This is a genomic window from Saccharopolyspora shandongensis, assembly GCF_900106995.1.
Taxonomy (GTDB): Bacteria; Actinomycetota; Actinomycetes; order Mycobacteriales; family Pseudonocardiaceae; genus Saccharopolyspora; species Saccharopolyspora shandongensis.
Genome location: NZ_FNOK01000052.1, coordinates 1 through 57,671 on the forward strand (window position 1 = coordinate 1; position 57,671 = coordinate 57,671).

The 57,671-nt window shown below is 71.0% G+C and carries 46 protein-coding genes (1 of these 46 running past the window's edge); 25 read left to right on the top strand and 21 right to left on the bottom strand.

All coding sequences use genetic code 11. The annotated features are described in order from the left end of the window. Window positions 1-462 (top strand): glutaminase (locus tag BLW84_RS36140; protein ID WP_177226877.1); only part of this gene is annotated, 462 nt, incomplete at its 5' end. 818 nt (window positions 463-1,280) lie between these two features. Continuing rightward, on the top strand, window positions 1,281-3,191 hold the full coding sequence (locus tag BLW84_RS36150) for an alkaline phosphatase family protein (protein WP_177226878.1): 1,911 nt from the start codon (window positions 1,281-1,283) through the stop codon (window positions 3,189-3,191). 367 nt (window positions 3,192-3,558) lie between these two features. On the opposite strand, the gene BLW84_RS36155 is transcribed toward BLW84_RS36150, so the two are convergent. Next, window positions 3,559-4,767: a cytochrome P450 family protein gene (locus BLW84_RS36155; RefSeq protein ID WP_093275069.1), complete on the bottom strand. Its 1,209-nt coding sequence runs from the start codon at window positions 4,765-4,767 to the stop codon at window positions 3,559-3,561. 55 nt (window positions 4,768-4,822) lie between these two features. Beyond that, window positions 4,823-6,499, bottom strand: coding sequence for a prenyltransferase/squalene oxidase repeat-containing protein (locus BLW84_RS36160; RefSeq protein WP_093275072.1), 1,677 nt, complete (start codon window positions 6,497-6,499; stop codon window positions 4,823-4,825). A gap of 974 nt (window positions 6,500-7,473) precedes the next feature. On the opposite strand from BLW84_RS36160, the gene BLW84_RS36165 reads away from it, so the two are divergent. From BLW84_RS36165 to BLW84_RS36180, 4 genes are read left to right on the top strand one after another with little or no spacing between them, the layout of a single operon-like run. Next, window positions 7,474-8,526, top strand: coding sequence for an aminotransferase class I/II-fold pyridoxal phosphate-dependent enzyme (locus tag BLW84_RS36165; protein WP_245761630.1), 1,053 nt, complete (start codon window positions 7,474-7,476; stop codon window positions 8,524-8,526). 1 nt (window position 8,527) lies between these two features. Further along, on the top strand, window positions 8,528-9,535 hold the full coding sequence (locus tag BLW84_RS36170) for a polyprenyl synthetase family protein (RefSeq protein WP_093275078.1): 1,008 nt from the start codon (window positions 8,528-8,530) through the stop codon (window positions 9,533-9,535). A gap of 3 nt (window positions 9,536-9,538) precedes the next feature. Continuing rightward, the gene (locus BLW84_RS36175) at window positions 9,539-10,522 is read left to right on the top strand and encodes a UbiA family prenyltransferase (RefSeq protein WP_177226879.1); all 984 of its coding nucleotides are present in this window, start codon (window positions 9,539-9,541) and stop codon (window positions 10,520-10,522) included. Next, window positions 10,519-11,817 (top strand): FAD-dependent oxidoreductase, encoded by a 1,299-nt coding sequence (locus tag BLW84_RS36180; RefSeq protein ID WP_093275080.1) that lies wholly within the window; start codon window positions 10,519-10,521, stop codon window positions 11,815-11,817. Before BLW84_RS36175 ends, BLW84_RS36180 begins: the two co-directional genes overlap by 4 nt. Before the next feature lie 23 nt (window positions 11,818-11,840). Here the strand turns inward: BLW84_RS36180 and BLW84_RS36185 are convergent, their stop codons facing one another. Further along, window positions 11,841-12,869 carry a methyltransferase gene (locus BLW84_RS36185; RefSeq protein WP_093275083.1) on the bottom strand — a complete coding sequence of 343 codons (1,029 nt, stop codon included), beginning with the start codon at window positions 12,867-12,869 and terminating at the stop codon, window positions 11,841-11,843. Window positions 12,870-13,050: 181 nt separating this feature from the next. Between BLW84_RS36185 and BLW84_RS36190 the strand changes: the two genes are divergently transcribed. Continuing rightward, window positions 13,051-13,902 carry a TauD/TfdA dioxygenase family protein gene (locus tag BLW84_RS36190; RefSeq protein ID WP_093275086.1) on the top strand — a complete coding sequence of 284 codons (852 nt, stop codon included), beginning with the start codon at window positions 13,051-13,053 and terminating at the stop codon, window positions 13,900-13,902. A 153-nt stretch (window positions 13,903-14,055) separates the two neighbouring features. Here BLW84_RS36190 and BLW84_RS36195 read toward each other — a convergent pair whose 3' ends face one another. Both BLW84_RS36195 and BLW84_RS50525 read right to left on the bottom strand, forming a co-directional pair. Next, window positions 14,056-15,480 (bottom strand): MFS transporter, encoded by a 1,425-nt coding sequence (locus tag BLW84_RS36195; protein WP_093275089.1) that lies wholly within the window; start codon window positions 15,478-15,480, stop codon window positions 14,056-14,058. A 375-nt stretch (window positions 15,481-15,855) separates the two neighbouring features. Next, entirely contained in the window at window positions 15,856-16,671 is an 816-nt protein-coding gene (locus tag BLW84_RS50525) for a histidine kinase dimerization/phosphoacceptor domain-containing protein (protein WP_143061223.1), read from the bottom strand. Here BLW84_RS50525 and BLW84_RS47975 point away from each other — a divergent pair. Then, window positions 16,576-16,878: a hypothetical protein gene (locus BLW84_RS47975; protein WP_093275096.1), complete on the top strand. Its 303-nt coding sequence runs from the start codon at window positions 16,576-16,578 to the stop codon at window positions 16,876-16,878. The genes BLW84_RS50525 and BLW84_RS47975 overlap by 96 nt on opposite strands. Window positions 16,879-17,366: 488 nt before the next feature. Here BLW84_RS47975 and BLW84_RS36210 read toward each other — a convergent pair whose 3' ends face one another. Next, complete coding sequence (locus BLW84_RS36210; RefSeq protein WP_093275099.1) at window positions 17,367-17,600, bottom strand: hypothetical protein; 234 nt, start codon at window positions 17,598-17,600, stop codon at window positions 17,367-17,369. 335 nt (window positions 17,601-17,935) lie between these two features. Further along, a complete protein-coding gene (locus BLW84_RS36215; RefSeq protein ID WP_093275102.1) occupies window positions 17,936-18,259 on the bottom strand; it encodes a hypothetical protein in 324 nt (107 codons plus the stop codon). 200 nt (window positions 18,260-18,459) lie between these two features. Here BLW84_RS36215 and BLW84_RS36220 point away from each other — a divergent pair, with 200 nt between their 5' ends. The 9 genes from BLW84_RS36220 to BLW84_RS36260 all read left to right on the top strand — a co-directional run bounded on the left by BLW84_RS36220 (window position 18,460) and on the right by BLW84_RS36260 (window position 37,042). Further along, complete coding sequence (locus BLW84_RS36220; RefSeq protein WP_093275104.1) at window positions 18,460-19,596, top strand: 3-deoxy-7-phosphoheptulonate synthase; 1,137 nt, start codon at window positions 18,460-18,462, stop codon at window positions 19,594-19,596. Window positions 19,597-19,650: 54 nt separating this feature from the next. Further along, window positions 19,651-19,869 carry an MbtH family protein gene (locus BLW84_RS36225; protein ID WP_093275107.1) on the top strand — a complete coding sequence of 73 codons (219 nt, stop codon included), beginning with the start codon at window positions 19,651-19,653 and terminating at the stop codon, window positions 19,867-19,869. Continuing rightward, a complete protein-coding gene (locus BLW84_RS36230; RefSeq protein ID WP_093275110.1) occupies window positions 19,866-20,744 on the top strand; it encodes a siderophore-interacting protein in 879 nt (292 codons plus the stop codon). Before BLW84_RS36225 ends, BLW84_RS36230 begins: the two co-directional genes overlap by 4 nt. A 97-nt stretch (window positions 20,745-20,841) precedes the next feature. After that, window positions 20,842-21,834, top strand: a complete 993-nt coding sequence (locus BLW84_RS36235; RefSeq protein WP_093275112.1) for an ABC transporter substrate-binding protein — start codon at window positions 20,842-20,844, stop codon at window positions 21,832-21,834. A gap of 68 nt (window positions 21,835-21,902) precedes the next feature. Further along, window positions 21,903-22,862 carry a FecCD family ABC transporter permease gene (locus BLW84_RS36240; protein WP_093275115.1) on the top strand — a complete coding sequence of 320 codons (960 nt, stop codon included), beginning with the start codon at window positions 21,903-21,905 and terminating at the stop codon, window positions 22,860-22,862. Further along, the gene (locus tag BLW84_RS36245; RefSeq protein ID WP_093275117.1) at window positions 22,859-23,878 is read left to right on the top strand and encodes a FecCD family ABC transporter permease; all 1,020 of its coding nucleotides are present in this window, start codon (window positions 22,859-22,861) and stop codon (window positions 23,876-23,878) included. Before BLW84_RS36240 ends, BLW84_RS36245 begins: the two co-directional genes overlap by 4 nt. Continuing rightward, entirely contained in the window at window positions 23,875-24,651 is a 777-nt protein-coding gene (locus BLW84_RS36250; protein ID WP_093275120.1) for an ABC transporter ATP-binding protein, read from the top strand. Before BLW84_RS36245 ends, BLW84_RS36250 begins: the two co-directional genes overlap by 4 nt. A 546-nt stretch (window positions 24,652-25,197) precedes the next feature. Then, a complete protein-coding gene (locus BLW84_RS36255; protein WP_093275179.1) occupies window positions 25,198-35,610 on the top strand; it encodes a non-ribosomal peptide synthetase in 10,413 nt (3,470 codons plus the stop codon). Continuing rightward, window positions 35,603-37,042: a DHA2 family efflux MFS transporter permease subunit gene (locus BLW84_RS36260; protein WP_093275122.1), complete on the top strand. Its 1,440-nt coding sequence runs from the start codon at window positions 35,603-35,605 to the stop codon at window positions 37,040-37,042. The genes BLW84_RS36255 and BLW84_RS36260 overlap by 8 nt, the downstream gene beginning before the upstream one ends. On the opposite strand, the gene BLW84_RS36265 is transcribed toward BLW84_RS36260, so the two are convergent. Then, window positions 37,039-37,914, bottom strand: a complete 876-nt coding sequence (locus BLW84_RS36265) for an alpha/beta fold hydrolase (protein WP_093275124.1) — start codon at window positions 37,912-37,914, stop codon at window positions 37,039-37,041. The two genes, BLW84_RS36260 and BLW84_RS36265, sit on opposite strands and share 4 nt — an antisense overlap. Window positions 37,915-38,213: 299 nt before the next feature. On the opposite strand from BLW84_RS36265, the gene BLW84_RS36270 reads away from it, so the two are divergent. Beyond that, entirely contained in the window at window positions 38,214-39,836 is a 1,623-nt protein-coding gene (locus tag BLW84_RS36270; protein ID WP_245761636.1) for a thiamine pyrophosphate-binding protein, read from the top strand. A gap of 266 nt (window positions 39,837-40,102) precedes the next feature. On the opposite strand, the gene BLW84_RS36275 is transcribed toward BLW84_RS36270, so the two are convergent. From BLW84_RS36275 to argH, 7 genes are all read right to left on the bottom strand, one after another. Then, the gene (locus BLW84_RS36275) at window positions 40,103-41,443 is read right to left on the bottom strand and encodes an MmgE/PrpD family protein (RefSeq protein WP_093275129.1); all 1,341 of its coding nucleotides are present in this window, start codon (window positions 41,441-41,443) and stop codon (window positions 40,103-40,105) included. Further along, complete coding sequence (locus tag BLW84_RS36280; protein ID WP_093275131.1) at window positions 41,436-42,317, bottom strand: polysaccharide deacetylase family protein; 882 nt, start codon at window positions 42,315-42,317, stop codon at window positions 41,436-41,438. The genes BLW84_RS36275 and BLW84_RS36280 overlap by 8 nt, the downstream gene beginning before the upstream one ends. Before the next feature lies 1 nt (window position 42,318). Continuing rightward, window positions 42,319-43,158 carry a polysaccharide deacetylase family protein gene (locus BLW84_RS36285; protein ID WP_218157608.1) on the bottom strand — a complete coding sequence of 280 codons (840 nt, stop codon included), beginning with the start codon at window positions 43,156-43,158 and terminating at the stop codon, window positions 42,319-42,321. A gap of 11 nt (window positions 43,159-43,169) precedes the next feature. Continuing rightward, on the bottom strand, window positions 43,170-44,048 hold the full coding sequence (locus BLW84_RS36290; RefSeq protein ID WP_093275134.1) for an ABC transporter substrate-binding protein: 879 nt from the start codon (window positions 44,046-44,048) through the stop codon (window positions 43,170-43,172). 257 nt (window positions 44,049-44,305) lie between these two features. Then, on the bottom strand, window positions 44,306-45,067 hold the full coding sequence (locus BLW84_RS36295; protein ID WP_093275136.1) for an amino acid ABC transporter ATP-binding protein: 762 nt from the start codon (window positions 45,065-45,067) through the stop codon (window positions 44,306-44,308). After that, the gene (locus BLW84_RS36300) at window positions 45,067-45,981 is read right to left on the bottom strand and encodes an amino acid ABC transporter permease (protein ID WP_093275138.1); all 915 of its coding nucleotides are present in this window, start codon (window positions 45,979-45,981) and stop codon (window positions 45,067-45,069) included. Before BLW84_RS36300 ends, BLW84_RS36295 begins: the two co-directional genes overlap by 1 nt. Then, window positions 45,978-47,390 carry an argininosuccinate lyase gene (gene argH / locus BLW84_RS36305; protein WP_218157614.1) on the bottom strand — a complete coding sequence of 471 codons (1,413 nt, stop codon included), beginning with the start codon at window positions 47,388-47,390 and terminating at the stop codon, window positions 45,978-45,980. The genes BLW84_RS36300 and argH overlap by 4 nt, the downstream gene beginning before the upstream one ends. A gap of 166 nt (window positions 47,391-47,556) precedes the next feature. On the opposite strand from argH, the gene BLW84_RS36310 reads away from it, so the two are divergent. Together BLW84_RS36310 and BLW84_RS36315 are read left to right on the top strand one after the other, a co-directional pair. Then, window positions 47,557-48,156 (top strand): helix-turn-helix domain-containing protein, encoded by a 600-nt coding sequence (locus BLW84_RS36310; RefSeq protein ID WP_218157609.1) that lies wholly within the window; start codon window positions 47,557-47,559, stop codon window positions 48,154-48,156. Window positions 48,157-48,250: 94 nt separating this feature from the next. Then, window positions 48,251-48,727 (top strand): nitroreductase family deazaflavin-dependent oxidoreductase, encoded by a 477-nt coding sequence (locus tag BLW84_RS36315; RefSeq protein ID WP_093275144.1) that lies wholly within the window; start codon window positions 48,251-48,253, stop codon window positions 48,725-48,727. 95 nt (window positions 48,728-48,822) lie between these two features. Here the strand turns inward: BLW84_RS36315 and BLW84_RS36320 are convergent, their stop codons facing one another. Both BLW84_RS36320 and BLW84_RS36325 read right to left on the bottom strand, forming a co-directional pair. Continuing rightward, on the bottom strand, window positions 48,823-49,248 hold the full coding sequence (locus tag BLW84_RS36320) for a hypothetical protein (RefSeq protein ID WP_342743206.1): 426 nt from the start codon (window positions 49,246-49,248) through the stop codon (window positions 48,823-48,825). Between the two features lie 60 nt (window positions 49,249-49,308). Next, window positions 49,309-49,998, bottom strand: a complete 690-nt coding sequence (locus tag BLW84_RS36325; RefSeq protein ID WP_093275146.1) for an SRPBCC family protein — start codon at window positions 49,996-49,998, stop codon at window positions 49,309-49,311. Between the two features lie 144 nt (window positions 49,999-50,142). On the opposite strand from BLW84_RS36325, the gene BLW84_RS36330 reads away from it, so the two are divergent. Further along, window positions 50,143-50,781: a TetR/AcrR family transcriptional regulator gene (locus BLW84_RS36330; RefSeq protein ID WP_093275149.1), complete on the top strand. Its 639-nt coding sequence runs from the start codon at window positions 50,143-50,145 to the stop codon at window positions 50,779-50,781. Window positions 50,782-51,457: 676 nt separating this feature from the next. After that, window positions 51,458-51,877 (top strand): hypothetical protein, encoded by a 420-nt coding sequence (locus tag BLW84_RS36335; RefSeq protein WP_093275150.1) that lies wholly within the window; start codon window positions 51,458-51,460, stop codon window positions 51,875-51,877. 38 nt (window positions 51,878-51,915) lie between these two features. Here BLW84_RS36335 and BLW84_RS47980 read toward each other — a convergent pair whose 3' ends face one another. The 3 genes from BLW84_RS47980 to BLW84_RS46745 all read right to left on the bottom strand — a co-directional run bounded on the left by BLW84_RS47980 (window position 51,916) and on the right by BLW84_RS46745 (window position 53,965). After that, on the bottom strand, window positions 51,916-52,074 hold the full coding sequence (locus BLW84_RS47980) for a hypothetical protein (protein ID WP_177226881.1): 159 nt from the start codon (window positions 52,072-52,074) through the stop codon (window positions 51,916-51,918). 19 nt (window positions 52,075-52,093) lie between these two features. Next, window positions 52,094-53,476 carry an NAD-binding protein gene (locus tag BLW84_RS36340; RefSeq protein ID WP_245761631.1) on the bottom strand — a complete coding sequence of 461 codons (1,383 nt, stop codon included), beginning with the start codon at window positions 53,474-53,476 and terminating at the stop codon, window positions 52,094-52,096. A 150-nt stretch (window positions 53,477-53,626) separates the two neighbouring features. Beyond that, entirely contained in the window at window positions 53,627-53,965 is a 339-nt protein-coding gene (locus BLW84_RS46745) for a hypothetical protein (protein ID WP_143061222.1), read from the bottom strand. Between the two features lie 288 nt (window positions 53,966-54,253). On the opposite strand from BLW84_RS46745, the gene BLW84_RS36345 reads away from it, so the two are divergent. Next, on the top strand, window positions 54,254-54,997 hold the full coding sequence (locus BLW84_RS36345; RefSeq protein ID WP_245761632.1) for an eCIS core domain-containing protein: 744 nt from the start codon (window positions 54,254-54,256) through the stop codon (window positions 54,995-54,997). Window positions 54,998-55,107: 110 nt separating this feature from the next. Beyond that, on the top strand, window positions 55,108-55,611 hold the full coding sequence (locus tag BLW84_RS36350; RefSeq protein ID WP_093275156.1) for a hypothetical protein: 504 nt from the start codon (window positions 55,108-55,110) through the stop codon (window positions 55,609-55,611). A 4-nt stretch (window positions 55,612-55,615) separates the two neighbouring features. On the opposite strand, the gene BLW84_RS36355 is transcribed toward BLW84_RS36350, so the two are convergent. After that, window positions 55,616-56,254, bottom strand: coding sequence for a maleylpyruvate isomerase family mycothiol-dependent enzyme (locus BLW84_RS36355; RefSeq protein ID WP_218157610.1), 639 nt, complete (start codon window positions 56,252-56,254; stop codon window positions 55,616-55,618). Between the two features lie 179 nt (window positions 56,255-56,433). On the opposite strand from BLW84_RS36355, the gene uvrA reads away from it, so the two are divergent. Further along, window positions 56,434-57,671: the 5' portion of an excinuclease ABC subunit UvrA gene (uvrA, locus tag BLW84_RS36360; protein ID WP_245761633.1), read on the top strand. The gene runs 1,201 nt beyond the window's last position; 1,238 of the gene's 2,439 nt are visible here — the first part of the coding sequence; it begins with the start codon at window positions 56,434-56,436; its stop codon lies beyond the right edge, outside the window.

The window sequence follows — 57,671 nt, forward strand, 5'->3', positions numbered from 1 at the left end:
GAAGAGGTCGCCGCCTCCGAAGCGGCCCACGCGGACCGCAACCTGGCCCTGACCCATTTCATGGCGTCCTACGGCAACATGCGCAACCCGGTGGCGACCGTGCTCGACCAGTACGTCCGGCAGTGTGCGATCGAGATGAGCTGCCGGGACCTGGCCCTGGCGGGGCGGTTCCTCGCCGCGCGCGGTGTCCGCCGCGACGGTTCGGAGCTGGTCACCTGCCGGCAGGTCAAGCGGATCAACGCGATCATGCTCACCTGCGGGACCTACGACGCCGCCGGGGATTTCGCCTACCGGGTCGGCATCCCGGGCAAGAGCGGGGTCGGTGGCGGGATCCTCGCGATCGTGCCGGGCCGGTGCGCGATCGCGGTGTGGAGCCCGGGGCTGGACAAGCGCGGCAACTCCGTGGCCGGGGTGGCCGCGCTCGATCACTTCACCACGCTGACCGGATGGTCTGTCTTCTGACCGGGCGATCCGCCGGCGCGGAATCGCCGCGCACGTTGCGAAGCGCACGTGGCACTAGGGTCTGTTTCGAAAATCATGAGAGCCATTCGTTGATCGCTGCGATGGTGACGGCTGCTTCGTAGCGGACGGCGAGCTTGTCGTACCTGGTGGCCACGGCTCGGTTCCGTTTGAGGCGGTTGATCCCGCACTCGACAGTGTGTCGCTGCTCGTGGACGTCCTTGTCGAGTGCGGGTCGTCAGTCCTCCGCGGGAGCACCTCAGCCCGTGATCGGCTGGTTCGATCTCGACCCCGCCCGGCGGCTCCTTCTGAAGATCCCCTTTTGCTGTGCACCGGCCGCGTGCTGGTGTGCACGTGCCACTGTCGAGTCGACTGCTTTGGCGGACGCCCGGACCTCTTTCCCTTGGGCAGCAACGGTTCCAGCTTCGCCCACTGCTCATTGGTCAGATCACCACGCTCCGCAAGACGAGATCATCTCAAAAACCTTGATCAACTTATGAATTTGACCTGACAACTACCGTCGCGGCCGTGTTTGAGAGAAGTTCACTGATCGTTACCGGGTTATATCTACGCTCCTGGCTGCCATGAATGGACGCGAAAGCACAGTGGAAGCACCGCCGTTTGCCTTTTCGGTGGTCTTGGCCGCGAGGTCGGCCGGTGTGCTGTCGCCCTCATAAGGAAGCACCAGAATGCGCATATCGCGCTCAAGCATTCGAGGCCTGATGGCCTCGGCCCTGCTAGCAAGCATCGCCCTCCCGGGGGCCATCGCCGCGGCCGCGGAGGCTCCGGACGCACCTTCGAGCACCGAGTCTTCTGTTGTCGTGGGATCCACCGCAGTTCCCCGGCCGGACCACGTGGTCATGGTGATGATGGAGAACAAGGGCTACGACGACATCCTCAACAACCCGTCCACCAAGCCTCAGGACCAGGTGCCGTACATCAAGTCCCTGGAGACCCAGGGCGCGTCGTTCACCAGTTCGTATGGCGTTACGCACCCGAGTCTGCCGAATTACTACTCGCTGTTGTCCGGCTCGGACATCGTGAAGACCAGCGCCTGGCCCGCTCCGGAGTCCGTCGACACCGACAATCTCCCCAACCAGCTGGTGACCCACGGGTACAGCTTCGCCGACTATGCCGACCAGGGGCGCCCCACGCAGTGGCTCCGCTACAAGAACATTCCGGGCACTGCGGACAACCTGAACCCGATGGACAAGAGGCTGGCGGACTTCCCGACCACACCGGCCGGTTTCGAAGCGCTTCCCACCGTCTCCTTTGTCGTCGGCAATGGCGACCAGAGCATGCACGACGGCACCCTCGCCCAAGGTGACGCCTGGGTCAAAGCCAAGTTCGACTCCTACATCCAGTGGGCCAAGACGCACAACAGCCTCTTCATCCTGACCTGGGACGAGGACGACTTCACCCCGGCCAACCACATCCCGACGATCATGGTCGGGCCGATGGCCAGGGCCAGCGAGTACGACCAGAAGATCAACCACTACAACGTGCTGCGCACGCTGCTGGACATGTACGGCCTGGACCACATCAACCACACTGCCGACGCGGACGTCTCCACGATCACAGACCCGTGGGATCTGTCGAAGACCGAGCCCCTGCGCGGCATGGCCGGGCGCTGCCTGGAAAACCACCAGACCAACCCGGCCGAGCCGGGCGCGCTCGGTATGTGGCACTGCGAAGCCGCCGCCAACCAGCAGTGGATCAGGCACGCGGACGGCACGATCCGCCAGTCCGGCAAGTGCCTTGCCGCCACCCCGGACGGGAACACGACCGGACTCGCCGACTGCGACGGCACCCCCGCGCAGACCTGGCAGCCCAAGGCCGACGGTTCCCTGCTCAACCAGGCGTCTGGCCGCTGCCTGACCGTCCCCGGCCCGGACATCGCCAACGGAACCCCGGCAGAACTCCGGGACTGCGATGGCAAGCTCCAGCAAAGGTGGGAGGTGCCCGGCTTCGTGGGGGTGCATCACTCGCTCACAGTCGACACGCCCTCGGTCTTCAAGCCCGGCTCCGCCGTCACTGTGACGACCACCTACACCAACGACAGCAGCCCGGTGGCGCTTTCGGACGCCTCCGTCAGCCTCACCGTGCCCAGCGGCTGGACGGCCGAGCCAACCTCGCCCACCACGTTCAATCAGGTCCAGCCCGACCAGTCGGTGAAGACCACCTGGGCGGTCACCGCCCCCGCGGACGCAAAGCCCGATGCCTACACACTGTCCGCACAGGCCACCTACAAGAACGCCAAGAACACCGACAAGGGCACCGGCACCACCTTCCACCCGGCGATAGTCCCCCAAGGACAGATGCGGGTGGCCGAGGTCGACAGCGAGGAGACCGTCGGGGAGGACGGCCGCGCAGCGAACGTCCTGGACGGTAACCCGGCCACCATCTGGCACACCCGCTGGTACGGAGAAAAGGACCCGCTGCCGCACCACATCGTGCTCGACCTCGGTGAAGAGCTCGAGGTCACCGGCCTGCGTTACCTGCCCCGCCAGACGGGCGTCAACGGCCGGATAGCCGGATACGAGGTCTGGGCGAGCACGGACCGCACCGCGTGGACCAACCTCGCGACCGGGACCTTCGCGAACACCACGGCCGAGCAGACCGTCACTCTGAACGGCACGCCGGCCCGCTACCTCAAGCTCGTCGCCACGTCCTCGCACGCCGGACCGTACACATCGGCCGCCGAGCTGAACGTCACCCGAGCAGTGCACTGACCACGTGGAGGGGCCGGTTCGCGGCGTGCGGCGGGGCGGCCCCTCCGACGATCATGCCGTCATCGCATGGACGGCTGCGCCGGGTCCCGCACGGACGAGGGTGAGCAATTTCCTGTCCGCCGGGTTTTGTCCGGTGTGGCGCGGATCAAGTCGTCGTTGCCGGGTTGCCAGTGGAGTGGGAGCTTGTCGTCGCGGGTTGCGATCGCCCGGATTTGCTTGCAGCGGTGGAATCCTCGCTCGGCTGCGCTGATATCGCTGGAGCATCGAACGATGGGGGCCGCCCACCGGCTGATCCCTTGCGCACCCGATTCAAGGGCACTCCGGGAAACGGGGTGCCCCACTGCTTCGTGCCACCACGTTGCGCGTCTCAGCCCCCGGCGCGGGGACCGAGCACCACCGGCAACGTGCGCGGGGCGTGCACGTGGACGCTGCGGCGGTAGGTCAGGTCGGCCGGGTCGGCCACGACGCGCAGTCGCGGGAAGCGATTGAACAGGGCGGCCAGCCCGACCTCGCCCTCCAGCCGGACCAGCGCGGCACCCAGGCATCGGTGGATGCCGTAGCCGAAGGCGAGGTGGCCGGCGGTGTTGCGGTCCGGGTCCAGCACCTCCGGATCACCGAACCGCGCCGGGTCGCGGTTGGCCGCACCCGTGGACAGGGTGACCGATGCACCCCTGGGGATCGTGACCCCGCCGATCTCCAGATCCTCGGTGGCGAACCGCAACGAGGCGTTGAGGGCCGGCGAGAGCCAGCGCAGCAACTCCTCGATCAGCGACGGCACCGACTCGGGCCTGGCGAGTCGCTCGCGCGCGGAGTCGTCGGCCACCAGGGCGCGGACGCTGTTGGTGATGAACACCGCAGTGGTCTCGTGGCCAGCCATCAGCAGCAGCATCGCCATCGCCACGATCTCCAGGTCGGAGAGCCGGTCACCCTCGTCGGACGCCGAGATCAGCGCGGAGAGCAATGCATCGTCGGGCGCGGCGCGCTTGGCCGCGACCAGCCCCTCCAGGTAAGTGGCCATCTGCGTGGAGGCACGTTCCAGCTCGGGCTCGGGGCATTCGTCGATGAGGACGGTGGACAGCCGCGCGAACTCGTCACGATCGATCTCGGGGACGCCGAGCAGTTCGCTGATCACCACCATCGGCAGCACGATCGCGTAACGCGCCACGAGATCGATCGGTTCGTCCTCGGGCAGATCCGCCAGCAGTTCTTCGGCGACGGACTCGACGCGCGGGCGCAGCGTGGCGATCCGGCGAGCGGTGAACGCCTGGGTGACCAGGCTGCGCAGCCGGGTGTGCTCAGGCGGGTCGAGCGAGGTCAGCATGTGCGACATCGGGGCAGGCAGCCCAGGCGGTGCGGACGCGCGTTCCTCGGCGGGCAGGCTGGACCGCCAGTCCTTCGCCAGCCGCTCGTCGGCGAGCCCCGCCCGCACGTCGTCGTAGCGGGTGACCAGCCAGGTCCGCCCGCCCTCGAAGTCGACCTCGCGGACGGGACAGGTCTCGCGCGTCCCGGCGAGCGCCGCGTGCGGGTCTCGCCAGTAGTGCTCGGTGAAGGAATCCTCTTGCGTCGCACCTGTCATGGGGTTCTCCGTTCCTTGGGGTGTGCCGTGCGGCGATGCCGGAATACCTGTGGGATCAGCGCACCGCATCCCGGTAGCGGCCGAGCGCGCGAAGGGCCATGCCCTGCGTGAACGCGGGGTTGCTGTATCGGCTCACGTAGCGCACGTACTCGTGGACGCTCTCCGCCGGCCACCCACCGCCAGGCGTCCGCCTCGCCAGCAACCAGTCCACCCCGGGACGCACGGAAGCCGGACCGGCGCCCGAGGCCAGCAGGCCCGAGATCGCCCAGCCGGTCTCTTCGACGGTGGCGGGCGCACCATGCCCGTCGCCCCACGAACCGTCGGACAGCCGGGCACTTTCCAGCCATGCCCTCGCGCGGCGGGCCGTTCCGTCGTCCGCCAAACCGGCTTTGGAGAAGGTTTCGAGCACCGCGGCGGTAGCCATCGTGTGGTGCCGGTACCACACCGACTCGAAGGCGCCGTCCGGCAACTGGGCCTTGGCGAGCCAGCGCAGCGCGCGGCGAACCCGCCGGTCATCCGCCGGGACACCCGCGTCGAGCAGCGCATCGACGGCCTGCACGGTGGTCATCGGGCACGGCCCGCTGTTGGCGACCTTGGTGTTGCGCACGCAGAGACCCCAGGAGCCGCGAGTGTCCTGCAACCGGGTCAGCCAGTCGACACCGCGCTCGACCGCCCCGGCCTGCCCCTCGCCGGGCAGCCGGCACAGCACGGAAAGGATCTCGCTCGTCTCCAAGGTCGAGGGCCAGCCCTCGGTGCCCGCCCAGCCCCAGTAGCCCGGCGGGCACCCGAACGCGAGGAACGGGCGATGCTGCTGGAGGCGCACGAACAGCCCGGCCGACGCGGCCAGCCTCGGGTCGTCGGCGTAGCCGGCCTCGGCAAGACCGCGCGCGGCGTACATCGTCCACGCCGCGTCGAGCGGTCCGGTCTGCCACCAGCCGTCGGGGTCCATCGTCCGGCGAAACCACTTGACCGCGGCTTCGACCATGTCCGGCGCCAGTTCCGCGCGGGCCAGACCGGTGCAGACCAGGCCGGTGACCCAGGCGTTTTCGCACCACGCCCCGGTCGAGCCCTCGTGCTCGTAGACCTGCCGGATCGCCTTCAGCGCGTTCGGTTCCCCCAGCCGGGCCAGCACCTGCTGGAAGCGGGTGAGGGGCTTGTGCCGGGCCTGGGCGAGGCCGAGCGCGAACGCCATCGGCACACGCAGGTCGAACAGCCTGCGGTACAGGCCCGGCAACAGCGCCACCTCCAGAGGGAAGCGGCGCATTTCCTCGGGAGCAAGCCAGCCGACGAAGCCGTAGTACTGCCGGCACCACGAGACGACCTCGGGGTGCGGGATCGCGTCCAGGCCGCCGAAATCCGTCATCCAGCGCTGCCCGGCCGCCACCGACGCGGAGCTGCCCACCGGGTCGACCAGGTGGAGCACGGCCGAACTGACGGCCGTCGGCCCGGCCTCGCTGGACAGGCCGGGAACCATCGCCCAACCGCCATCGGCGTTCTGCGTTCGCCTGAGCCACCCGGCGCCCGCCGCGATCAGGTCCGCACTGCCTTCCGGGTCGGCGTAATGCAGCGCGGACAGCGCACCGACCGTCCCCAGCGTCGAGGTCAGGTTGTCCTCGCTGTAGTCGAACACGCCGTCGGCACGCTGAGCGAGGAACAGCGCCTCCGCGCCCTCACGGATCGCTTCGTCGAGCACGTCCGTGAACGGATCAGGGTCGGCCTGCACCGTCGTCATGCGGATTCCTCCAGCCCGGTCGTGGTATTCGGCAACTCGTGGCGGGGTGCGGCGGCCCGGAAGGGATTTCTTCGAACCGGTGAGCACCCGCACCTGTGCGCGTACCCACCACAACCGCCGACCAGGTGACGACCTGTTGATCGGGCAGGTCGTCACCTGGTCGGCGTCGTGGTCGCGGATATCGGTCGCGGATATCGGGCGAAATGCGTTGTCCACTACCCGATTTTGCGCGTGCTTCACCATACTCGACCACTCCTGGCTCGACCAGGTTTTCGCGCGAAGTGTCTACAATGAGCCAGATCGAGACCGAGGAGTCCGGGACCGGAGCACGCCGACCTCACTTTTCATTGGTATACCGGCGATTTCGTGCATATCGGTATACTGCCGGTTCGCCGCCGTCGCCCTGCCCGCGATACACCGCAGGTGGGGCATCTTCAAGTTGATGGACATTCAGGGCTTTCGGGCAACACCATTGCCCATTCGCGCCTTTCTTGGTGTGAACCTGTTGACACGATGACGTCCGGTCTGCGGTAATCAAGATCAATATCACAAGTCCTCGACGAAGAGACGGATGCACCCTGGTCCGCGCCGGACCAGGGAGTCGGCAGCCTGTTCCCCGCATCGCCCCGACAGGAAAGGTGTCCGGGACGAGCGGGGCTTCCTGGTGAAGGTTTTCCCTTGCCGAAGGAGTGAACTTGGAGATCGCAGGCCACGGGTCCCCCGCCCGCGATGCACGCTTACCGAACGATTCTCCTCCGGACGCGGTGTCGCTCGACGGCACGCGCCACGAGCCCGCGGGCTCATCGCGCACCCGTTTCGCGGCCGGCCGACCCGGAATCCTCTGATCCACCCGGCCTGAATCCCGGTCTTCCTCGTTTCGGTCAAGCCTGTTCGCCTTTCGCGGCCCCAGCTGCCGCGACCGGACTCCGCTTGCGCGGTGAGAGCGTGCGCACGTTATGAACGGAGATCAGCCTGTGACTACCATCCGGCACCAGTTGTCCCTGAACGAGAACTTCGCGGCACCACTGCCCGGAGTGCGCGAGGCCATTGTGGACGGAGCCGGTCGGGTCAACCTGACGCTCGACGCCATGTCCACCGGGTTGACGCAGGCGATCGCCGGACATCTCGGGGTGGATTCCGCGCGGGTGTTCGTCGGCCCCGGTTCGGGGGCGCTCCTGCAGCAGTTCCTCACCGCCTTCGCGGGCGGCGGCGAGGTCGTGCACGCGTGGCCGTCGTTCGAGATGTATCCGCTGCTGGTGCGCAATGCGGGCGCCACGGCGGTGCCGGTGGCGCTCCGGGAGGACACTCACGACCTGGTGGCGATGGCCGACGCCGTCACCGAGCGGACCAAGGTCGTGCTGCTGTGCAATCCGAACAACCCGACCGGAACCGTGTTCGGCGAGGCCGAGATGCGGACGTTCCTGGACCGCCTGCCCGCCGGCGTCCTCGTGCTGATCGACGAGGCGTACGCCGATTTCGCCGATCAATCCGCGATCGCCAACGGCATCCGGCTCGCCGGCGAAGATCCGCGCGTTTGCGTGGTGCGCACCTTCTCCAAGTCCCACGGGCTGCTCGGGCTCCGGGTCGGTTACCTGATCGCCGACGAGGCAGTGGTCGCCGGACTCCGGCCCGGCTCGTACTTCTTCCGGGTCAGCACCGTGGCACAGGATGCCGCGATCACCGCGCTGCGCGCCGAGGAGGTGATGCGAAGGCAGTGCGCCGAAGTCGCCGCAGAACGCGACCGGGTGCACGCGCGGTTGCTCGCGCTCGGCCTGGAGGTGCCCCGCAGCCACGGCAACTTCCACTGGCTGACGCTCGGCGAGGCGAACGAGTCCTTCGTGCGTTTCTGCGCGGCCGGTGGCATCGAGGTGCGGACGCTCGCCGGCGGCACCGGGGTCCGGGTGACGGTCGGCACTCCCGAGGCCAACGACGCATTGCTCGAACTCACCCGGAGTTTCCTGCACGGCGACGAACCGCCGGGCGGCGACTCCCAGGTGCGGCAGCCGGTTTCCGTCGATCGCGCGTGACATGACCAACACCGAAACCTACGCGGTGCCCGCCGGATTCGGCTCCCCGGAACTGATCGGGCTGCTCAACCGCGAGATGCGGAAAAGGTGGTCGGCGGTCGCGGATCGGATCGAGCAGATGGCCGGCTACGCACTGCTGGCGCCCGGCAAGATGCTGCGACCGATGCTGCTGCTCACCTCGGCTGAGGCCACCGGCGGCGACAGCGCACAGCTGTTACCGGCCGCCTTGGCCGTGGAATACCTGCACGTGGCCACACTGGTGCACGACGACATCATCGACGATGACGAGCTGCGCCGGGGCCGGCCCACCGTGCACGCCCATTACGGCGTGCCCGACGCGCTGGTCGCGGGCGACTTCCTGATCCTGAACATGACCAGCGCGCTCCTCGAATGCACGGCCGTGCAGCCGGCCGCCGTGCTGGAGGCGGCCCGGGTCCTGTCCACCGCGGGATCCGATGTGTGCCGGGGGCAGGTCCGGGAAGCCGGCATGGCAGGCGATCTGAACTGCGCCGTCGGCGACTACCAGGAGATGGTGGCGCTCAAGACCGGCGCGCTGTTCCGGGGCGCCTGCCGGGCCGGGGCGATTCTCGGCGGCGCCACCGCCGAACACGCCGACGCCGTCACCCGGTACGCCGAGCATCTCGGCGTGGGTTTCCAGATCTTCGACGATCTGCTGCCCTACCTGGCCGATTCCCCGACGACGGGCAAGCCGGGCACCAGCGACGTGGCCAACATGCGCCCCACATTCCCGGTGCTCGTCGGCTACCAAGCCGCCGGGGACGGCGACCGGCGCCGGTTCGCCGAGGCGTTGTCCGGCCGGCTGCCGGTCGCGGATTCGCACCGGCTCATGCGGGAGCTCCTGATCACGACCGGAGCGCTGGACCTCAGCCGGGCGCGCGCCGCCGAAGAGATCGCCCGGGCCCGCGAGAGCATCGCGGACCTGCCGGGGACGGCGGCGGTCGAACAGATGCTGGCCATCGCCGATCTGTCCATCGCCCGGAACCGGTAGGCCATGCGCGACCGATGGGCGGGAGCGCGCCGAAGCCTGTGGGCGCACGTGCAGACCTGCCGGCCGTACACGCTCTGCTATCCGGTGCTCGTGGGCGTCGCGGGCGCCGGTGTCGGCGGCGCGGCCGGGCTCGTCGAGTTCGTCATCGCCGGCTGCGGGACCGCGTTCGGCTGGCTGTCCGGGCACTACCTCGGTGACTACTTCGACCGGGAGCTGGACCGGGTCGCGAAACCGCAGCGGCCCATCCCGTCCGGAAGGCTGACGGCCGGGACCGCGCTCGCCTGCGGCACCGGGTTCGCGGTCGGCGCGGCGGCGTTGCTGGCCTGGGCGAACTGGCGGACGCTGCTGCTGGTGGTCGCGGCGCTGGGCGGAATCGTGGCCTACAGCAGGTTCTGCAAGGCCCGTGGTCTCTCCGGGAACCTGGTGCGCGGCCTGATCACCGCGCTGGCCTTCCTGATCGGCGCCATGGTCGTGGATCCGCTGCCCGGTTGGCCGGCAGTCGCGTTCGCCGTGGTCTTCCTGCTGCACGACACGGCGTCCAATCTGGTCGGCACGCTCCGCGACGTCGACGGCGATCGCGCCGCCGGTTACCGGTCGGTGCCCGTGCGAAACGGGATGCGCTACGCCACCCGGCTGATCACAGTCCTATACGTCTCGGCGATCGTCACCGCCGCATTCGGCATCTTGCTGCCGCACCGGCCCGGCTACCCGGTGCTGCTCGCCGTAGCGGCCTGCGTCGGCCTGGTCGCGGTGCTACCGCTGCTGTGGCTGGCGCCGACGCTGAGCCAGGCCCGTGCGTTGCGGGCACATGAGCTCCTGGTAGCCGAACGCCTCGTTCTCGCCGGCGCGGTACTCGCTCGCACCGTCCCCGCGTTCGCGGTCGGCTCGCTGCTCGTCCTGGCGCTGGTTTTCAGCCTGTGGACCCAGGCCGCGATGCGGTCGAAACACGAAATCGCCGACGACGACAGGGAGACCCAGCCGACATGAACTCTCCGGCTTCCGAGAAAGTCGGCACCGAGCGTGCGGACGTCGTGGTCTGCGGGGCGGGTGTGGGCGGCCTGGCCGCCGCACATGCGCTCGGCGCACTGGGGCTGCGGGTTGTGGTCGTCGAGAAGCAACCAAAGGTGCCCCAGATACCGAAGGGCGAGGTGCTGCAGCCCGGGGCGTTGAAGATCCTGGATGCGTGGGGGGTCACCAAACGCCTGGAACATCTAGGCGCGGTAAGGCTTTCCGCGCTGGTCGCCTGCGAGGGCCGGGGCGACGCCCGGATGTCGCTGGACTACACGCAGTTGCCGGACGCGACCAACTGGCTGCTGTCGGCCGACCACGAGTCGATCCTGGGCGCCCTCGCCGAAAGCCTGCCGGAGACCGTCGGGCTTCGCCGCGGTGTGACGGTCCGCGAGGCGGTTCGCGACGACAATGGACGAATCACCGGAGTGACCGTGCGGGAAGGCGGAGATGCGTACGAAATCCGCGCACCGCTGGTGATCGCGGCCGACGGCGTTTCATCGCGGCTTCGGCGTGCGGCGGGTATCGAGGCGAACCGGAAGGACTACCCGCACCGGCTGGTCGCCCTCGACATCCCCGACGTGCCCGGCGCGGCGGCGGAGGTGACCGCCTACGTCACCGACCGTGGTCTGCGAATGCGCTATCCGCTGCCCGGGAACCGGATCCGGCTCTACGTCCAGGTAGAACCGAACGAGCTCCGGGGCATGGCACACGACGCGCTGCGGAGCTGGGGTGACGCGCTGATCGCGGAACTGCCCGATCTGGCGACGTTCGAGGACCAATTGCGGGGCAGTCTGCACGACCGGCAAACGTTTCCGGTGGCCCGGTTCGTCGCCGACGGCCTGTCCGTGCCCGGCATGGCGCTGGTCGGCGAATCGGCACATTCGGTGCATCCGATGGCGGCGCAAGGCATGAACAGCGCCATCTACGACGCCCACGCCCTGAGCGCATGCATCGCCGACCGGTCCCAGTCCCTCGAAGAGTCCGATGTGGACATCGCGTTGCGCGAGTACCAGCTTCGACGCCTGCCCGAACTGCTCCAGATCGGCAAGATCAGCCACAACGCCGCGCGCATGCTGACCGACCTGTCGTGGGTGGGCCGCACGATCGGCCGGCGGGCACTGCGGAACACCGGCGCGAACCAGCGGCTCAGCTTCACCGTCATGCACAACCTTGCCGGTCTCGGCCTGCACCGGCTTTCGCCGTTCGACCGGCTCTGCCAGCTCGGGTTGCTGCCAGATCCGCTGGCACGGCGCCGGCCCGGATGGGCATGAGGACCGGCGCCGAGCCGGGGGCGTCACTGCGGCCTGCACTCCACGACGACGAGGCCGCCGGGCCAGGTGCGGGTCTCGATCAGGCTCAGCCCCGCCTTGTCCACCAGCGCCTCGAAGTCCGCGACGCTGCGTTCCTGGCCGCCCAGCAGGACCAGGGACTGCAGGTCGAAGGACGTGTTCTGCTTGGCGTGGTCATCGCCGGCGAGAACTTCCACGACCAGTACCCGGCTGTTGTCGCCGGCGGCTTCGGCGCAGCGCCGAAGAATCCGCACCGCGTCCTCGTCGTTCCAGTCCGTGATCACGCGGGAGACCAGGTAGACGTCCCGGCCGGGCGGCAGCGGGTCGAAGAAACTGCCCGGCACGAACGAGATCTGCCCTGCCACGCCCGCCTCGGTCAAGAACTGTTCGGCCTCCGGGGCGACCGCCGGCAGATCGAGCACCTCACCGCCGAGGTGCGGATTGGCCCGGACGATCTCGGCGAGCAGGGCACCGTGCCCGCCGCCGACGTCGATGGCGGTCCGCGCTCCCGTCCAGTCGAACTCCGTGGCGAGCACCGGCCCGGTCTGCCAGGCGTAGGCGACCATGACGCCGCCGAAGAAGCGCCGAAGGTCGTCGTTTCGCTGGTAGTCGTCCCAGAACGGGGTGCCGTGCACCGTCCCGTAGGCCGACGTGCCGGTGCGGATGGAGTGCAGCATGCCGCTGAACGCCAGGTCCATCCGGGTGCCCGGGCCTTCCAGGTCGAGCCAGTCCCGCAACCATTTGCCGTCCTCGGAGAGCAGCTGCCGGGACAATGCCGTCAGTCCGTAGTTGCCCGGCTCGGTCTCGGCGAACAGTCCGATGTGGACGAGGTGGCGCAGAAGTCGGGCCAGGGATTCCCGGTGTGCTCCCGTGGCGGTCGCGAGCGGACCGAGTTCGGTCGTGCCCCCGGACACCAGCTCCGGCAACCGCAGCGTCACCGCGACGCGAATGGCGAAAGGTGTTGCCAGATCGATGAGTCTGGTCAGTTCGAGACTCGTCTCGGTGACAGCATCTTGAGATTCCGCGGAATCCATGGACACCTGTTTCCCTTCGGATTGAGGACTCGACCGCCTCCGTCTTTCCATCCTTACCGGCCGCCGGTCGCCGCGTCAACGATCGTGATCACAAAGGGAGCCGCATCGGATACTCCGGTGCGGGCTCGCGCAAGCATGCCAGGAATATGCGAGTACACAAGGAAGATGAGGTGACCGTCCAATGGCGAGCAACGACATCGACGTACGTCCCGTTTCCGGCGCGCTGGGCGCCGAGGTGCGTGGCCTGGACCTGGAGAAGCTGACCGAGGAATCCTTCGCGCGGCTGCACGATCTGCTCATGGAGAACCTCGTGCTGTTCTTCCCGGAGGCCGATCCGCTCTCCGCCGAGGCGCACAAGAACTTCGGCCGTTTCCTGGGAGAACTGGAGGTTCATCCGTTCCTGCCCAAAATGGACGGACATCAGGAGATCGTGGTGCTCGACTCCGATCAGGGCGCGAAGGCCGACGTCTGGCACACCGACGTGACCTTCCAGGCGAATCCGCCGATCGCGTCCATCCTGCAGATCGTGCAGTGTCCACCGCGCGGTGGCGACACGATGTGGAGCAACCAGTACCTGGCCTACGAGGCCCTCTCCGCGCCGCTCAGGGACTTCCTGGACGGGCTGACGGCCGTGCATGCCTTCACGCACCCGAACGGCACCTCCTTCGAGGCCGAGCACCCGGTGGTGCGCGTGCATCCGGTGACCGGCAGGCGATCGCTGTACGTGAACCGGATGTTCACCATGCACTTCCCCCAGCTGCGCCGGGCGGAAAGCGATGCGCTGCTCGAACATCTCTTCGCCGTGGCGGAGCGTCCGGAGAACATCTGCCGGTTCGGCTGGAAGCCGGGCGGGATCGCCATGTGGGACAACAGGGTCACCCAGCACTACGCCGTCAACGACTACACCGAACGCCGTGTCGGGCACCGGGTGACGATCCTGGGTGACGAACCGAAGGGCGACGAGCCACGCTGGCCGCACCTCTCGGACACCGGACGCACCGCCGCCGACTTCCGTCAGCAAGCCAAGGCATGACGGCAGCGGCCTGCCGAGGCCGCCCCGATGTGCGTCGTCCTGTCCCCGGCCTGGACACCAAGGGCGAAACCCCACCGGTGAAACCACCGGTGGGGTTCTGATCTGGGCAGATGGTGTGCACGAGTCGTGCGGTCCCTTCGGCCGACGACCGGGCTACCGGTCCGCGGAACGTGCGGAGCCCGGCAGGAAGGCGGCGATCAGCAGGGCGACGAGCGCGGCGACCGCGCCGATGGTCAGCACGACGCGGAACCCGTTGAGCGAGGGGACTGCCGCGCTGCCCAGGTCGATCGTCAGATGCGCAAGCACGACCCCCGCGACCGAACTGGACAGCGAGGTGCCGATGGAGCGCATCAGCGTGTTGAGGCTGTTGGCCGCCGCGGTCTCGGACACCGGCACGGCGGCCATGATGAGCCCGGGCATCGCGGCGTAGGCGAGTCCGACGCCGACACCGACGATGCTGGAGACGACCACGAGCTGCCAGATGCTTGACATCATCACCTGGCTCAAGCCGTACCCGATGGCGACCACGAGCGCGCCGGCCATCAGCGTGACCTTCGGCCCCCTGGTCCGCGAGATCCGCGCCGACACCGGCGCCATCGCCATCATGATCAGCCCGTTCGGCGCCATCACCAGGCCCGCCACGAGGAGCGACTGCCCGAGCCCGTATCCGGTGGCCACGGGCAGTTGCAGCAGTTGCGGGACGACCAGGGACATCGCGAACATCGCGAACCCGAACACCACGGAAGCGATGTTGGTGAGCAGCACCTGGCGGCGCACGGTGGTGCGCAGGTCGACCAGCGGCTGCGGCGCGCGCAGTTCCCACCAGCCCCACACCGCCAGCACCGCCAGTCCGGCGACGAGCAGTCCGGGAGTCAAACCGCCGGTCCAACCCCAGTCCGCGCCCTTGGAGATCACCAGCAGCAGGCACAGCAACGCGACCGACAGGCCCACCGCGCCCGGCAGGTCGAACCGCCCGCCGGTGCGGACCCGCGACTCTGGCACGAGCGCGATCACGAGCACTGCGCCGACGGCGCCGAGAGCCGCGGCCACCCAGAACAGGGTGCGCCAGTCGGCGTTCTCGGCGATGAACGCCGCCACGGGCAGCCCCAGCGCCGCGCCGACGCCGAGGGAGGCGGTCATCACCGCGGTCGCGCCGCTGAGCCGTTCCGGCGGCAGCTCGTCGCGCATGATGCTGACGCCCAGCGGGATGACGCCGGCGGACAATCCCTGCAACACCCGCCCGACCAGCATCGGGGCGAGCCCGCTCGACAGCGCGCACACGACCGAGCCCAGCACCAGCATCCCGAGGCTGAACAGCAGCATCCGCCGCTTCCCGTACATGTCGCCGAGCCGGCCGACGGTGGGCGTGGCGATGGCCGCGGCGAACAGCGCGGCGGTGATCGCCCACGCGGCATCCGCCGCGCTCGCGTTCAGCATCCCGGGCAGCTTGGGCACCAGCGGGATCATCAGGGCCAGCGTGAGCGAGACGACGATGCCGCTGAACGCCAGCACCGGGACGACGGTGCCAGACCGCACCTGCGGGGCTGCGACGGGAGGCGTGCTGGAGGCACTGGTCATGATCGGATGAGCTCCCATCGTCTGCGCGGTCGGGCGACTCCGAGTCCGGCGGGTTCCACGAAGCCTTCAACCATCGAAGCATCGCGATCATGCCGGTAGCGACTGTCTTTCCCGGACAGGAGTAGCATTTTCAGGGTTTTCCTCCACCTGTGGCGGCCGGATCACTTTCCCAGTGCCGCAAAAGCACTAGGACGCGTCCGCCGGAAGGTCGAGCGGTGGTGATCGATTGTGGTTGTGGCGCGTGGCGATTCGACGGATGCGGAGTGGGCGATCCTGGAGGCGTGGTTGATCGCCGTCGCGAGCACGAGGGTGCACAGCCACGGGTGAGCTCCCACCGGGACGCGACGCGGTGAGCGGAGCCGGCCCGTTCGCTGTTCACGAGTTCCGGGGGAGTTTCCCGAGTTCTCCCTTGAGCTCTTCCTGGGCCGTCCGGAGGTGCCTCACCAGCACGTCCCACCCGACAGCCTGTTCCGGGGCGTGCTTGCGCGTCTCGACGAAATCGACGATCGTGCGCAGCCGCTTCGCCGCCTCCGCTCGCGCCGAGTCGTCTTCGACGAACTGCATGGCCCGCTCGCACTGGAACTTCAGGATCACGATGTCACCGGCCAGCTCGACGGCCTGGTCGGCGTGCCCGCGGGCGTTGTCGCCGGCGTTCCTCGCCCAGACGCGGACCCGTTCCTCGATGTCGAACTCGGTGGGGTCCGACCGGGGCGGGGCCGGCGCGAGCTTGCGCCACGTCGCGATCAGGAACACCACGACGGCGATCGCCGGACCGACGACCGCCGCCAGCCACGGCCACGGCCACCACAGCGCGAAGATCCCGCTGAGCAACCCGAAGACGATCGCCTCGGCGACCGCCACCCGATCGCGGAACCGCTCTGGAAACGACATGTGCTCACCCGAAATCCCGGAAGACGCGTTCAAACGTCTGGTCGATGTCCAGGGGATTGGTCGTGTCGTTGTACGTGGCCTTGGTGATCCTGGAGATCTCCTGCGGCGTTTTGATGTTCTCGTCCCCCGACTGTCCATAGGGGATGGCGAAGACGGGGATCGGCGTCTCCCGGGCCTGCGGGTCGAGCTTCGCCAGCTAGGTCCGTGCTCGACGAGCGCGAGCGCCATCCGCAGCGCGACGAGGTGGTGCTGGGCGCCGTCGTGCAGGTCGCGTTCCAGCCCGCGTCGTTCCTGCTCCATCTCCACTGTCGCGCGCCACCCGTCGTCGGCCAGCTCGCGCGCCGCGGCATCGCCGTCGCGGCGCAGCCGGTCGGTCTCGGTGGCCAGGCGGACCGCCGCCAGCGGCGCGCCGAGCACCGCTGCGAGCGCGGTCACCGGCCCGGCGGATTCCGGTGCGAGGGCGCGGATCCCCTGCAGCTCACCGCCGTACTCGACGGGGTGCTCTAGCCGCGGCCCGGCTCCGTGCCCCCACCGGTAGCAGTCTCCCGCAACGCTGAACGCGCATCCGGTGGCACCGAGCGCGGTGCCGACCACGTGGGCCAGATCGCGCGGGTCGGGGCGCGCCTCAGCTGCGCGAGGTACTCCGACACCGCCTCGATCGCTCGTCTTTCCTGCCCACGCACCCTGCGAAGGTATCGCGTGGTGAGAAGTGTGGGACGCCCTACCGGGCGAATGCCCGCGAAAACCGCGGAAATGGCGTGCTCAGGGCTTGTTTCCGGGGGCGCGTGTTCTGGATCACGGCCGCGAATGGGGCCCGGCGGGCTCGCGGGCCGAGGAATCAAGGGAGGAGGAGAAATCCCCGGTGCGAGGCGAGCGGGTTTGCCGATGTTCACGCTTTCGGCGCATTGCCGCTCGGATCGTCCCGAGACGAGGAGTGGGGGCGTCCGGTGTTCTCCGGACGCCCCCACTCCGGGTGCTCGGTCAGGGGTGAGTCGTCACCGCATGCGCCACAGCTCGTAAACGCCGTTGTTCGGCCGGCACTCGTGCGGCAGGTCCGCGCCCGGCCCGCCCGGTCCGCCGACCTGGTCCTGGTAGCCCTGCTCGCACGCGGCCTCGCTGTTGTACCAGTACCCGGTGTAGTACCACTCGGCCGGTGCGGCGGTCGCGGACGTCGCGGTGGCCACAAGCATGCCGAATCCCACGAAGGCGCCGGCCATGAGCTTCTTCACAGTTGATCCTCCTACGCCCGGAAAATGCGGAACTCGCATTACCGCCATGGATTGCCGCCGGCGCGCCGGTATTCCGGACTCGCGGTTGTCCGGGGTTCGGCGCGGCCGGCGGCCGCCTTTCGGGTGAACCTGCGATCGTTGCCGGGGATCGGCTGAACGCCGTCCCCGAACTCGATCGCTGCGGCCGAAGTTATCAGCGAGATGTCCGGGGCCACCGGAATTGTCCGCGGGTGGGGAAGAATGGGCAGTGGGTTTGCCCCGAGGTCCAGGAAGGGAGTGCGGAGTGAACCGCGCGCGGTGCACCGGGCCGTGCCGGATCCGCGTTCGTGCGGATTTCAGCCGCAGCAGAACATGTTGTCGCAGGGGTCGCCGACCTCGCTGCCGTAGGCCACGAAGTCCCGGACGGGGGCGAGGGCTTCCGCCGCGGTGGTGGCGTCCAGTGGTGGGGCCGTTTTGTCCAACGGCTTTCCCCAGGTGGGTGGCGTGTCGTCGATGTCGAAACGCCGATCGCCGTCGACGAACAGAGTCCACAGTGGATGATCTGGGAAGCGGTTGAGCCGCAAGACCCACGACCGGCCGTCGACGGTGGCGGCTATCGGGAAGCGCGTGTCGCCGGTTCGCCGCCATCGCGGCGTCGCGAGCAGTTCCTGCGGTGGCATGTCCTCAGTCTCGCCGAGTGATCGGGAGCGTGGAAGTCCCGGCCTGCGTCTGGATGATCCTTTTCGCGCAGTGCTGTTCCCTTGATCACTTGAGCCTTGTGCCCGTTTTGATTAGGTTAGGCTAACCCAAGTGGTCTGCTGGGTTTCGTGCTCCCGGCGCCGACCGCTCGGGAATCACGACGGAGGAGGAGCTCGCCGGCATGGCTGGACCCGCGGTACCCCTCGAACTGCCCGCCATCGCGGACGAACCGCTCGCCCTGGCATGGCCGGACGACTCGGCACGGGTCCTCGGGCCGCTGCCCACCCCGGCCGAGCTGGCCGAGCGCTTCCCGCGCGGCGAGCGGCTGCGCGCCCAGGTGACCGGGCACCGCCGCGCTGTGCGGGAGATCGTCGATGGTGCGGACGACCGGCTGCTGGTCATCGTCGGGCCGTGCTCGGTGCACGACCCGGACGCCGCGCTGCAGTACGCCCACGAGCTGGCGGCCGCCGCCGCGGCGCACGACCGCGACCTGCTGGTGGTGCTGCGCGCGTACCTGGAGAAGCCGCGAACCTCGGTCGGCTGGAAGGGCCTGCTGCACGACCCGCACCTCGCCGGCCGGGAGGACCTGGCCGAGGGGCTGGCGATCGGGCGCGAATTCCTCGTGCGCGCAGCGAATTCCGGCCTCCCGCTGGCGTACGAGTTCGTGGATCCGTTCCTCGCCCCGTACGTGCTCGACCTGGTGTCGTGGGGCGCGCTCGGCGCGCGCACGGTGGCTTCCCAGCCGCACCGGCAGCTCGCTTCGGCGTTGCCGATGCCCATCGGCATGAAGAACGGCGTGACCGGGGACGTCGAGGTCGCGATCGCCGCGGTGCGAGCCGCGCGGGCACCGCACACCTTCCCGGCGCTGGCCGCCGGCGGAGTCCCGTCCGCGGTCGTCGGCGCGGGCAATTCCGCTTGCCACGTCGTGCTTCGCGGTGGCGCGCGGCCCAACTACGACGCGGCGTCCGTCGGCGCGGCGCTCGACGAGCTGCGCGCCGCGGGCGTCGGGGCGGGCGTCGTGGTCGATGCCTCGCACGGCAACAGCGGGAAGGACCACTGGCGGCAGCCGGGCGTCGTCGAGGACGTGGCGGCGCAGGTCGCGGCGGGAAACCGCGGCCTGCTCGGAGTCATGATCGAGTCCTTCCTGGAGGAGGGCAACCAGGACGTCGCCGCGCGGCCACTGCGCCACGGCGTCAGCGTCACCGACGGCTGCCTGGACTGGCCCACCACCGCGCGCTGCCTGGACGTCCTCGCGGAGGCCGCGCGCCGCAGGCGGATCGCGTCGGTGCGGCCCCGGACGCGGCCGGTCGGGCTGTGAGCGGTCTGCGGGCCCGGTCGGCGTCAAGCACTATTCGAGAGAGGTGAGCAAGTCCTGATGAACCCGTTCGACGACCCGGAAGGCACCTTCCTGGTGCTGGTCAACGACGAGGAACAGCACTCGCTCTGGCCGGAGTTCGCCGAGATCCCGGCGGGCTGGCGGCAGGTGTTCGGCCCGGATGCCCGCGAGGCGTGCCTGGACCACATCCGGGCGAACTGGACGGACCTGCGGCCGAAGAGCCTGCGGATCGCGATGGGGGAGGGGACCGCATGACGCGCGCGGAGGCGGAGCGGATCGGGCATCTGGACCGGATCGCGCGGGTCCGGGAGGGCCGGCACGCGGAGAAGGTGGGCTACCCGATCCGGATCCGCGAGACGGAGGTCGTGCGCACCGAGATGATCGGGGCCGGGCTCCTGCGCGTCACCCTCGGCGGCCCGGGCACGGAGGGCTTCGAGGCGCACTCGCCGTGCGAGCACGTCAAGCTCATGTTCCCGGACGCGGACGGCAGGTTGCGCCTGCCCGAGCAGAACGGGCTGCTGCTGCGCTGGCCCAAGCCGTCCCCGACGTCGCGCGAGTACACGGTGCGCCGGTACGACCCCGACGCGGGCGAGATCGACATCGACATCGTGCTGCACCCCGGCGGCCTCGCCTCGGAGTGGGCACGCGCGGTCGCGCCCGGCGACGTGATGCACGTGGCGGGCCCGCCCGGCGGGCTGATCGTGCCGCACACCTACGACCGCTACCTGCTGGCCGGCGACATCACCGCGCTGCCCGCGATCGCGCGCCGGCTGGAGGAGCTGCCGCGCACCGCGAAGGGCTGGGCGTTCATCGAGGTCGCCGACCCCGACGAGGAGATCGAGCTGTCCGCGCCCGAGGACGTCGAGGTGCGGTGGCTGCACCGGGGCCCGAACCCGCCGGGCACGTGCGACGCGCTGGAGAGCGCCGTCCGGGCGGTGCCCGTGCTGGAGGGCGAGCGGCTGTACGTGTGGCTGGCGGGCGAGGCCGGCGTGCTCAAGCCGCTGCGCCGCTGGGTCAAGGGCGAGTTGGGGCTGGACAAGCGCGACTACGACGTCACGGGCTACTGGAAGCGCGGTATCGCGGACTTCGACGACGACCACGATCACCACCATCACCACCACGAGGCGTGACCGGGCGAGCGGTGGCGGCAAGTCGTTCTTGTGGACGCCGCGAACCACCGATTAAGGTTAGCCAACCCTAAATAAACCTCTAATCAAGGACACACGAATGCGTTTAGCTCGGTCTCTCGGGGGCGCCGCCGCCCTCGTCGTCGCCGCGGCCGGCCTCGCCGGCTGCGGGGCGGGCGGCTCCGCCACGACCGCGGATGCCCAGACCCGGGTCTTCGCCGCGGACAACGGCCAGATCACCATCCCGGCCAAGCCCCAGCGCGTGATCGCGACCGGGTACGCGGTGCCCGCGCTGATCGAGGCCGACGCCCCGCTGGTCGGCATCTCGGCCTGGGCGCGCGGCGTCCCGATGTTCACCCCGGAAGATCTCGCGACCTACGAGAAGCTGGACAAGGTCGCGGGCGAGTCGGCGGCGGAGACCAACTACGAGGCGATCGCCAAGGCGCGGCCCGACCTGATCGTGATCGGCGTGCCCACCCCGGTGCTCGGCGACGTCGACGTGGAGCGGCTCAAGGCGGTCGCGCCGGTCGTCGCGATCGGCCCGAAGAACCCGGCCGAGTGGCGCGAGCTCACCCGCAAGTACGCCGACGCCGCGGGCGCGCTGGAGAACTACGACGCCGCCAAGGCGGCGTACGAGGCGAAGGCCGCCGAGCTGAAGCAGAGGTACCAGCCGGTGTTGCCGGGGCTGAAGCTCGGGCACGTCGGCTCCTACGGCCAGGTGGCCAAGGGAAACTTCCAGCGCGAGTTCGACAAGTCCTGGGGCACCAGCGTCATCAACGACATCGGCGGCAAGTACTACGGCGACGTCAAGGTCAAGGGCGGCGGCTCGCGCGACGTCAGCGAGTACCCGTCCATCGAGGAGCTGCCCGCCGCGTTCGCGGAGGCCGACGCGATCACCTACTCGGTCAAGCCGGACGGCACGGTCGCCCCGGCGGTGCAGTACGTGCTCGACTCGGAGCTGTGGAAGAACCTGCCCGCGGTGAAGGCGGGCAAGGTCTTCCCGATCCGCTACACGGAGGCGGCGACCTACCCGGCGGCGATGCGCGCGCTCGACACGATCGACCAGGCGTTCGCCCCGCTGCTGGCGAAGTGATCTCCGGCAGTCGCGTGAGTTCGACGAGAGCACGCTCGGCGCCTGGGGCGACCGGGCGCCGTGCCGTGATGCTGCTGGCGGCGGCCGTCGCCCTCGTGGCGGCGGCCGTGCTCGGCATCGCCATCGGCGCGCAGTCGCTGCGGCCCGCCGAGGTGCTGCAAGCGCTGATGGCCTTCGACGGCTCGTCCGAGCACCTGATCATCTGGGACGTCCGCGTGCCGCGCGTGCTGCTCGGCATCAGCGTCGGCGCGGCGCTGGCCGTCGCGGGCGGGCTGATCCAGACGCTGTCCCGCAACCCGCTCGCGGAGCCCGGCATCCTGGGCGTGACCGTGGGTGCCGGCTTCGCCGTCGCGGTCGGCTCCGCGCTCGGGGTGGCGGTTTCCCAGCTCGGCGAGCTGTTCGCGGCGATCGTGGGCGCGGTGCTGGCCGCGCTGCTGGTCTACGCGGTCGGGCGCCGGTCGCCGCTGCGGCTGGTGCTCACGGGCGTGGCGCTGAGCGCGGTGCTGTCCGGGTTGTCGCTCGGGTTGCGCCTGCTGAACCCCGACGTCTTCGACCAGTACCGCTTCTGGGCGGTCGGCTCGCTGGCCGGTCGCGAGCAGGTGCCGCTGGCGGTGCCGCTGGTCGCGACCGGATTGGCGCTGGTCGCGGCGATGCTGCTAGCCCGGTCCTTGAACGCGATCGAGCTCGGTGAGACCGTCGCGCGCACCCTCGGCACGCGCGTGGCGTGGGTGCGGGTGGCGACGCTGGTCGTGATCACGGTCCTGACCGGGGCGGCGACGGCGCTCGCCGGGCCGATCCTGTTCGTCGGGCTGATCGTGCCGCACCTCGCCCGCCGGATGGCCCCGGGCTCCGTTTCCTGGCAGCTGGCCTACACCGCCGTGCTGGGCGCGGTGCTGATGTTGCTGTCCGACGTCGGCGCCCGCGTGCTGCTGCCGACGGGGGAGGTGCCGGTGGCGATCGTGACCGGCTTCCTCGGCGGCCCGGTGCTGATCTGGGCGGTCCGGCGATACGGGTCGGTGGCGCTATGAACGCGATCGTGGTTCGTGCGCGCGGCCGGGCACTGCGCCTGCCGCGCCGGACGGTCCTGCTCGCCGCCGCGCTAATCGTGCTGATCCTCGGCCTGTCGCTGCTCGGGCTGTGCTTCGGCGCTTCCTGGCTGACTCCGGGCGAGGTGCTGGCCGCGCTCGCGGGCACCGGCGACTGGACGGTGGTCGTCGCGCAGTGGCGGCTGCCGCGAGTGCTCGCCGGGGTCGTGTTCGGCGCGGCGCTCGGAGTTGCCGGGGCGATCTTCCAGAACGTCACCCGCAACCCGATGGGCAGCCCGGACGTCATCGGCCTCGACGCGGGCGCCTACACCGGCGCGCTGTTCGCGATCACCGTGCTGTCCGGGACCTCCGCGCAGCTGGCCGGGAGCTCGGTGCTCGGCGGCGTGCTGGCCGCCGCGGTGATCTACCTGCTCTCGGCGAAGGGCGGATTGTCCGGGCTGCGCCTGGTGATCGTCGGCATCGCGATGAACGCCATCCTCACCTCGGTGAACGCCTGGATCGTGCTGCGCGCCGAGCTGGAGGTGGCGATCGCCGCGGTCGGCTGGAGCGCGGGCTCGCTCAACGGCATCGACTGGGCCGACGTGTACCTGCCGTTCGCGATCATCCTGGGCCTGCTGGCGCTGCTGGCCACCCAGGCGCACGCGATGCACCAGACCGCGCTGGGCGACTCCGTCGCCGTGGCCACCGGTGTTTCGCTGCACCGGCACCGGTTGCTGCTGGTGCTGGTAGGCGTCGGATGCACGGCGACCGTGACCGCGGTGGCCGGGCCGATCGTGTTCATCGCGCTGGCCGCACCCCAGATCGGGCGGCGGCTGGCCAAGGCCGTCGGCGTGCCGCTGCTGCCCGCCGCGCTCACCGGCGCGGTGCTGCTGCTCGCCGCGGACCTGATCGCGCAGATGCTGCTGGCGCCGGTGTCGCTCCCGGTCGGCGTGGTGAGCGCCGCGATCGGCGGCTGCTACCTGATCTGGCTGCTCACCAAGGAAGTGGAGCGCGCATGACCTCGCGACTGAGCGCGCAGGAACTCAGCCTGGGCTACGGCGACAGGGTGGTTTGCACCCGGCTCGGCCTCGACATCCCGGATGGCGCGTTCACCGCCATCGTGGGCCCGAACGCGTGCGGGAAGTCGACCCTCCTGCGCGCGTTCGTGCGGCTGCTGAAGCCCGTTTCAGGCGCGGCGAACTTCGACGGCCGGCCGGTCGGGTCGTACCCGACCAAGGAGCTCGCCCGCTCGCTGGGCTTCCTGCCGCAGGACCCGGCGGTGCCGGAGAACATCCGGGTGGAGCAGCTGGTCGGCCGGGGCCGGTTCCCGCACCAGTCCTTCCTCGCCACGACCTCGGAGGAGGACGAGCGGGCGGTCGCCGAGGCGATGGCCGCCGCAGGCGTCGCGGAACTGGCCGAGCGGCCGGTCGCCGAGCTCTCCGGCGGGCAGCGGCAGCGGGTGTGGGTGGCGATGGTGCTGGCCCAGCAGACGCCCTACCTGCTGCTGGACGAGCCGACGTCGTTCCTGGACATCGCGCACCAGTACCAGCTGCTGACGCTGCTGGCGAAGCTGCGCGACGAGGGCCGCACGATCATCGCGGTGCTGCACGACATCAACCAGGCCTGCCGCTACGCCGATCACCTGGTGGCGATGAAGGACGGCCAGGTCGTGGCCGAAGGTGCCGCCGCCGACATCGTCGACGAGACGCTGTTGGAGGACGTCTTCGACCTCCCCAGCATCGTCGTCCCGGACCCGCTGACGGGCACGCCGATGGTCGTCCCGAAGCCCTGACCCCCCAGGTGTGCCGCAATTTCAACGAGGTTTTTCCAACCTCGATTTGCGTGGCGGTGCGGGTGGCGGAACCTCAGAGGCTCCCTGGTCTGTGGGTGCCCTGACTTATGTATGTCCAATACACGGCGTCAGGGCCGTCCTCGCCGAGGGAACCCCGAGGGGGTGGGCGCCGTGAACCCGCGGCGGTGCAGGTGTCGTAGGTGGGCTATGCGCCTGCGGCGCATGCGGCACCCCATCGACGTGCAGCTTTGCGACCCGCGGCTGCGGGCTCACCAGGATGAAAAACGCTCATTGAAATTGCGGGAGTTGTCCACAGTCCTTCGGCGTGTCGTGGCCCGACACGCCGAAGGACTGCAGTTTCCATTGAAACCGCGGGACCGGGTTCGCGCTGCCGAGCTCGGTGAGATCGGCGTGACGTTCGCTTGAGATTGTCTTAGCTTAGCCTAAGCTAATGATGACCTTGGTGTTCGTCACTCCCGGGAGCCCGCGTTGAGCACTGCCAGCATCGAGTCCGACACCCCTGCCGCGGCGCCGAGCGACCGGGTGATGGAGCTGACCCGCGCGCAACTCGGTGTCTGGAACGCGCAGCGGCTGGAGCCGGACTCGCCGTACTACGTCGTCGGCGACGTCGTCGAGCTCTCCGGGCCGGACCCGATCGACGTGGACGCGCTGGCCGATGCCGTGCGGGCCACCACCGACGAGGCGGAGAGCCTGCGCCTGCGGGTGTTCGAGACCCCGGACGGGCCGCGCCAGCACATCGACGAAGGCCCGACCGGACTACCCGAGATCGTCGATCTGCGGGCCGAGGCCGCCCCGGCGGCCGCCGCGGAGGCGTTCATCGCGGCCGAGCGCGCGCGGCTGGCCGCGGAGTGCCGGGAGATGGTGGGCCGCAGGCTCTACACCCGGACCGTGCTGCGGCTCTCCGACCGCGAGGTCTGGTACACGCAGCTCGGCCACCACCTGGTGTTCGACGGCTACAGCGCGGCGATGCTGGCTCGCCGCACCGCCGAGCACTACACCGCACGGGTGCAGGGCGTCGAGGTGTCGCCGTCGCCGTTCGGCCGGTTCGCCGAGCTCGTCGAGGCGGACCGGGAGTACCTCGCCAGCGAGCGGTTCGCGGCGGACCGCGACTACTGGCGCGACGTGCTCACCCCGCTGCCGGAGCCGGCGACCGCGGTGGACGAGCCCGCCGGGCCCGCGGACGAGACGCTGATCGCGCGCGCGGTCCTGCCTGCCGACGAGGTGGCCCGGCTGCACGCGGTCGCCGAAGCGGCGCGCACCAGCTGGGGCGAAGTGCTCATCGCTTGCTACGCCGCGTTCGTGCACCGGGTGTCGGGGGAGTCGGACGTGGTGTTCGCGCTGCCGCTGATGTGCCGGTTCGGCTCCGGCCTGCGCACCCCCGGGATGGCGGTGAACGTGCTGCCCCTGCGGGTGCCCGTGCGCGGCGGCGACCGGCTTCCCGAACTCAGCCGCTGGGTGGCCAAGGCGATGCGCGACATGCGCAAGCACCAGCGCTACCGGGGCGAGAACCTGCCGCAGGACCTCGCCGCGCCGGGTGCCGGCGCGCTGCTGCACGGCCGGGGCATCAACCTCAAGGCGTTCGACCTGACCATCGACTTCGGCGGCGCGACCGGCGTGCTGCGCAACATCGCGGGCGGGCCGCCGGAGGACCTGGGACTGAGCGTGCTGCCGACCGCCGACGGCGGCCTGCTGCTCGGCTTCGAGGTGGACGCGCGTACCAACACCCAGTCCGATGTGGACGGAAGGCTCGCCGCGCTGCGCCGGCTGCTGGCGCAGCTCACGGCGGATGAAGCCCCGGCAGTGGGGCAGGTGGAGCTGGTGGAGCCCGCGCTGCGGGAAGAGCTGCTCGCCGAGTGGTCGGTGCCCGCGCTGCCGGGCGAGCCGGTCGACGTCCCGACCGCCCTGAACGAGCTCGCGGCCGCGGATCCGGAGCGGATCGCGCTGGTGCACGGCTCCGAGAGGTTGTCCGCCGCGGAACTCGCCGCGCGGGTGCACCGGCTCGCCCGCGCGCTGCGGGCGCGGGACATCGGCCCGGACGACGTGGTGGCGCTCGCGCTGCCCCGCTCGGTCGACCTGGTCGTAGCGCTGCTCGCGGTGCAGGACGCGGGCGCCGCGTACCTGGCGCTGGACCTCGCGCACCCGGCGGGACGGCTGCGCGAGCTGCTCGCGGACGCTCGCCCCGCACTGCTGCTCACCACCGGGGAAACCGGGCTCGACGTCGATGTGCCGGAAGTCGAATTGCACGCCCCGGAGTTCGCCGCCGAACTCGCGGGCTACGCCGATACCCCGCTGGCGGACGACGAGCTGGCCGCGCCGCGGCACCCCGAGCACCTCGCGTACGTGCTCTACACGTCGGGCTCGACCGGGCGGCCGAAGGGCGTGCTGGGCAAGGTCGGCGCGCTCGCCGGTCTCCTGCACCACAACCGCAGCACCGTCGTGGCCGAGACGCACCGGCAGGCGGGGCGGCGGTTGCGCACGGCGCACACCTACTCCTTCGCCTTCGACGCCTCCCTCGACCAGCTGCTCTGGCTGCTGTGCGGCCACGAAATGCACCTCTACGACGTAGAGCTCGCCAAGGACGCCGACGCGCTGCTCGCCGCCTACCGCGAGGACCGGATCGACGTCGTGGACACCACGCCATCGATGGCGGCGCCGCTGGTGGACGCGGGATTGCTGGACGACGAAGCCCACCGGCCGTCGCTGCTCGTGCTCGGCGGCGAGGCCACACCGGGCGCCCTGTGGCAGCGCGTCGCCGGCTCGCCGGTGCCGGGCCGCAACCTGTACGGCCCGACGGAGGCGACCGTGGACGCCACCGCCGCGATGATCGACGGCGCCGAACCGACCATCGGCCGGCCGCTCGCGGGCACCCGCATCTACCTGCTGGACGCCGCGCTGCGGCCCGTCGCGCCGGGCGCGGCCGGCGAGCTCTACCTGGCCGGGCCGCACCTCGCCCGCGGCTACCTGAACCTGCCCGCGACCACCGCCGAGCGGTTCGTCGCCGACCCGTTCGGCGCGCCCGGCGACCGCGCCTACCGCACCGGCGACCTCGCCCGCTGGGTGCCCGGCCGCGGCCTGGAGTACCTGGGGCGCGGCGACGGGCAGGTGAAGATCCGCGGCTACCGGGTCGAGATCGGCGAGGTCGAGGCCGCGCTCGCCGCGGTCGCCGGGGTGAGCGCGGCGGCGGCCGTGCTGAACACCGACGGCGAGCGGCCGAGGCTGATCGGCTACGCCGTGCCGTCGGACGGGGCCTCGCTCACCCCGGAGGCGGTGCGCACCGCCGTCGCCGAGCGGCTGCCGGACGCGCTGGTCCCGTCGGCCGTGGTGCTGCTCGACGAACTGCCGGTGACGATCAACGGCAAGCTGGACCGGGCGGCGCTGCCCGCGCCGCGGATCGAGTCCGGCCGGGCGCCGAGCACCGAGCGGGAGCGCCTGCTCTGCGCGGTCGTCTCGGAGGTGTTCGGCGCCGACGAGGTCGGGGTGGACGAGGACTTCTTCGGCCTCGGCGGCGACAGCATCTCGGCGATCACCGTCAGCGCCCGGCTCCGGGCGCACGGCCTGCACCTCCGGCCCCGCGACCTGCTGGCGCGCCGCACCCTCGCCGCGCTCGCGGCCTCGGCGGAGGAGATCGCGGACGAGCCCGCGCAGGTTCCGGACGACCCGACCGGGCCCGTGCCCGCGCCGCCGATCGTCCGGGGACTGCTCGACCCGCACCCGGACGTCGACGTCGTGGCGGGCTACGCGCAGTGGACCGCGCTGCATGTGCCCGAGGGCCTCGCGATGGGAGACCTCGTCGTCGGTGTCCAGGCCGTGCTCGACCGGCACGACGCGCTGCGGCTGCGCGCGGAGGGCGCCGACGCGTTGACTGTGCGTACGCTCGGTGCGGTGCCCGCGCAACGCGTCGTCCGCGAGGTGCCGGCTCCGGCGGATATCGCTGGTATCGCTGAAGAATTGGCGGCCGAGCTGGACCCGCGCGCGGGCCAGGTGCTCCGAGTGGCCTTGGTGCGCACCGAGGCGGGCGTGCCCGGCCGGCTGCTCGTGCTGGCCCACCACCTGATCGTCGACGGCGTGTCCTGGCGGGTGCTGCTGCCGGACCTGCACGCGGCGTGCCGAGCCGCGGCGGACGGCACGAAGGCCGAGCTCTCCCCGGCAGGCACGTCCTGGCGGCGGCACGCGACGCTCCTGGCGGAGCAGGGCGAGCAGGGGACTCGGCGCGGCGAGTTCGAGGATTGGCGCCGGGCGGCGGAAGCCGCGGTCCGGCTTGGCAATCGCGGGCTGGACCAGCGGCTGGACACGGTCAAGACGCGATTCCGGAGCACGACCACGGCCACGCCGGAGGCCACCGCGGCCGTGCTGACCGCGCTGCCGGAGGCATACCGCGCCGGGGTCGACGAGGTGCTGCTGGCCGCGCTGGTGCTCGCGCTGCGCTCCGTGCGGCGCGATCGCGGCCTGCCCGGCACGGACGCCGCGACCGTCACGATGGAGGGGCACGGCCGCGAACCGCTCGTGGACGGCGCGGACCTCTCCAGCACGGTCGGCTGGTTCACCGGCGAGTACCCGGTCCGCGTCCCCGCGGACGCGGTGGCCGCCGATGCGGACCTCGCCGAAGCGCTGGCCGGTGGCCCGGCGGCCGGGCGGCTGCTGCGCGCGGCGAAGGAGGCCAAGCGCTCGATCCCGGACGGCGGCATCGGCTACGGCGTGCTGCGCCACCTCGACCCCGAGACCCGGACCGAGCTCGGCGCGACGCCGCCGCCGGACGTGCTGCTCAACTACCTCGGCCGGTTCGCCCCGCTGCCGGGCGAGGGCTGGCGGCTGCCCGACGGAGACGCGTTCGCCGTGCTGGAACCGCCGGACAAGGCGCTGGAGCAGGTACTGGCGCTGAACTGCTTCGTGCACGAGGCCGACGCGCCCCGCCTCGCCGTCGAGTGGACCGCCGCCGGGCTCGTGCTGACCCCCGAAGACGTGGCCGAACTGCAGAGCGCGTTCGCGACCGCGCTGGACGCGCTGGCCGCGCACGCAGAGGGTCTCGGCGCCGGTGAAGGCGGGCTCACGCCCTCCGACCTGCCGCTGGTGGAGCTCGACCAGGCCGGCATCGACGCGCTGCAGGCCGCCCGGCCGATCGCGGACGTGCTGCCGGCAACCCCGCTGCAGGTCGGGCTGTCCTTCCACAGCATGGTGCGCGCCGATACCGATGCCGACGTCTACGTCGTGCAGGCGATGACGCACCTGGCCGGCATGTTGGAGCCGGAGCGGTTGGCGGGCGCGGCGGCGGAACTGCTGCGCCGCAACCCAGCGCTGCGGGTCTACCTGGACACGACCGCTGCGGGTGAGGTCGTGCAGGTCGTGCCTGCGGACGTGGACTTGCACTGGCGCGAGGCCGACCTGTCGGCTTGTTCTCCGGAAGAGCGGGAGTGCGCGCTCGCCGAGCACGCCCGCGCGGAGCTCGACCGCCCCTTCGATCCGGCGCGGCCGCCGCTGATCCGGTTCCTGCTGTGCAAGCTCGGCGAGACCGAGCACCGGCTGCTCATCACCAACCACCACGCGCTGCTGGACGGCTGGTCGATGCCGCTGGTCGGGCGGACCCTCCTCGCGATCTACGCCGAGCTCGGCGGCGGCGATCCGGTGCCGACCGCGCCACCGCTCGTCGAGTACTTCCGCTGGCTGGCCCGCAGGGACGGCGAGGCCGCGCTGCGGGCCTGGCAGGATGCGCTGGCCGGGGTCGACGAGGGCACCCGGCTGGCGCCGGCGAACCCGACGTCCCGGGTGGACCGGCCGGGCCGGGTCGCGATCGGGCTCGGCGCCGGGTTCAGCGCCGAACTGCGCGCCTTCGCGCAGGCCAGGGGCATCACCCTGACCACCGTGCTGCAGACGGCGTGGGGCGTGCTGCTCGGCAGGCTCACCGGCCGCCGTGACGTGGTCTTCGGCTGCCCCGTGTCGGGCCGGCCCGCCGAGGTGGACGGCGTGGCCGCGATGATCGGGCAGCTGGGCAACACCATCCCGGTCCGGGTGCGGCACGCCGCGGGCGACACCGCCGCGCGGCTGCTCGCCGACGTGCACGAACGCAGCGTCGTCCTCGCCGATCACCACCACGTGGGCCTGCCGGAAATCCAGCGCGCCGTCGGCGCGGGCGAGCTGTTCGACACGATGCTCGTGATGGAGAACTTCCCGCTCTCCAGCAGGCAGCGCACGCCGCTCGCGCCGGGGCTGGAACTGGCGGGCGTGGACATCACCGACGCCACGCACTACCCGCTGACAGTGGTCGTCATCCCCGAGGACGAGATCGTCATCGGGCTCGGCTACCAGTCGCGCGCGTTCGACGAGGCGACCGTCCGCGACTACGGTCGCTGGCTGCTCGCGCTGCTGCGGGAACTCGTCGCCGACCCGGATCGCCCCGTCAACCGGCTGCCGATGCTGGAACCCGCCGAGCGGCGCGACCTGCTCGCGGCGGGCACCGGGGCCGCGCCCGCACACGCCTACGGCGGCGTCCTGGCGCGGTTCGCGAAGTGGGCGGGCGGCAAGCCGGACGCCGAGGCCGTGGTGTGCCGCGACCGGGTGCTCAGCTACGCCGAGCTGGACCGGCGCGCGAACCGGCTGGCCCACGCGCTGCTGGCCGCCGGCGTCCGGCCGCAGGACCCGGTCGCGGTGCTGCTCGGCCGGGACGTGGAACAGGTCGTGGCGCTGTTCGGCGTGCTCAAGGCGGGGGCGGTGTACGTCCCGGTCGATCCGGGCTACCCGGCCGACCGGCGGGCCTACCTGCTCGGCGACGTCGTCCCGGCAGCGGCCGTGACCACCTCGGACGTGCTGGCGGGCCTCGACGGCGGCCTGCCCGCGGATCTCCGGGTGATGTCGCTGGACGACACCGCGCCGGACGGCCCGGCCGAGTGGGACACCGACCCGGTGGACGCGCGCAGCGGCCTCACCGAGGACGCGCTGGCCTACATCATCTACACCTCCGGCACGACGGGGCGGCCGAAGGGCGTCGCGGTGCCCCACCGCGGCATCCCGGATCTGGTCGCGCTGCAGGAGGAGACGTTCGGGATCACCGAGCGCGACCGCTACCTGCACTTCGCCTCGACCAGCTTCGACGTGGCGTTCTTCCAGACGATGATGCCGCTGCTCTCCGGCGGCACGCTGGTGATCGCGCCGGAGGAGGTGCGGATCCCCGGCGACGAGATCCTCGACTACGTCGCCGAGCACCGGGTGACCGCGCTGAACCTGCTGCCGTCGTTCCTGGCCGCGATGCCCGACGACGCCGAGGTCGACCCCGGCGTGATGTTCATGGTCGGCGCGGAGCGGCTCGATCCCGCGCTGGCGCGGCGCTGGGGCGACCGGCGCGCGCTGTTCAACTGCTACGGGCCCACCGAGGTCACGATCAACGCGGTGACCTGGCACTACGACCCCGACGACGCGGGACCGCTGCCGATCGGCCGCCCCGATCCCAACGTGCGCGCGTACGTGCTGGACGAGGGTCTGCAGCCGGTCGGGGTCGGCGTCACGGGCGAGCTGTACCTCGGCGGCCCGGGCGTGGCCCGCGGCTACGTCGGCAGGCCGGACCTCACGGCCGCGGCGTTCGTCGCCGACCCGTTCGGCCCGCCGGGCTCGCGGGCCTACCGCACCGGCGACCTGGTGCGGTGGCGGCCGGACGGGCAGCTGGTGTTCATCGGCCGCGTCGACCACCAGGTCAAGATCCGCGGGTTCCGGATCGAGCTCGGGGAGATCGAGAGCACGCTCACCCGGCACCCGGACGTGCGCGCGTGCGTGGTGATCGTCCGCGAGGACGAGCCGGGGCAGCGGCGGCTGGTCGGCTACGTGATCCCCACCGACGGCGCCGACTTCGACGCCGCGCGGCTCCGCGAGCACCTCGCCGCCCAGCTGCCCGACTACATGGTGCCGACCGCGCTGCTCCCGCTGACCGCGCTGCCGCTGAACACCAGCGGCAAGCTCGACCGGGCGGCATTGCCCGCGCCCGGCCCGGCGGCGGCCGCGCGGGAGCCTGCGACACCCGCAGAAGCGTTGCTGCTGGACGTCTTCCGCGAGGTGCTCGGCACCGGCGCGATCAACCTCGACGACGGGTTCTTCGAAGTCGGCGGCGACAGCATCGTGGCGCTGCAGGTGGTCTCGCGCGCCCGGCGTCGAGGGCTGGGCGTGAGCCCGCGCGACGTGTTCGAGGGCGGCACCGTGGCGGGCATCGCGGTCCTCGCCGAAGTCGACGGCGAAGACCGCGATGCGGCCCCGGCTTTCGGGGACGTCCCGCTCACGCCGGTCATGCGCGACCTGCTGCGCCACGGCCCGGCCGCGTCCGGGTTCTGCCAGTGGATGGAGGTGTGCGTGCCGGCCGGGGGCGACGAGGCGACCTGGCAGACGGTGCTGGACGCCGTGCTCGCCCGGCACGACGCGCTGCGCGGTCACCTCGTCGAGCCGGTCGACGGGGCGGAGCCGGTGCTGCGCATCCCCGAGCCCGGCGCGGTTACCGGCGCCGACGTGCTCACCCGCGTCACCGCGTCGGTCGACGACCCGCGCCTGTTGCTCGACGCGCACATCGCCGAGGCGCAGGCCCGGATGGACCCGTGGACCGGGCCGCTGGTGCGCGCGTTCTGGCTGGACCGGGGGCCGGACGAGCTGGGCAGGCTGGTGTTGCTCGCGCACCACCTCGTGGTCGACGGCGTGTCCTGGCGGATCCTGCTCGACGACCTCGCCCAGGCGCACGAGGCGGCCGCCGCGGGCACTACGCCGGAACTGCCCCGGTACGGAGAATCGCTCCTCGGCTGGGCGCGCTCGCTGCGCGCGGCGGTCGAGGCTCGGCAGCCGGAGCTGCCGCATTGGCAGGCGATCGCTGATGCACCGGCGGCACCGCTCGGCGCGAAGTCGCTGAACCCGGCGCGAGACACCGCCGCAACCTTGGTGCACCACGAGATCCGGCTCGACCCAAAGTCCACCCGCGCCCTGCTCACCACGCTGCCCGCCGCGTACCGGTGCACGCCGGACCCGGTGCTGCTCACCGCGTTGGCCAGGGCGGTGCGGGCCTGGCGCGGGGAAGCGGCGGACCTAGTGGTCTCGCTGGAGAGCCACGGCAGGCCGCCGCACACCCTGGACCGGTCCGGCCAGGTGGACCTGTCCCAGACGGTCGGCTGGTTCACCGCGATCCACCCCGCACGCGTGGCGCTGCCCGGCGGCGCCACGGCGGCGGCGCTGAAGTCGGTCAAGGAACAGCTGCACGCGAGCGGCGACGGCCTCGGGTACGGCATCCTCGCCGGCTCGATCCCGGTGATCCGGCCGCAGATCAGCTGGAACTACCTCGGCACCTATCCGACCGGCGGCGGCGAGGACGCGGCCTGGCGGCGCCCGGCCGACGCGGACCCGTTCGGCTCCGGCGGCGGGGAAGACCTCCCGCTGGACCACCAGCTCATGATCAACGCGCTGGCGCGCGACGACGGCGACGGCGTCGCGCTCGGCGTCCGGCTCAGCTGCCCCCGCGAGGTGTTCGCGGACGGGGAGATCGCCGGACTCGCCGAGCACCTGCGCGCGGAACTGCTGGCCGTCGCCGCCGATCCCGGCGCGGCGGAGGGAGCCGGGCTCACGCCGTCCGACCTTCCGCTGGTCGACCTCGACCAAGCCGCGATCGACAAGTTGGAGACCGAGCGCCGCGTGGCGGACGTGCTCCCGCTCGGGCCGCTGCAGAAGTTGATGCTGAGGCACTCGCGGGGCCGGGCCGACGGCGCCGCTGACCCGTACACGGTGCAATCGACGTTCTCCATCACCGGCGCGCTGGACGTCGATGCGCTGCAGGCCGCATGCGGCGACCTGGTGCGCAGGCACCCGAACCTGGCCGCGGTGTTCCCGCCCGACCGGGCGGTGCAGGTGATCCCCGCCGATCCGCGCCCGGACTGCAGGCTGGTCGAACTGGATCCCGGTGCGGTGGAAGAAGAACTGGCTGCGGACCTCGCGGAACCATTCGACCTCGCGGCCGGGCCGCCACTGCGGCTCACCGTGCTCCGGACCTCGCCCGAGCAGGCCGAGGTGGTGCTGACCAGCCACCACGTGCTCTCCGACGGCTGGTCCGCGCCGCGCATGCTCTTGGAGCTGTTCACGCACTACGCGTCGCAGGTGCAGGGGAGTGCGCCGAGCGCTCTGCCCGCGCCGGTGCCGTTCGCCTCATACCTGCGGTGGCGTGCAGAGCGGGATCACGACGCCGACGCCCGCGCGTGGGCGGCCGAGCTGGATGGGTTGCCCGAGGGCGACCACCTGGCGGCCGCCGGCGGAGCGCTCACGGCCGGGGAGTTCCCACAGCCGGTGCTGTTCGAGGTGCCCGCGGAACTGGTCACGGCGCTGACCTCGGCCGGGGCGGCGCACGGGCTCACCGCCAACACCCTGCTGCAGGGCGCTTGGGCCGCGGTGCTGGCGGCGCGCTCCGGGCGTGCGGACGTCTGCTTCGGCGCGATGGTCTCCGGCCGCGCGGCCGGGGTCGACGGTGTCGAGGAGATCGTGGGACTACTGGCCAACGCGGTGCCGGTGCGCGCGCGCTTCGCGGGCACGGTGGGCCAGGCGTTGGCCGATCTGCAGGCGCGACAGCAGGGCATGGCCGATCACCAGCACGTCGCGCTGCCCGATCTGGAGCGGCTGCTCGGCCACCGCGGGCTGTTCGACAGCCTCGTGGTGTTCGAGAACTACCCGGCCGACCCCGAACGCCTGCGCCACCCCGCGCCGGGGCTGACGGTCACCGGCACCCGGTTCCGCGAGGCGACCCACCACCCGGTGACGCTGACCGTCGTGCCGGACGGCGGCGGCTGGGCCGGCGTCCTCGGCCACCGGCCCGAAGCGATCACCGCGGCGGACGCCCGGGCGCTGAGCCGGGAACTGCTGGGCGCGCTGGCCGGGCTCGCGGGCGGGCTGGACTCCGATGCGGCCGGGTTCGTCGGGCAGCTGCGGAACAACGATGGCTGAGGCGGCCACCCGCGAGCGCATCGACCCGGCGCTGTGGCGCGCCGCGTTCGTGCTGGTGCTGGGCACGTTCATGGCGACGCTGGACGCGACGATCGTCAGCGTCGGCATCCGGGAGCTGATCGCCGACTTCGACGCCTCGGTCACCGAGATCCAGTGGGTGACCACGGCGTACCTGCTGGCGGTGGTCACGGCCGTCCCGGCGTCGGGCTGGCTGGCGGGCCGGTTCGGCGGCAGGCGCACCTGGCTCGCCGCGGTGGCGCTGTTCCTGCTGGGTTCGGCGCTGTGCGCGCTGGCCTGGTCGGCGACGAGCCTGATCGCGTTCCGGGTGTTGCAGGGCCTCGGCGGCGGGCTGCTCCCGCCGACCGGTCAGGCGCTGCTGGCCCGTGCCGCCGGTCCCGCCCGGATCGGGCGGGTGATCAGCGTGGTCGGGGTGGTGCCGCTGCTGTCCCCGGTGCTGGGGCCGCTGATCGGCGGCTCGATCCTCGGCGTCGCGGACTGGCCGTGGCTGTTCTACGTCAACCTGCCGATCGGGATCGTCGCGCTCGCGCTGGCGCCGCGGTGCGTGCCCGCGGACCTGCCGCCCACCCGCCGGGAGCCGTTCGACTTCGTCGGCGCGGCGCTGCTCTCGCCGGGAATCGCGGTGCTGGTGTTCGGGCTCGGCGAGGTCGGCGCGCGCACCATGCCGATCGGGGTGGCGCTGGGCGCGGCGGTGCTGGGTGTGGGCATGCTCGCCGGATTCGGGTGGCACGGGCTGCGGACCGACCGGACTCCGCTGCTGGATCCCCGCCTGTTCGCCCGGCCGCCGCTGGGCGCGGCCGCGCTCGCGCTGGTGGTGCTCGGCGCTTCGGTCTTCGGCACGATGTTCCTCCTCCCGCTGTACCTGCAGGAGGGGCGGGGTCTGTCGGCGTGGGAGGCGGGCCTGCTGCTCGCGCCGCAGGGCATCGGCGCCGCCGCGGGATCGCTGGTGGTCAACCGCCTCATCGACCGGCTGGCGACGCGGACGCTCGTGCTGACCGGGATCGCGCTCATCGCGATCGGCACGGCCCCGCTCACCAACCTCGCGGTGCTCCGAACGGACGCGCTGCTCGGCTCGGCGCTGCTGGTGCGCGGCGTCGGCATCGCGATGATCAGCGCGCCGGTGATGAGCGCCGTCTACCGGCGGATGCGCCCGCCGGAGCTGCCCGGCGCGTCGTGCGCGCTGAACATGATCAACACCGTCGGCGGCTCCGTGGGCACCGCGCTGCTCGCCGTGGTGCTCCAATCCAGGCTGGCAGAGCGGGAAGTCCTCGGCGCGATGGGCGTGCCGGTGGCGTTCGCCGACGCCTTCTGGTGGGTCCTCGGCTGCTGCGTCGTCGCGGTGCTCGGCGCCGCGCTGCTTCCGGGGGCCGCCAAGCCGGATTCGGCCGCGACGCCGGCCCCGCGCGCCCGTTAGCCGGTCTGCAGGAGCTTGGCGATCTCGGCGGCGATCACGTCCGGCTCGGTGAGCGGGACGTAGTGGTTGGAGCGTTCCGCGATGACGTGGCGGCCCTGCGGGGACTGCGCGGCGCGGTGGGCGTGCGAGGCGTTGGCCTCGGCGCGGATCGCGGGGCCCATGCCGCTGCCGGTGCGCCCGCCGGAGATGACGGTGACCGGGATGGAACCGAGGTCGGGTGCGGCGTCTCGCCAGGTGGCGAGTTCGTCCAGGAACGTCCGGGCCTGCTGTCGCTGGGTGCGCAGGACTTCCGCGGTGAACCCCTCGCGTTCGAAGTCGCGGCGCACGTCGTCGGGCAGTTCGGCGAGCATCCGGCGGAAGGGCACACCGAGCAGGCCCAGCCGGGCGAGGACCGAGCCCGCGGCCAGCGCGTAGCGCTCGCCGCGGCGGAACCGGTTGCCGAACAGCACTTCCGCGGCCTCGTCGGTGGGATCGATGAGCACCAGCCCGGCGATCCGGCCGGGCCGGCCGGCGGCGGCGAGGCGGACGATCGGGCCGCCGGCGCTGTGCCCGACCAGGACGAACGGGCCGGGTTCGAAGTGGTCGAGCACCTCGTTGAGGTCGTCGGCCATGCGCCGGAGGGTCCGGTTGGAGCGGTCGGGCGCGCTGCGGCCCAGGCCGGACCGGTCGTAGACGATCGCGCGGGCGTGGCGGGCGACTTCCGGCTGGACGGCGGCCCAGGAGGACCGGCTGGCACCGGAGCCGGCCTCGAAGACGACGGTCGGCGTGGCCGCGTCGGGCGGGCCGGGTAGGACCATCGCGTGCAGCCGTCGCCCGTCCTGGGTGGGGACCCAGTCCGATTCGCCTTGGGTGTGCCGAGCGGTGTCAACCATGGTGGATTCGCCTCAGGTCGCTGGTGTTCCGGGCATTCGGCGGGCCCGCGCCGAACGTGGTTCGCAGGGGAGCGGGGGCCGTCCTAACAGGACGTTGTGCGCCCGGGCCCGGGAATCCGCGCTGGGCATTGTGCTTTCCCGGCCGCCCGACCCCCATTGCGATTAAGGGTAGCCTAACTTGATCTGATCGGCCCGGGTTTCCGCCCGGCGGCATGGGAAACCCTTGTTTCCCGTAGAGCTCGTGATGTTTCATGGTGGGCGTCTTCGCGGTTCGGCAGGGAAGGGGAACTCGTCGCGTGATGCGCACCGGAGGATCGCTCGTCGTCGAGTCGCTGGCGGCGTTGGGCGCGGACACCGTGTTCGGCGAGCCCGGCCAGCACGCGCTCGGGATCTTCCAAGCCCTGGCCGGGTCCGGGCTGCGGTACGCGGGTTTCCGGACCGAGCTCAACGCCGGGTTCGCGGCGGCGGGTTTCGCCTGCGCGACCGGTCGTCCGGCGCCGCTGCTGGTGTCGACCGGCCCAGGCGCGCTGATCAGCCTCGCCGCGCTGCAGGAGGCGGCGTCCGCCTCGATCCCGGTGGTCGTCATCGGCAGCCAGGTCCCGTCCGCCGGTTTGGGTGGCGCACGCCGGGGTTTCCTGCACGAACTGCCCGATCAGCGCGCGTGCGTGGCGCAGGTGGTGAAATCCGCCGGAACGGCCCGGCATCCGTCGCAGATCCCGAGCGCGATCGCCCGCGCCTGGGAGGTCGCGCTCACCCCGCCGCACGGCCCGGTCTACGTCGAGATCCCCCAGGACGTCCTGCTGGCCGAGGTCGATGTCCCGCCCGTGACCGGGCTGACCGCGACGCCGCAACTACCGGCGCCGAGACCGGAACTGATCCGCGCCGCGGCGGCCGACCTGGATCGAGCGCAGCGCCCGGTGATCCTCGCGGGCGGCGGAGTGGTGCGCGCCGGGGCCGAGGATGCCCTGCTGGAACTCGCCGAGAAGCTGCGCGCCCCGGTTGCGACGACCTTCGGCGCCAAGGGCGCATTCCCCTGGCTGCATCCGCTGTCGGCGCGGTCCTGGCTGGAGGATCAGCACACCACGGATTTCCTGACCGACGCGGATGTTCTGCTCGTGGTCGGCAGCGGGCTCGGCGAGTTGTCCAGCAATTACCACACGTTCCGGCCGCGCGGGCGGGTCATCCAGATCGAAGCGGACCCGGGCAAGCTGGAGGCGAACCTCCCGGCACTGGGCGTGCACGCCGATGCGCGGCTCGCCCTGGCGGAGCTGGCTTCGGCGGTCTCCGCCAGGGAACCCGACGGAGCGGCGGAAGCGCGTGTCGACGAGCTGCTGACGAAGATCCGGCACCGGCTCGACGGCCAGGACCTGGGCACCGAACGCGCACTCGTCGAGGCGATTCGAGCCGCGCTGCCCGACGCCGCGCCGAGCTTCTGGGACATGACGATCCTCGCCTACTGGGCCTGGTCGGCTTTCGACGCACGGGTCTCGGGCGCGATGCAGTCGGCGCAGGGCGCCGGCGGGCTCGGCTACGGGTTCCCCGCCGCGTTGGGCGCCGCCGTCGCGCTGGGCGATCAGCGGCCGGTGCTGGCCGTTTCCGGTGATGGCGGCGCGATGTACGGCATCAGCGAGCTGGCCACGGCGCGGCAGCTGGGGTTGAACGCGACCTGGTTGATCGTGGACGACGGCGGCTACGGAATCCTGCGCGAGTACATGACCGACGCCTTCGGAGCCACCTTCGGGACGGAGCTCGCCCGGCCCGATTTCGTCGCGCTCGCGGAGTCCTTCGGAGTCCCGGCGCGCAGGTCGACGCCGGAAGACCTGGAGCGAGACCTCGCGGCCGCGCTCGCGGAGCCGGGCCCGAACGTCGTGGTGCTGCAAGCGAATCCGCGCATGTTCGCGCCAACGCACCTGCCCGGCTGAGCTCTCGACGGGCCTCCAGAATGGCTCCGCCCGGCTGATCTCCAAGCACCCAGTGCCAGTGCCGGTTTCGCGCGAAACCGCCACCTTGCCTCACGTGGGATGGCGCTTTCGCGCGAAACCGCCATCCCGTCCCCACGCGAAGTGGCGCTTTCGCGCGAAACCGCCGTCCTGCCTCCAGGGGAGCGGCGGTTTCGCGCGAAAGCGGCGTTTCGTGTTCTGGGTGGCCACGTTCCATTCGTGCCCGGGCATCATTCTGAAAGGACCGGTCAGGCCAGGTGGTCCAGAAGTAGTCGGGCATCCGGTAGCTCGTCGAGGCGTATCACTGTGTCGACCAGGCTCTCTGCGGTCGGCTCCGGGACGAGACTGCGGAACTTGGTGATCAGCGCTTCATCGCCGATCGGGTTGGTGGGCGAGCCCACCGGATCGGTGACCCGGCACCGGTGGCTGCCGCCTTCGGTGACCAGGTCGATGACCGGTTCTTCGGATGCCGACATCGACGAATCCACCTCTAGCACAACGGAATCCATGATCCCGCGCACTCGCTCGTCGTGACGGTGCTCCGGGCCGTACGCCGCGAGGTCCGCGGCGCCGTACGCGATCTGAGCGGCGACCGCGTACGGCAGGCTGAGCTGCGCCGTGCCGAGGGTTCGCGTGTCGCGGCCACCGCACATGTCGGCCAGGAAGGGGCTGAGCCTGACGCGCACCTCGCGGATCTCGTCGGCGTGCAGGCCGTGGTCGCGCATGAGTTGTGCGACGGCGTCGACGGCCGAATGCGTGCCGCGGCACGACGCGTGGGGTTTGATGGCGCACCGCTGGATTCGCCACTGCTCGCCGAGCCCGTCGGTGAACGCGGCGTGCTCCGCGGTTTCCGGCGCGAAGGTGCTGAGGAATCCGCCCCAGACGTCGTCGAGGGCGTGGACCGGGCCGGGGATTCCGCTTCCGGCGAGCGCGGCCGCGGCGACACCGGCTTCCGCCGCCCGGCCCGCGTGCAGCCGCTTGCTCAAGGCACCATTGTGGACGAACGCCCAGAGGCCGCCGCTCATCGAGGCGGCGAAACCCACGGCCGCGGAGCATTGTTCCGGGTCCAGCGCCAGGATGCGGGCTGTCGCGGCCGCCGAACCGAAGGGCCCGCAGGTGCCGGTGGAGTGCCAGCCCGCCTGGTTGTGCTCCTGGTAACCGCCGCAGCCCTCCAATGCGCGTCGGGCGAGGTCGTAGCCGAGAACGATCGCGACCAGCAGTTCCGGGCCGGAAACGGCTCGGTCCGTCAGCGAAAGGGCGGCCAGGGCGGCGGGCACGACGACCGCGCCGGAGTGGTCGCAGCCGCCGGTGTCGTCTAGTTCCAGCGCGTGCGCCGCCACGCCGTTGGCCAGCGCGGCGTCGCGAGCCGTCGCGCGCAGGCCGGTTCCCCATATCGCGGCTCCTGCGGCGGTCGGGGTGGTGAGGGCTGCGGTGATCCCTGCCGTTTCCGGTGTCCTGGCACCGGCCAGGGCCGCGCCGAGGGTGTCGAGCAGGTGCCGCTTGGCCTTCTCCGCGACGCTGCCGGGGAGGTCCGCGAAGGCGGTTCCGGCGATGAACTCGCCGAGGCGGCTCGCGGTGGGCTCAGGCATCGGAACCGCCTCCGGTCAGTCGGGCGAAGACGTCGGCCGGGTGCCCGGGCTCGTTGACGGTGTGGTTCGCGCGCCACCAGTCCGCGATCTCGCTGCCGGTCGCGAACCACACCCCGCCGGTGGCGCGGATGCGCTGGAGGAGCTCGCGGACGAGGCCGATGCGCCCGGGCGTTCCGGACACCTCCGGGTGCAGGCGGAGGACGTAGCAGAGCCCGAACCGCTGGTACGCCTGGAATTCCCGCCACCAGTTGTCCAGCACGTCGGCGTAGCCGGCGATCCGGCACTGGCCGGCGGGCATCGGCGGGTCGAGGTTGAACACGAAGTACGGGGCGTCTTCGAGCTCGTGGTGCAGCGGGATCTCCACCGGCCCGGCGGGGTGGACGTACGGCAGATCGTCGCCGCGCCACGACGAGGACCAATCGATCCCCACGGCCGCCAGCGCCTCCAGGAGCCCGCGGGCGAAATCGCCCTGCGGCACGCGGAATCCCCGGGGTCGCGCACCGGCGACCCCAGCCAGCGCCTCCTGACCGGCTTCGATCGCGGAAAGCTGGCCGGCGAGGTCGAGCCGGTCGAAGTCCTCGTGCGCGAAGCCGTGATTGCCGATCTCGTGACCGGCGGCGTGGACGCGCTCCACCAGCTCCCGGTGCTCGCGGGCGTTCGCGCCCGGGACGAACCAGGTCGTCGGCACGTCGAGATCGGCGAACAACGCCAGCAGCCGGTCGACGCCGCGCGTCGCGCCGTAGCGGAACTGCGAGAGCGTCTTCTCCCGCGATTCCAGCGAGGGATCTGCTGAAAGCAGGGCTAGGTCGCCGTCGAAATCCACCGTGACCGCCACGGCGCACTGCCGCCCGCGAGGCCAGGTCCGCTTCGCCATGTCACCTCTCCTCCGGAACGTCCCGCACCTCGCGGTGCCACTCGGCGATGTCGCGGCAGGTCGCGAACCACACGTCACCTGGACCGCGCATGTGCGTCAGGAACTGCTCCAGCAGCTGCAGCCGCCCGGGCTTGCCGACCACCTTGGGGTGGAAGAGGGTCGTCATGCACAGGCCTTCCGCCCGGTGCCCGTCGAACTCGCGCCGCCAGTTGTCCAGGGTCGTCGCATAACCGGCGATGCGATCCTGCCCGGCCGGGAAGTCCGGCCGGCGGTGGTACGCGAGGTACGCGTAGTCGTCGAGCTCCCAGCGCGCCGGTATCTCCACCAGCGGCGACGGCCGCCCGTCGATGCGGTGCTGGTAGGGCCGGTCGTCGCCGCGCATCGAGCTGGAGTAGCGGAATCCGTGCTCGACCAGCAGCCGGGGCGTGTCGACGGCCCAGTCCCCGGACGGCGTCCGGTAGCCGACCGCGGGCGCGCCCAGCACGTCCGCGAAGATCTCCTGGCTGCGCCGGAGAATTCGCCGTTGCTGGTCGGTGTCGAGATCGCGGAACGACTCGTGCCGGTAGCCGTGGTGGGCGACCTCGTGGCCGCGCGCCACGACGTCCCGGCAGCGCTCCGGCCACGTCTCCACGACCCACGCCGGGATGAAGAACGTGGCCGGGACGCCGGCGGCGTCGAGGAGGTCGAGGATCCGCGGCAGCGCCCGCCACGGGCCGTACGAGCCGAGGGTGAAGTACTCCGGTTTCCGCCAGATGCTGCCGTCGAGCATGGCGGTCCCGGTCGGCCCGTCGAGGTCGAAGGCGAGGGCGACGGCCACCCGGGCGCCGCCCCGCCAGACCAACCGGCCACCGCTCACGGCTTGACGCCGTTGACCACCGGCCGGGTCGCCCCGTAGCCCAGGCCCCACTTGTCCAGGATCGCCTGGTAGGAGCCGTTGTCGACGACCGCGGTCAGGGCCTTCTGCACCGCGGCGGCCATCTGCTGGTCGCCCTTCTTGACCACCACGCCGAAGGGCTTGCCGGACAGCGGTTCCAGGACGGTCTCGAACTTCGCCGGGTCCTTCTTCTCGAAGAACGCCAGGTTCTCGCCGCTCTGCACCGCGACGTCCGCGCGGCGCTGCTCCAGCTGCAGGCGGGCCGCCGACCCGGAGTCGGTCGGCAGCAGCTCGATCGCCGGGCGCCCCTTGCCGCCGCACGTCTCCGCGTCGTACTTCTGCACCATCAGGTAGTAGTCGGTCTTCTTGCTCACCGCGAGCTTCTTGCCGCACAACGATTCCGGCGAGGTGAACTCCGCGGCGCGATCCTGCAGCGAGTAGAACTGGGCGCGGGAGAGGAAGTAGTCGACGAAGTCGACCGTCTTCTGCCGCTCGGTGGTGTCCGACAGCCCGGACATGACGATGTCGACGCGGCCGGTGGCCACGGAGTTGAGCAGCTGGTCGAAGGGCTGCTCCACGAACTCGGCCTTGACGCCGAGCTGCTGCGCCATGGCGTTGGCGATCTCGACGTCGACGCCGACCACCTGGCCGGTCGCCTCGTCGCGGAACTCCATCGGCGGCAGGTCCGGGGACATCCCGATCCGGATCGTCCCGGACTGCGCCACGACGTCCGGCAACCCGCTGGCGTTCGGCGCTCCGGTGTTCGTGCTGCCGCCCGCGCAGCCCGCCGTGCCGAGCAGCCCGGCGAGCAGCGCGGCGGTGAGGATCCGGGGAGCCTTGGTGCCTTTTCGAAGCATGACTACCTCTTTCGACGAATCGGGGGTTGGAGGTTCCTTAAGAATGCGGCGTCAGCCGCATGCGGTGAGGGACTCGGCTTGCACCGCCGCGGGTTCTCAGGCTGTGCCCGCCTTTCGGGGCTACTGGGCGAGGCCAGTCCCCGATGCCGCGTATTGGTCATACGTAAGTCGGGGCTCCCGCAGTCCAGGCGGCGGCCGTAACTCCCGCAGGGGGCCGCTACCCGGACCGCCACGCAAACCGAATCTGCAACCACCCGTCAGAGAACCCGCTGCAGGAATGCCCGGGTGCGGGGGTGTTCGGGGTGGTCGAGCACCGCCCCGGGCGCGCCGATCTCGACGATCGCGCCGGCGTCCATGAACGCGACCCGGTCGGCCACCTCGCGGGCGAAGCCGATCTCGTGGGTCACCACGATCATCGTCAGGCCCGACTTCGCCAGGTCCTTCATCACTTCGAGGACCTCGCCGACCAGTTCGGGGTCCAGCGCCGAAGTGGGCTCGTCGAACAGCAGCAGGGACGGCTCCATCGCCAACGCCCGCGCGATCGCCACCCGCTGCTGCTGGCCGCCCGAGAGCTGCCGCGGATACGCGTCGCGCTTGTCGGCCAGCCCGACCCGGGCCAGGAGCCCCTCGGCCCGGGCGACGGCCGTGGCCTTCGTTTCCCGCTTGACCTGGACCGGGCCCTCGATCACGTTCTCCAGCGCGGTCAGGTGCGGGAAGAGGTTGAAGCGCTGGAAGACCATGCCGACGGACTGCCGCTGCCGGGCGACCGACCGCTCGTCCAGCTCGTGGAGCTTCCCGCCGCGCGGCTCGTAACCGATGACCTGGTCGCCGACCCAGATCCGGCCGCGGCTGATCTGCTCCAGGTGGTTGATGCAGCGCAGGAAGGTGCTCTTGCCCGACCCGGAGGGCCCGAGCAGGCACAGCACCTCGCCGTCGGCGACATCCAGATCGATGCCCTTGAGGACCTGCAGGTCGCCGAAGCTCTTGTGCACGCCCTCGGCCCGCACCAATGCGGTCATCACGCACCTGCTTTCTGCCGCAGCACGGCTGCCCGCAACTTCTGCAGCGGGGTGGGCGGCAGCGCACGGCTCGTGGCACCGCGCGCGTAGTGGCGTTCGAGGTAGAACTGCAGCGCGGACAGCACCGACACGGCGGCCAGGTACCAGATGGCGCAGACGATGAGCAGTTCCATGATCCGGTTGTTGACGAAGTAGATGTGCTGCGCCTCCAGCACGATCTCGGTGACGCCCACGGCCGACGCGAGCGACGTCGTCTTCAGCATGCTGATCGTCTCGTTGCCCACCGGCGGGATGATCACCCGCATCGCCTGCGGCAGCACGATCCGCCGCAACGCCTTCAGCCGCGTCATCCCGATCGCCCGCGCCGCCTCCAGCTGCCCCTCGTCGACGGACAGGATCCCGGCGCGCACCACCTCGCTGGTGTAGGCACCCTGGTTGATGCCCAGGCCGAGCGCGGCGGCGACGAACGGCGTCACCAGCTCGACCGTGCGGCCGGTGTAGATGCCCGGGATCGAGACCACCGGGAAGATCAACGCCAGGTTGAACCACATCAGCAGCTGCAGGTACACCGGGGTGCCGCGGAAGATCCACACGTAGACCCAGGCGACGCCGCTGGTGATCGGGTTCTTCGACAGCCGCATCACCGCGACGACGACGCCGAGGACGATCCCCAGCACCATCGCCACGACCGTGAGGACCAGCGTGAGCACCAGGCCCTTGAGCAGCACGGGTGCCGCGAGGTATTCGCGAACCACCGACCACTCGATCTGCGCGTTGGCGAAGGACTGCGCGAACCAGGCGACCACCAGCACCACGACGACCGCGGCGACCCAGCGGCCGACGTGCTTGCGCGGCACCGTTTCCCAGTCCGCGCCTGCCATCGCGGCGGGCTCGGCCTGGTGCAGCGGGCTCATGACCTCGGCCCCTCGTACTCGGCGGACCACGCGCGCTGCGCGGCCGTGACGGCCGCCAGCCGGTCGATCTGCTCGGCGACCCGGTCCGGCGCGGTCCCGCCGTAGCCGATGCGGGCCGCCACGGCCGCCTCCGGCGTCAGCCGGTCCCGCACCGCCGGCGTGAGCCGTTCGTCCACGGCCCGCAGGTCGGCGTCCGTCACCTCCTCCAGCTCGATGCCCCTGTCCTCGCACAGCTGCACCAGGGCGCCGGTGACCTCGTGCGCCTCGCTGAACGGAACTCCTTGCTCCGCAAGCCAATCCGCCACCTCGGTCGCGAGGGTGAACCCGTCGGTGGCCTGCTCGCGCAGCACGTCCACGTCGACCCGCATCGTGCGCACCATGCCCGCCATCGCGGGCAGCACCAGCGCCAGCGTGTCCACGCTGTCCAGCGCGGCCCGCTTGTCCTCGGCGAGGTCGCGGTTGTAGGCCAGCGGCAGGGACTTCAGCACCGCCATCAACCCGGCCAGGTCGCCGAGCAGGCGCCCCGCCTTGCCGCGGGCGAGTTCGGCGATGTCGGGGTTCTTCTTCTGCGGCATGATCGAACTGCCGGTGGAGAACCCGTCGTCGAGCACGACCCAGCCGAACTGCCGCGAGGTCCACAGGCAGACCTCCTCGCCCAACCGCGACACGTTGACCGCGAGCATCGAGGCGGCGAACAGGAACTCGGCGACGTGGTCGCGGCTGGCGACGGCGTCGATGGAGTTCTCGCACGGCGCCGAGTACCCGAGCTCGGCCGCCGAGAGCTCCGGCCGCACCGCGACGGAGGAACCGGCCAACGCCGCCGCGCCCAGCGGCGAGCGGGCGCTGCGCCGGTCCCAGTCCTGCAAGCGCTCGACGTCCCGGGAGAAGGACTGGGCGTGGGCGAGGAGCTGGTGGGCGAACACCACCGGCTGCGCCGGCTGCAGGTGCGTGAACCCCGGAGCGATCGACCGGACGTGCTGCCGTGCCTGGGCGATCAGGGCGTCCTGCAGGTCGGCCACCTCGGCGACGATCGTTCGCACCCGGTCCCGGAGGAACAGGCGCAGGTCGTTGGCGGCCTGGTCGTTGCGCGACCGACCGGCCCGGACCTTGCCGCCGAGCGGGCCGAGTCGCTGGAGCAGGACCCGCTCGATGAAGGTGTGCACGTCCTCGTCGTCCGGCGTCGGCGAGATCCGGCCGGCGCGGACGTCCGCGTCCAGCTCGTCGATCGCGGTCAGCACGGCCGTGCACTCGGACTCGTCGAGGATGCCGCCGCGCCGCAGCTCGCGGACGTGGGCCCGGGAGCCGGCGAGGTCGTAGGGGGCCATCCGGAAGTACGACGGGTCGGATCGGGAGAGATCGGTCAGCGCGGGGTCTGACGGCGTGCGAAAGCGCCCGCCCCACAAGCGAATCGTGTCGGCCAATGTCCCATCGCCCTTCCCCTGTGCGGCAAGTAACGGGGAGCGTGGCGCCGCGAACACCCGAAAGTCAACACTTGTTTTTCATAGGAAACACAGGTTTCATGGGTGCGCGGATGGCAACCTGGAACTCCAGCCCGAGAGCAAGGAGTCCCGACCCGTGGCAGGTACCCACAAGGCACCCACCGGCGAGCAGCGCGGCGAAGGCATCGGCGCGCAGCTGAAGGCCATCCGGATGTCCAGGCGCAAGACGCTCGCCGAGCTGGCCGAGCGCAGCGGCCTGACCAAGGGCTATCTATCCAAAGTGGAGCGCGATCAGGTCAACCCCTCGGTGGCGTCGCTGATGCGGCTCTGCGAGGCACTGGAGGTCTCCGTGTCGACCTTCTTCGCGGCCGCCGCGGGCGAGGTGGTCCGGCACGGCGCCTACCCGTCCATCCGCTTCGGCGGCGACGGCATGCACGAGTACCTCCTGACGCCCGAAGGTGAGCGCCGCGTGCAGGCGATCCTGAGCGTGATCGGCCCCGGCGGCGGCAGCGGCGACGAACCGTACGTCCTGCCCACCGGGGTCGAGTTCGTCTTCGTGCTGGAAGGCCGCCTCCGCATCGTCCTCGCCGGGGAGGAGATCACCCTGGAAACCGGCGACGCCCTCACCTTCGCCGGAGACACGGCGCACACGTTCACCAGCGTCACCGACGACGGCAGTCCCACCCGGGTCCTCTGGATCCTCGCCCCGGCGCTCGCGACGCCGAAGACCGGCTGAGCGACGGCCGGGGCTCCGCGCCTATCATCTGCCCGGACGGGCGAAGCCCCGTGCCTTGCGAATTCGACCGGGCCGAGGATGGGCGGGAGCAGGCATGGCCGTGACCGACCGGAAACCGCGCGGCGCGCTGCGCATCCTGCTGCGCGCGCCGATCTGGCTCTACCGGGCGAGGCTCGGGTGGCTGGTCGGGCACCGGCTGCTCTACCTGGCCCACCGAGGCCGGCGAACCGGCGCCCGGCGGGAAGTGGTCGTGGAGGTCGTGAGCTACGACCCGGCGGTCCCGGAGGTCGTGGTGGTGGCGGCGTGGGGCAAGAACCCCGACTGGTACCGGAACATCCAAGCGGCCCCGGCCATCGAGGTGCGCCTCGGCGGAAGCCGATGGCCCGAGCCGGACCACCGCTTCCTCGAAAGCGGAGAGGTCCAAGAGGTGCTAGTGGCCTACCAGAAGGCCCACCCGAGTGCCTGGAAGCGCCTGGCTCCACTCCTCGGCTTCCCGGAAACCCCAACAGACCCCCGCTGGCCCGAGGTAGCCGAGAAGACCCGCGCTATGGCATTCAAACCAACCCGCTGAACACAGCCGGGATTTCCATTGGGGGCCACATGCGCGTGGAACGGGCGATGAAGGGCGACCTGATGATGTGGCGTCGGGGGATTTGCTCTCTCTCATCAGGCGGTCCCCGCGCGGGGTCCGGAACGGGATGAGTTCCTGCTCCTGCGGTGGTTGGCGATGGCGACCGCGATGGCTGTCGCGACGATGAGGGCGGCAAGTACCGGATTCATGTCCTTGGACAGGCTTGGTGCTGGGTCCGGTCCGATCGGCCAGAGGGCTAGGGGTATGGCGTAGACCGCCGCGAGCGCGGCGGCCCACCAGCGGAGTGCTCGGAGACGGGTATCGCTCAGGGTGCCGATCAGCACGAGCGCGACCGGGAGCGCCGCCACCATGGCGAACTGGCCGATGATCAGGACCGGTGTGGCCCACGCCGAGATGGTGACGAGCCTTGCGGCCGGGAAGCGGTTGCCGTGCGTTGTCGCGGTGACTATTCGTCTCCTCCTTGTGTTGCTGCGTAGCGCGTGAACTCCGTTGTGGCGCAACAGAGCGAGTGTTTCCCCGGCGCGAGTTCGCCGGCGTTCCCGGGGCGCCGCCGGGTCGCGTCAGGTGTTGTCCGTCGGGCGGTACTGGCCGGACTCGGCGGTGGTCTTGAGCGCCGTCAGCCATGCCTCCAGGCCTTGGCCGAGGTGATCGGTCGCGAGGGGCACGTTCGCGTCGACCTGCGGGCCGGTGTGGGTTTCCTCGGTGCGCACCAGGACGCCGCCGTCGACCTCGGTGAAGTTCCAGACGTGGACGCCGTCGATCTGCAGTCCTTCGCCGATCGCGGACCCGGTCCAGCGGATGCACTTGTCGCGCTGGAGCTGCTGGACGGTGGAGGTGATGACCAGCGTCGTGGCGGGGTTGGCCGGGGTGGGCGGGACCGGCGTGGTCCACCGGAACTGCGAGTGCTTCCGGAACGAGTCCGCGTCCAGGCGCTCCGCGCTGCTGACGGGCTGCTGCCAGGACGGCCAGCTCGCCACGTCGGTCTGCAGCTTCCAGACGGTGCTCAACGGCGCCCTGATGAAGGTCTCGGTCCGGTACCGGACCTTGGCGGTGGGATCGACACCTTCGCCCTGGCAGGTCAGCGAATCCGGGCCGGCGGTGTGACCGCCCGTCCCCGCCAGGGTGGGGATGACGATGGCGCCGAGGATGCCGGCGGCCAGCGGAATCGCGAGCAGTGCGGCGCGTGCACCGCGTCTGCGGCGGGGCCGGGCCTGCTGGTTCGGCGAGGTGCTCGGGTCGATGCCGGACATGGTTCTCCTCCTCGTGGGACGCGAGGCAGTTAGTTGTATTCGCTGAAGTTAGAAGCTATAACTGCAGTGTCGTGAGTGTCAATAGAGAAAGTGATAACGTCTAACTGGAGTTGTTGGCGCCACGGCCAAAGGAGGCTGACTGCGATGGGTGCGAGCGCGCGGGAGCGCTACCGAGCCCAGGTGCATGCCGAGATCAAGCAGCACGCGTGGGAGCAGGTGGCCACGACGGGCGTCTCTGCGTTGTCCCTCAACGCGATCGCCAAGCGCATGGGGATGAGCGGCCCCGCGCTGTACCGGTACTTCGCCGGCCGCGACGAGTTGCTCACCGAACTCATCCGCGACGCCTACCGAAGCCTCGCCGACGCCGTCCTGGCGGCGGCCGACTCGGGCGCCGACGTGGCCGCGCTGGCCCACGTCGTGCGGGACTGGGCCCTCGCGGACCCGCAGCGGTACTTCCTCCTCTACGGCACGCCCGTTCCCGGCTACCACGCGCCGGAGGACACCGCGAAGATCACCTCCGAGATGATGGCCGTGCTGATCGAGGCCCACAAGACGGCGATGTCGGCGGACGTGCCGGCGACGCCGTTCGACGCCCATCTCGAAGAACACCGCCATTGGGCCGCGGATGGCTCGGCGCCGACCGCGGCGCTCCGCAAGTCGCTGTCCTTCTGGACTCGCGTGCACGGCGTCGTCTCGCTCGAACTCGCCGGGCACTTCAACGGAATGGGATTCGACCCCGCCCTGCTCTTCGCGCAAGAACTGGACGAACTGCTGGAGCCCTGAAATACGGCCGCGTCGCTGGAACGGTCCGTACGCGTGCCGCCCAGTCGCGCCACTGCCCCTCCGAGACCACCTCGCCGATGTGGCGCTCCGGCCGATGTGAAGATCGCAGGCAGCGCCCGCCATCGCGGTTGTGCGGCGAACGCGGCGAGGCGGTGCGGTCATCCGGAGCCAGGCGATGACCGCATCGATGGCGACGGCGGGGACCAGCCACGACCACGCCGCCGATCGGGTCGCCCAGGTGGTCCGCGCTGCGATCCAGGCCGTCCAACCCCGCTGAACTGCGCAGGATTTCGGCTTCTCCGAGCCGGTGCCCGTGGTCGAAATCGGTCCTGGGTGCGCGACGGCCCGGAGGGCTGCATCGCCGGAGCGGGCACTGCGACCGGTTCGCGGCGGGAATTCTCGTCCCAATTTTGCCTAAAACCGGAATCCTCGGGGATCTCAATTTGGGCCAAAAATCGGAAAATCCCAGCTCTTGGATGGCCGAGGTGCTCACGGAGACGGCAGAAGCGCCTCCTTTGAGGACACCAAGGCGAAGCCCGATGCCGATCGCGCCCGCCGCGACCTCAAACACGCGCTGGACATGGTCGTCCTGCGCGCAGCCCGTCGCGCGGTCGAGCGGGCGACGTTCAGGCTGAATCGTCCCGCGATTTCTCCCGGTAGCCGTAAAGCCGGACGGGTGACCGACTGTTTCGAAGCGTGCGAGCCGCTTCGGGACGGCGAGGAGTGGCTGAGCGGGCCGTGGGCGGTCGCGGGCTACCTGGGTGCGCTCGCCGAGACGCTGGCGGCACTGCGGATCGGCGAGGAATCCGGAGGTCGGGAGGTGTGGCCTGCCGACGCGTTCGACCGCCTGCTGTTCAACAGGTTCTCGGCCGATGTCCGGATGCCGTCGGGTGTCGCCTCGACCTCGCCGAACCGGCTTTCAGCACCGAGTACTTCGCCCCGGTTCTCGGGGCGGCGGAGCTACCTGGTGGTGGACCGGAATTCCTCGCCGCGGCGATCGAGAAGCCCGACCAACGGCTGCGCGGAGCTCGGCGCGAACATCATCGTGGCCCCGCGAACCGCCAAGGGTACGCCTGGGCGAACATCTCTCTCGTGACTCGATCATCCCTTGAGGACATTCGGCCGCGGCAGGCGTCAGTTGTAGCCCAGGATCAGGTGGCTGTCTTCGTGGTCGTAGAACGTCGCTTCGGGGTTCTCCTGGCGCGGCCACTGCGTCGGCTCCGGCTCGGTGTCGGCTGCACCGTTCGCCGCGGCCGGGTTCGTCGTCGTGTCTACATGGGACTGCTGGGTCATCGTGCTGACCTTCCTCGCTTCAGTTTCCGGGGATGGTGACGTTCTCGATGGGACGGGACGCCCATTGTGCGAGGTTTACCACATGGTCGCCGTCGAACAATGCGCAGGTGTGGTCGGTCAGGGTGAAGACGCTCAGCGGTTTCAGGCCGAGCAGCCTCGCCGCGACGAACGGGCCTGCGATGCGGGTGACGTCGCAGACCGCGCCGATGCGGAACAGCGATTTGGATTCGGCCGTGACGTCGTCCCCTCCGGCGCGCAGCACGATTCGCAGCTGAGGCGCGACGGCTCGGGCCGTGACCGCGACGGCGATGTTCTCCAGGCCGTCGGACGAAACCGCCGCCAGTGCTCTGGCTTTCGGCACGGCGAGGCGTTGCAGCAAGAATCGGTCGCCGCCTCGGCCCAGGACCACGGGGATGCCGAGCTCGCGGGCCAGCGGCAGGCACGGTGCGTGGCGGTCTCGTTCGACGGCGACCACGGGGATTCCCATCGCTTGCAGTTCGCAGCACAGCCGTAGTGCGACCTGCCCGAGGCCCACGACTACGACGTGGTTGCGGCGTGGAACAGCGCGGGAGCCGACGATGCCGGTGAGCCGTCGCGACATGAGCCGGTCCACGAAGCCCGCGGTGAACATCGCGGCGAGTGCGAGCACGGCGAGCATGGATAGCGCGGAGAGCAGCTTGTACCAGTCGGGGGCGTGTTCGATGGCGGGGGAGGAGCCGACCGTGGTCAGGGTGCGGGTGGCGTGCCAGATCGCGTCGGCCCAGTGCTCGTGCAGGACGGCCCAGGCCAGGGTGCTGTCGAGGGCGAGCACGAGGAGCAGGCCGGCGAATCCGGTGAGCATCGCTCGTGATGAGGTCTCCACGGGCCGGAACTGGCTGCGGAGCAGGTGGAATCGGCTTCGCCACGGCGCGGGCCGATGCGGCGTCCGCCTGACCCGGGTCCCGTCGGCGGTGTGCTCGACGGCCACGAGCTGGTCGCCCGAGCGTTGGAGGCTGGCGAGGTTCGCGGTGACGCAGGTGCCCAGCAGCGCCGGCACGATCGCGTCCGTCATGCCGAGCACGGTGCAGTTCGGGACGGTGCGGGTGAGTTCGTCCGCGACCGTGCGATCGAAGATCGTGATGACCAGTCGTACCCCGGGTGCGAGATGCTCCACGAGCAGGGCGTAGCGCAACGCCACGATGTCGTTGCGGGACACCACCGCCACGCCGTCGACGGAGTCCGGTAGTCGGCGTCGCAGCTCGTCGTCGTCCGGTCGGTGCAGGCGGTCGACGTGGTTCCCCCAGCGTTGGGCGTGGTCGGCCACCGATCGGCCCAGGTCCTCGTCGTCGCCGATGACGAGGAGGGTGCGGCCGGTCGGCGGCGCTACCTCGTGCTCGGGCGGCGGGCCTGCGTGGTTGACCATCGATCCGTTCACCGTTCCGTCGGCGCGAGCTTGGGAAGATGTTCCGGAAGATTAGAGTTTCGCCGGCCACGAGAAGCTTGTTCGATCGGCTACTGTTGCCCGCACCCGGCTGTCCGGTCGAACAAGCCCCCGCGGCGCGACGACCCGCCGTCAGGTCCCGTCGGACAGGTGGGCGCTGATCGCCTCGAACATCCGCAGCGACGCGAGGTGCTTCCACCGTTCTAGCGGCGCAGGCCAGCTGGAGAGCTTCACGCCCACCACGTCGTTCGCGCGGTCGAGGTAGACGAGTTGGCCGTGGATGCCCAGGCACAACGCCACATCGCCACCAGAACTTGCTGCGGTACGCCCCGCCGGGCAGCCCGTGCCCGTCGACGGTCGCGGCGAAGGCGGTCGCCGAGCACGGGCTGCGCGATCCAGCTCGTCGCGCCGCATCACCGCGACGACCGGCTCCTCGCAACCGCCGCCACCGTCGAACGCACCATCGGGCACCTGCGGCCGGACTCGGCAGCGGGGACCACCTGACCGAGCGAGGCACCGCCGCCTGGCTCACCGCCTCGGGGAACCTCGTCGGGTCCGTTCGGGCATCTGGCATGGGACCGCTTGTGCCCTCGCGGTCATTCCTGCCGCGGGGCTGCGGTGGCAGGCTTGGTGGGATCGAGGTGCGAGGAGGGCGGCATGCGCGCGCAAGACCAGCTTCCTGACAAGGCCGGTTCGCCGCGGCCTCCCGCCACTCGGGTGGAACGCGCACCCCGTCCTGGGATTTCGCCTACTGGCCCGTTGTCTCCGCAAGCCTTGCTGGATTTGCAGCGCTCCGTCGGCAACGCCGCCGTCAGCCGGATGGTGGCCGTGCAACGGCATTCCTGCGGCGAGGACTGCGGGCACTCGGAGGTGCCTGATGTGCTGCGCTCACCAGGACGCCCGCTCGACGCCGGGCTGCGAGACGAGATGGAATCGCGCATGGGCGCGGACTTCGGCGACGTCCGCCTGCACGACGACAGCACCGCCCGGCGCTCCGCCGCCGAGGTCGGGGCGGTCGCCTACACCTCCGGCCGCCACATCGTCTCGGGCACCGGCGGCATCGACAAGCACACCCTGGCCCACGAGCTCACCCACGTCCTCCAGCAACGCCAAGGGCCTGTCGCCGGGACCGACCGCGGCGACGGCATGCGCATCTCCGACCCGTCCGACCGGTTCGAACGAGCCGCCGAGGCCAACGCCCGGCGGGTGATGGCGGGTGAGAGCGCCGTGCCGGACGCGCACGGCGGTCGCGCCGCCGCCAACGTCGAACGATCGCCTGCCCTGCAACGGATCCGCGCCGAGGACCGCACCCGCGACCAGACGCCGGACCCCCGACAGACTCCTAGCGGCAGGGAGTACGGCCTCACCGCCCACCACCTGATCCCCTTCAACCGCCTCAAAGACTTCGAGCGGCTCGTCGAGGGGGAGCGCGGCCAGAAGGGAACGTCCGTCCTGTTCGGCAAGACGATGCCGAACTGGGGCAACGTCACGTCGACGAACTGATCAGGATCAATCTCCTGCCCGACGCCTTCAGGTGGAACTCGCACCGGACCGAGGGCACGCCGCAGGCGCTCCACGGCGAACCGGCGAGGGTGCCTGAGGTCCTCCGCGGCATGAAGGCCGTAGAGGTGCAATCCACCCACTGGGTAGGGGAGCCCGGTTCGGACGCCGACGCCATCGCCCACCTCGGCAGCTGGTTCGTCGGGGAAATCGAGAAGGTCGAGTCGAAGTGGTACCGGGGCAAGTCCGGGAAAGGGTCCGGGGCCGAGCTCGAGCACGGCACTCACGACTTCAGCGCCTCGTACTACTACTGGGCGGATTTCAACCTCTTCTACGGTCCCAGGACGGAGATCCGCGGCGACGACCCGGACGAGGAGTTCGACACCGGCGGCGACGGGATCGTTGCGCACTACGAGGAAATGAAGAAGCTGAACGACGAGATCGCGAGAATGATCAGGAACGAGGTCCGGGGCGGGAAGGAGATCCAGGCCGTCATCGGCAGGTTCCAGATGCTCGCGCAGCAGCGCAAGACGAGAACCCCAGATGACCCGAGCAAGTGGGCGATGAGCGGCGGCAGGTGGGTCCGCCGATCGGTGAAGGGCCGCTGGACCTCGTAGCCGATCAGCCGGACGCGTCCCGGGCGGTCTTCAGGTCCGCAACCCCCGGTCCGGCGAGGTCTGCCGGGACCGCTCGTCGACCGGAGATCGCCAGGAGCAGGGAAAGCGCTGTTCCGGTTGCTTCCGGGCCGTTTCCGATCGACACGTCGGCGTCCGTCGCCGTCAGGCGGATGCGGGACGTCAGCTCCTTGGCCCCGCCGAAGGACGCCGGGGTGCGGGCCTGCAGGCGCAGCGACCGGACCACGGCCTCCGGCCGGTAGTGGCGGGTGAGGCCCAAGGGACGGCGGATGTCCTCGCCGTGGACGACCTCCTCCACGAGCCGGCTGTCCAGCGGCGCCGGCGGGGTCGACGTCCGCGACGCCACCTGGCGAAGCCGCTCCAGCGTCTCCTGCGGCGTCGCGCCGCGCTCGCGCTCCACGCCGCGCGCGTTCTGGCGGTCGAAGTCGAACCGCGCCCGGACGAGGCCGGCCACGAACCCGAGGCGCGTCGTCCGCGCCGAGTCGACCAGGTGGGCCACCACGTCGTGCACCGTCCACCCCTCGCAGAGCGACGGCGCCGACCACTGCCGCTCGTCGAGGTGCGCGAGGTCATCGATCAGCGCCGCACGCTCCGCGTGCACCATCGCCCAGACGTCGTCCTGCACGGCTTCTCCTTCGCTCGACCGACTTGTCCGCCAGGTGTGACTCCCGGTTCGGCGCGGAATCGTCGCTCGGTGAGCGGGGGCACCGCGACATCTCACGCGGTGGAGGGCGTGGCGAACCTCCTGCTCCTGGTCGGTAGCGTGTGGTGGCCCGCGATTCATCTACCTGTGAGGACGCCGCAGTGCCAGACCACGACAGCTCGATGGTGCGCCTGCGCGGGGTGCGGGTGCACAACCTGCGCGGGGTCGACGTCGACTTCCCGCGCGACGCGCTGGTCGCCGTCACCGGCGTCTCGGGGTCGGGCAAGTCCTCGCTGGCGTTCGGCACCGTCTACGCCGAGGCGCAGGCGCGGTACCTGGAGTCGGTCGCACCGTACGCGCGGCGGCTCATCGACCAGGCCGGGACGCCCGATGCCCGCGAGATCACGGGATTGCCGCCTGCCGTCGCGTTCCAGCAGGCCCGCGGCGTGGCCCAGGCCCGCTCCACGGTGGGCACCGTGACCGTGCTGTCGAACTCCCTGCGGCTGCTGTTCTCCCGCGCCGGCACCTATCCCGACGGCGCCGAGCGGCTGGACTCCGATGCCTTCTCGCCGAACACGCCGGCCGGCGCGTGCCCGCGGTGCCACGGCCTCGGCCGGATCCACGAGGTCAGCGAGGCCTCGCTGGTGCCGGATCCGGGGCTGTCCATCCGGGAGAAGGCGATCGCCGCGTGGCCGGGCGCCTGGCAGGGCAAGAACTACCGCGACATCCTGGCCGTGCTCGGCTACGACGTCGACCGGCCGTGGCGCGAGCTGCCCCAGGCCGAGCGGGAGTGGATCCTGTTCACCGACGAGCAGCCGGTCGTCACGGTGCACCCCGAGCGCACGGCGGAACGCATCCAGCGCCCCTACCAGGGCACTTATCAGAGCGCCCGCCGATACGTCCTGCACACGCTGGCGACGACCCAGAGCACGACGCTGCGCAACCGGGCCCTGCAGTACGTGGAGGTGCTGCCGTGCCCGGCCTGCGACGGCTCGGGACTGCGGCCCGAAGCACTCGCGGTGACGTTCGCCGGCGCCACCATCGCCGACCTCGCGGCGCTCCCGCTCACCGTGCTGGCGGAGAAGCTTCGCGCCGAGCAGGACGACAGCGTCGCGCGGGTCGTGGTCGAAGATCTGCTGGCCCGCATCGAGGCGCTCGTCGAACTCGGCCTGGGCTACCTCGCCATGGACCGCGCCACGCCGACGCTCTCGGCCGGTGAGCTGCAGCGGCTGCGGCTGGCGGCGACGCTGCGCTCCACGCTCTTCGGCGTCGTCTACGTGCTCGACGAGCCATCGGCCGGGTTGCACCCCGACGACACCCAGGCGCTGCTCCGCGTGCTCGACCGGATCCGGGCGGCGGGCAACTCGCTGCTCGTCGTCGAGCACGAACCCGAGATCAT

Bases quoted from the DNA above. Each gene is read 5' to 3' on its own strand.
- BLW84_RS36290 (WP_093275134.1), bottom strand. From the start codon at position 44,048: ATGCTTCGAAAAGGCACCAAGGCTCCCCGGATCCTCACCGCCGCGCTG.
- BLW84_RS36325 (WP_093275146.1), bottom strand. From the start codon at position 49,998: ATGTCCGGCATCGACCCGAGCACCTCGCCGAACCAGCAGGCCCGGCCC.
- BLW84_RS36180 (WP_093275080.1), top strand. From the start codon at position 10,519: ATGAACTCTCCGGCTTCCGAGAAAGTCGGCACCGAGCGTGCGGACGTC.
- BLW84_RS36270 (WP_245761636.1), top strand. From the start codon at position 38,214: ATGCGCACCGGAGGATCGCTCGTCGTCGAGTCGCTGGCGGCGTTGGGC.
- BLW84_RS36235 (WP_093275112.1), top strand. From the start codon at position 20,842: ATGCGTTTAGCTCGGTCTCTCGGGGGCGCCGCCGCCCTCGTCGTCGCC.
- BLW84_RS36265 (WP_093275124.1), bottom strand. From the start codon at position 37,914: ATGGTTGACACCGCTCGGCACACCCAAGGCGAATCGGACTGGGTCCCC.
- BLW84_RS36155 (WP_093275069.1), bottom strand. From the start codon at position 4,767: ATGACAGGTGCGACGCAAGAGGATTCCTTCACCGAGCACTACTGGCGA.
- BLW84_RS36185 (WP_093275083.1), bottom strand. From the start codon at position 12,869: ATGGATTCCGCGGAATCTCAAGATGCTGTCACCGAGACGAGTCTCGAA.
- BLW84_RS36330 (WP_093275149.1), top strand. From the start codon at position 50,143: ATGGGTGCGAGCGCGCGGGAGCGCTACCGAGCCCAGGTGCATGCCGAG.
- BLW84_RS36170 (WP_093275078.1), top strand. From the start codon at position 8,528: ATGACCAACACCGAAACCTACGCGGTGCCCGCCGGATTCGGCTCCCCG.
- BLW84_RS36350 (WP_093275156.1), top strand. From the start codon at position 55,108: ATGAAGGCCGTAGAGGTGCAATCCACCCACTGGGTAGGGGAGCCCGGT.
- BLW84_RS36215 (WP_093275102.1), bottom strand. From the start codon at position 18,259: ATGCCACCGCAGGAACTGCTCGCGACGCCGCGATGGCGGCGAACCGGC.
- BLW84_RS36230 (WP_093275110.1), top strand. From the start codon at position 19,866: ATGACGCGCGCGGAGGCGGAGCGGATCGGGCATCTGGACCGGATCGCG.
- BLW84_RS36240 (WP_093275115.1), top strand. From the start codon at position 21,903: ATGCTGCTGGCGGCGGCCGTCGCCCTCGTGGCGGCGGCCGTGCTCGGC.
- BLW84_RS36295 (WP_093275136.1), bottom strand. From the start codon at position 45,067: ATGACCGCATTGGTGCGGGCCGAGGGCGTGCACAAGAGCTTCGGCGAC.
- BLW84_RS36280 (WP_093275131.1), bottom strand. From the start codon at position 42,317: ATGGCGAAGCGGACCTGGCCTCGCGGGCGGCAGTGCGCCGTGGCGGTC.
- BLW84_RS36195 (WP_093275089.1), bottom strand. From the start codon at position 15,480: ATGACCAGTGCCTCCAGCACGCCTCCCGTCGCAGCCCCGCAGGTGCGG.
- BLW84_RS36250 (WP_093275120.1), top strand. From the start codon at position 23,875: ATGACCTCGCGACTGAGCGCGCAGGAACTCAGCCTGGGCTACGGCGAC.
- BLW84_RS50525 (WP_143061223.1), bottom strand. From the start codon at position 16,671: ATGGAGCAGGAACGACGCGGGCTGGAACGCGACCTGCACGACGGCGCC.
- BLW84_RS36245 (WP_093275117.1), top strand. From the start codon at position 22,859: ATGAACGCGATCGTGGTTCGTGCGCGCGGCCGGGCACTGCGCCTGCCG.
- BLW84_RS36340 (WP_245761631.1), bottom strand. From the start codon at position 53,476: ATGGTCAACCACGCAGGCCCGCCGCCCGAGCACGAGGTAGCGCCGCCG.
- BLW84_RS36300 (WP_093275138.1), bottom strand. From the start codon at position 45,981: ATGAGCCCGCTGCACCAGGCCGAGCCCGCCGCGATGGCAGGCGCGGAC.
- BLW84_RS36255 (WP_093275179.1), top strand. From the start codon at position 25,198: ATGGAGCTGACCCGCGCGCAACTCGGTGTCTGGAACGCGCAGCGGCTG.
- BLW84_RS36275 (WP_093275129.1), bottom strand. From the start codon at position 41,443: ATGCCTGAGCCCACCGCGAGCCGCCTCGGCGAGTTCATCGCCGGAACC.
- BLW84_RS36315 (WP_093275144.1), top strand. From the start codon at position 48,251: ATGGCCGTGACCGACCGGAAACCGCGCGGCGCGCTGCGCATCCTGCTG.
- BLW84_RS36160 (WP_093275072.1), bottom strand. From the start codon at position 6,499: ATGACGACGGTGCAGGCCGACCCTGATCCGTTCACGGACGTGCTCGAC.
- BLW84_RS36175 (WP_177226879.1), top strand. From the start codon at position 9,539: ATGCGCGACCGATGGGCGGGAGCGCGCCGAAGCCTGTGGGCGCACGTG.
- BLW84_RS36190 (WP_093275086.1), top strand. From the start codon at position 13,051: ATGGCGAGCAACGACATCGACGTACGTCCCGTTTCCGGCGCGCTGGGC.
- BLW84_RS36260 (WP_093275122.1), top strand. From the start codon at position 35,603: ATGGCTGAGGCGGCCACCCGCGAGCGCATCGACCCGGCGCTGTGGCGC.
- BLW84_RS47980 (WP_177226881.1), bottom strand. From the start codon at position 52,074: ATGACCCAGCAGTCCCATGTAGACACGACGACGAACCCGGCCGCGGCG.
- BLW84_RS36220 (WP_093275104.1), top strand. From the start codon at position 18,460: ATGGCTGGACCCGCGGTACCCCTCGAACTGCCCGCCATCGCGGACGAA.